The sequence below is a fragment of the Bradyrhizobium sp. UFLA05-108 genome (assembly GCF_059803455.1).
Genome location: NZ_JBANAZ010000003.1, coordinates 1 through 57,671 on the forward strand (window position 1 = coordinate 1; position 57,671 = coordinate 57,671).

General features: G+C 65.2%; 48 protein-coding genes (1 of these 48 running past the window's edge). 18 read left to right on the forward strand and 30 right to left on the reverse strand.

Going from position 1 to position 57,671, the window contains the following annotated elements; translation table 11 throughout:
• The 4 genes from SO140_RS02590 to SO140_RS02605 all read right to left on the reverse strand — a co-directional run.
• On the reverse strand, positions 1-244 hold a 244-nt coding region (locus SO140_RS02590; RefSeq protein WP_498542296.1), incomplete at its 3' end, for an REP-associated tyrosine transposase.
• Positions 245-306: 62 nt separating this feature from the next.
• Positions 307-2,559 carry a CHASE3 domain-containing protein gene (locus SO140_RS02595; protein WP_449382910.1) on the reverse strand — a complete coding sequence of 751 codons (2,253 nt, stop codon included), beginning with the start codon at positions 2,557-2,559 and terminating at the stop codon, positions 307-309.
• On the reverse strand, positions 2,556-2,966 hold the full coding sequence (locus SO140_RS02600; protein WP_449382911.1) for a response regulator: 411 nt from the start codon (positions 2,964-2,966) through the stop codon (positions 2,556-2,558). The genes SO140_RS02595 and SO140_RS02600 overlap by 4 nt, the downstream gene beginning before the upstream one ends.
• A 228-nt stretch (positions 2,967-3,194) precedes the next feature.
• The gene (locus SO140_RS02605) at positions 3,195-3,800 is read right to left on the reverse strand and encodes a BA14K family protein (RefSeq protein WP_449382912.1); all 606 of its coding nucleotides are present in this window, start codon (positions 3,798-3,800) and stop codon (positions 3,195-3,197) included.
• A gap of 233 nt (positions 3,801-4,033) precedes the next feature.
• Here SO140_RS02605 and SO140_RS02610 point away from each other — a divergent pair, with 233 nt between their 5' ends.
• Positions 4,034-4,441, forward strand: a complete 408-nt coding sequence (locus tag SO140_RS02610) for an NADH:ubiquinone oxidoreductase subunit NDUFA12 (protein ID WP_449382913.1) — start codon at positions 4,034-4,036, stop codon at positions 4,439-4,441.
• A gap of 344 nt (positions 4,442-4,785) precedes the next feature.
• Here SO140_RS02610 and SO140_RS02615 read toward each other — a convergent pair whose 3' ends face one another.
• A complete protein-coding gene (locus tag SO140_RS02615) occupies positions 4,786-5,472 on the reverse strand; it encodes a DJ-1/PfpI family protein (RefSeq protein WP_449382914.1) in 687 nt (228 codons plus the stop codon).
• 105 nt (positions 5,473-5,577) lie between these two features.
• Between SO140_RS02615 and SO140_RS02620 the strand changes: the two genes are divergently transcribed.
• Complete coding sequence (locus SO140_RS02620) at positions 5,578-6,516, forward strand: GlxA family transcriptional regulator (RefSeq protein WP_449382915.1); 939 nt, start codon at positions 5,578-5,580, stop codon at positions 6,514-6,516.
• Here SO140_RS02620 and SO140_RS02625 read toward each other — a convergent pair.
• Together SO140_RS02625 and lipP1 are read right to left on the reverse strand one after the other, a co-directional pair.
• Positions 6,513-7,523, reverse strand: a complete 1,011-nt coding sequence (locus SO140_RS02625) for a Na+-dependent transporter (RefSeq protein WP_449382916.1) — start codon at positions 7,521-7,523, stop codon at positions 6,513-6,515. The two genes, SO140_RS02620 and SO140_RS02625, sit on opposite strands and share 4 nt — an antisense overlap.
• 213 nt (positions 7,524-7,736) lie before the next feature.
• The gene (lipP1, locus tag SO140_RS02630; RefSeq protein ID WP_449382917.1) at positions 7,737-8,684 is read right to left on the reverse strand and encodes a LipP1 family hormone-sensitive lipase; all 948 of its coding nucleotides are present in this window, start codon (positions 8,682-8,684) and stop codon (positions 7,737-7,739) included.
• Between the two features lie 261 nt (positions 8,685-8,945).
• On the opposite strand from lipP1, the gene SO140_RS02635 reads away from it, so the two are divergent.
• Positions 8,946-10,022: a DUF2155 domain-containing protein gene (locus tag SO140_RS02635; RefSeq protein WP_449382918.1), complete on the forward strand. Its 1,077-nt coding sequence runs from the start codon at positions 8,946-8,948 to the stop codon at positions 10,020-10,022.
• Here SO140_RS02635 and aat read toward each other — a convergent pair.
• From aat to SO140_RS02685, 10 genes are all read right to left on the reverse strand, one after another.
• Positions 10,019-10,696 carry a leucyl/phenylalanyl-tRNA--protein transferase gene (aat, locus tag SO140_RS02640; protein ID WP_449382919.1) on the reverse strand — a complete coding sequence of 226 codons (678 nt, stop codon included), beginning with the start codon at positions 10,694-10,696 and terminating at the stop codon, positions 10,019-10,021. The genes SO140_RS02635 and aat overlap by 4 nt on opposite strands.
• A 62-nt stretch (positions 10,697-10,758) precedes the next feature.
• Entirely contained in the window at positions 10,759-11,862 is a 1,104-nt protein-coding gene (locus tag SO140_RS02645; RefSeq protein ID WP_449382920.1) for a sensor histidine kinase, read from the reverse strand.
• A complete protein-coding gene (locus SO140_RS02650) occupies positions 11,859-12,299 on the reverse strand; it encodes a response regulator (protein ID WP_449382921.1) in 441 nt (146 codons plus the stop codon). The genes SO140_RS02645 and SO140_RS02650 overlap by 4 nt, the downstream gene beginning before the upstream one ends.
• Positions 12,296-13,822 (reverse strand): sensor histidine kinase, encoded by a 1,527-nt coding sequence (locus SO140_RS02655; RefSeq protein ID WP_498542297.1) that lies wholly within the window; start codon positions 13,820-13,822, stop codon positions 12,296-12,298. Before SO140_RS02655 ends, SO140_RS02650 begins: the two co-directional genes overlap by 4 nt.
• A 107-nt stretch (positions 13,823-13,929) precedes the next feature.
• Positions 13,930-15,279 carry an acetyl-CoA carboxylase biotin carboxylase subunit gene (accC, locus tag SO140_RS02660; protein ID WP_498542298.1) on the reverse strand — a complete coding sequence of 450 codons (1,350 nt, stop codon included), beginning with the start codon at positions 15,277-15,279 and terminating at the stop codon, positions 13,930-13,932.
• 81 nt (positions 15,280-15,360) lie between these two features.
• Positions 15,361-15,846 (reverse strand): acetyl-CoA carboxylase biotin carboxyl carrier protein, encoded by a 486-nt coding sequence (gene accB, locus SO140_RS02665; RefSeq protein WP_449382924.1) that lies wholly within the window; start codon positions 15,844-15,846, stop codon positions 15,361-15,363.
• A 35-nt stretch (positions 15,847-15,881) separates the two neighbouring features.
• Entirely contained in the window at positions 15,882-16,349 is a 468-nt protein-coding gene (gene aroQ, locus SO140_RS02670; protein WP_449382925.1) for a type II 3-dehydroquinate dehydratase, read from the reverse strand.
• A 231-nt stretch (positions 16,350-16,580) separates the two neighbouring features.
• Positions 16,581-17,414 carry a DUF1236 domain-containing protein gene (locus tag SO140_RS02675; protein WP_449382926.1) on the reverse strand — a complete coding sequence of 278 codons (834 nt, stop codon included), beginning with the start codon at positions 17,412-17,414 and terminating at the stop codon, positions 16,581-16,583.
• A gap of 196 nt (positions 17,415-17,610) precedes the next feature.
• Positions 17,611-18,378: a DsbA family protein gene (locus SO140_RS02680; protein WP_449382927.1), complete on the reverse strand. Its 768-nt coding sequence runs from the start codon at positions 18,376-18,378 to the stop codon at positions 17,611-17,613.
• Between the two features lie 199 nt (positions 18,379-18,577).
• On the reverse strand, positions 18,578-19,981 hold the full coding sequence (locus tag SO140_RS02685) for a M48 family metalloprotease (protein ID WP_498540681.1): 1,404 nt from the start codon (positions 19,979-19,981) through the stop codon (positions 18,578-18,580).
• Positions 19,982-20,144: 163 nt separating this feature from the next.
• On the opposite strand from SO140_RS02685, the gene SO140_RS02690 reads away from it, so the two are divergent.
• The 4 genes from SO140_RS02690 to SO140_RS02705 all read left to right on the forward strand — a co-directional run bounded on the left by SO140_RS02690 (position 20,145) and on the right by SO140_RS02705 (position 25,676).
• The gene (locus SO140_RS02690) at positions 20,145-21,332 is read left to right on the forward strand and encodes a pyridoxal phosphate-dependent aminotransferase (protein ID WP_449382929.1); all 1,188 of its coding nucleotides are present in this window, start codon (positions 20,145-20,147) and stop codon (positions 21,330-21,332) included.
• A gap of 83 nt (positions 21,333-21,415) precedes the next feature.
• Positions 21,416-21,970, forward strand: a complete 555-nt coding sequence (locus tag SO140_RS02695) for a biotin transporter BioY (RefSeq protein ID WP_498542370.1) — start codon at positions 21,416-21,418, stop codon at positions 21,968-21,970.
• A gap of 84 nt (positions 21,971-22,054) precedes the next feature.
• The gene (locus SO140_RS02700) at positions 22,055-23,392 is read left to right on the forward strand and encodes a dicarboxylate/amino acid:cation symporter (RefSeq protein WP_449382930.1); all 1,338 of its coding nucleotides are present in this window, start codon (positions 22,055-22,057) and stop codon (positions 23,390-23,392) included.
• Between the two features lie 199 nt (positions 23,393-23,591).
• On the forward strand, positions 23,592-25,676 hold the full coding sequence (locus SO140_RS02705) for a tetratricopeptide repeat-containing glycosyltransferase family protein (protein ID WP_474797317.1): 2,085 nt from the start codon (positions 23,592-23,594) through the stop codon (positions 25,674-25,676).
• On the opposite strand, the gene SO140_RS02710 is transcribed toward SO140_RS02705, so the two are convergent.
• From SO140_RS02710 to SO140_RS02720, 3 genes are read right to left on the reverse strand one after another with little or no spacing between them, the layout of a single operon-like run.
• Complete coding sequence (locus SO140_RS02710) at positions 25,673-26,905, reverse strand: NAD(P)/FAD-dependent oxidoreductase (RefSeq protein WP_449382931.1); 1,233 nt, start codon at positions 26,903-26,905, stop codon at positions 25,673-25,675. The genes SO140_RS02705 and SO140_RS02710 overlap by 4 nt on opposite strands.
• A 14-nt stretch (positions 26,906-26,919) precedes the next feature.
• Positions 26,920-28,152: an MFS transporter gene (locus tag SO140_RS02715; protein ID WP_449382932.1), complete on the reverse strand. Its 1,233-nt coding sequence runs from the start codon at positions 28,150-28,152 to the stop codon at positions 26,920-26,922.
• 53 nt (positions 28,153-28,205) lie between these two features.
• The gene (locus SO140_RS02720; RefSeq protein WP_498542299.1) at positions 28,206-29,702 is read right to left on the reverse strand and encodes an amidase; all 1,497 of its coding nucleotides are present in this window, start codon (positions 29,700-29,702) and stop codon (positions 28,206-28,208) included.
• 208 nt (positions 29,703-29,910) lie between these two features.
• Between SO140_RS02720 and SO140_RS02725 the strand changes: the two genes are divergently transcribed.
• Positions 29,911-30,597, forward strand: coding sequence for a helix-turn-helix domain-containing protein (locus SO140_RS02725; RefSeq protein ID WP_449382934.1), 687 nt, complete (start codon positions 29,911-29,913; stop codon positions 30,595-30,597).
• 205 nt (positions 30,598-30,802) lie between these two features.
• Here the strand turns inward: SO140_RS02725 and SO140_RS02730 are convergent, their stop codons facing one another.
• Positions 30,803-33,883, reverse strand: coding sequence for an Rne/Rng family ribonuclease (locus SO140_RS02730; RefSeq protein WP_498542300.1), 3,081 nt, complete (start codon positions 33,881-33,883; stop codon positions 30,803-30,805).
• Between the two features lie 720 nt (positions 33,884-34,603).
• On the opposite strand from SO140_RS02730, the gene SO140_RS02735 reads away from it, so the two are divergent.
• The 5 genes from SO140_RS02735 (at position 34,604) to SO140_RS02755 (ending at position 41,841) form a co-directional block, all read left to right on the forward strand.
• The gene (locus tag SO140_RS02735; protein WP_449382937.1) at positions 34,604-35,908 is read left to right on the forward strand and encodes an N-acetylmuramoyl-L-alanine amidase; all 1,305 of its coding nucleotides are present in this window, start codon (positions 34,604-34,606) and stop codon (positions 35,906-35,908) included.
• Positions 35,909-36,143: 235 nt separating this feature from the next.
• Entirely contained in the window at positions 36,144-38,642 is a 2,499-nt protein-coding gene (locus tag SO140_RS02740) for a penicillin-binding protein 1A (protein WP_498540679.1), read from the forward strand.
• Positions 38,643-38,824: 182 nt separating this feature from the next.
• Positions 38,825-39,956 (forward strand): peptide chain release factor 2 gene (gene prfB, locus SO140_RS02745; protein ID WP_449380776.1). Its coding sequence is split into 2 segments (ribosomal slippage): positions 38,825-38,893 and positions 38,895-39,956, totalling 1,131 coding nucleotides; the frame shifts between segments, so codons are not numbered across the junction.
• 2 nt (positions 39,957-39,958) lie between these two features.
• Positions 39,959-40,831: an NAD(P)-dependent oxidoreductase gene (locus tag SO140_RS02750; RefSeq protein ID WP_449380777.1), complete on the forward strand. Its 873-nt coding sequence runs from the start codon at positions 39,959-39,961 to the stop codon at positions 40,829-40,831.
• Between the two features lie 83 nt (positions 40,832-40,914).
• Positions 40,915-41,841, forward strand: coding sequence for a DMT family transporter (locus tag SO140_RS02755; RefSeq protein ID WP_449380778.1), 927 nt, complete (start codon positions 40,915-40,917; stop codon positions 41,839-41,841).
• Here the strand turns inward: SO140_RS02755 and SO140_RS02760 are convergent.
• The 5 genes from SO140_RS02760 to SO140_RS02780 are packed head-to-tail and all read right to left on the reverse strand — an operon-like array spanning position 41,822 to position 47,314.
• On the reverse strand, positions 41,822-43,066 hold the full coding sequence (locus SO140_RS02760; protein ID WP_449380779.1) for an O-antigen ligase family protein: 1,245 nt from the start codon (positions 43,064-43,066) through the stop codon (positions 41,822-41,824). The genes SO140_RS02755 and SO140_RS02760 overlap by 20 nt on opposite strands.
• Before the next feature lie 9 nt (positions 43,067-43,075).
• A complete protein-coding gene (locus SO140_RS02765) occupies positions 43,076-44,461 on the reverse strand; it encodes a glycosyltransferase family 4 protein (protein ID WP_449380780.1) in 1,386 nt (461 codons plus the stop codon).
• Positions 44,458-45,198, reverse strand: coding sequence for an ABC transporter ATP-binding protein (locus tag SO140_RS02770; RefSeq protein WP_449380781.1), 741 nt, complete (start codon positions 45,196-45,198; stop codon positions 44,458-44,460). The genes SO140_RS02765 and SO140_RS02770 overlap by 4 nt, the downstream gene beginning before the upstream one ends.
• A 4-nt stretch (positions 45,199-45,202) precedes the next feature.
• Entirely contained in the window at positions 45,203-47,137 is a 1,935-nt protein-coding gene (locus SO140_RS02775; RefSeq protein WP_474797326.1) for a glycosyltransferase, read from the reverse strand.
• Between the two features lie 18 nt (positions 47,138-47,155).
• On the reverse strand, positions 47,156-47,314 hold the full coding sequence (locus SO140_RS02780; RefSeq protein ID WP_449380783.1) for a hypothetical protein: 159 nt from the start codon (positions 47,312-47,314) through the stop codon (positions 47,156-47,158).
• A 129-nt stretch (positions 47,315-47,443) separates the two neighbouring features.
• On the opposite strand from SO140_RS02780, the gene SO140_RS02785 reads away from it, so the two are divergent.
• Together SO140_RS02785 and SO140_RS02790 are read left to right on the forward strand one after the other, a co-directional pair.
• Positions 47,444-48,325 (forward strand): DUF6502 family protein, encoded by an 882-nt coding sequence (locus tag SO140_RS02785; protein ID WP_449380784.1) that lies wholly within the window; start codon positions 47,444-47,446, stop codon positions 48,323-48,325.
• On the forward strand, positions 48,322-49,515 hold the full coding sequence (locus SO140_RS02790) for a DUF5666 domain-containing protein (protein ID WP_449380785.1): 1,194 nt from the start codon (positions 48,322-48,324) through the stop codon (positions 49,513-49,515). Before SO140_RS02785 ends, SO140_RS02790 begins: the two co-directional genes overlap by 4 nt.
• A 55-nt stretch (positions 49,516-49,570) precedes the next feature.
• On the opposite strand, the gene SO140_RS02795 is transcribed toward SO140_RS02790, so the two are convergent.
• Complete coding sequence (locus tag SO140_RS02795) at positions 49,571-50,926, reverse strand: M23 family metallopeptidase (RefSeq protein WP_449380786.1); 1,356 nt, start codon at positions 50,924-50,926, stop codon at positions 49,571-49,573.
• 111 nt (positions 50,927-51,037) lie between these two features.
• Entirely contained in the window at positions 51,038-51,721 is a 684-nt protein-coding gene (locus SO140_RS02800; RefSeq protein ID WP_449380840.1) for a peroxiredoxin, read from the reverse strand.
• Here SO140_RS02800 and SO140_RS02805 point away from each other — a divergent pair.
• Genes SO140_RS02805 through SO140_RS02815 form a run of 3 tightly spaced genes read left to right on the forward strand, consistent with a single transcriptional unit; the run spans position 51,690 to position 55,915 of the window.
• The gene (locus tag SO140_RS02805; RefSeq protein ID WP_449380843.1) at positions 51,690-51,893 is read left to right on the forward strand and encodes a hypothetical protein; all 204 of its coding nucleotides are present in this window, start codon (positions 51,690-51,692) and stop codon (positions 51,891-51,893) included. The two genes, SO140_RS02800 and SO140_RS02805, sit on opposite strands and share 32 nt — an antisense overlap.
• 23 nt (positions 51,894-51,916) lie before the next feature.
• Complete coding sequence (locus SO140_RS02810) at positions 51,917-55,726, forward strand: hypothetical protein (RefSeq protein WP_449380841.1); 3,810 nt, start codon at positions 51,917-51,919, stop codon at positions 55,724-55,726.
• A gap of 51 nt (positions 55,727-55,777) precedes the next feature.
• Positions 55,778-55,915 (forward strand): hypothetical protein, encoded by a 138-nt coding sequence (locus SO140_RS02815; protein WP_449380787.1) that lies wholly within the window; start codon positions 55,778-55,780, stop codon positions 55,913-55,915.
• Between the two features lie 42 nt (positions 55,916-55,957).
• Here the strand turns inward: SO140_RS02815 and SO140_RS02820 are convergent, their stop codons facing one another.
• Complete coding sequence (locus SO140_RS02820) at positions 55,958-56,389, reverse strand: DoxX family protein (RefSeq protein ID WP_449380788.1); 432 nt, start codon at positions 56,387-56,389, stop codon at positions 55,958-55,960.
• Positions 56,390-56,613: 224 nt separating this feature from the next.
• Positions 56,614-57,671, reverse strand: the 3' portion of a protein-coding gene (locus SO140_RS02825) for an MFS transporter (protein WP_498541809.1). 202 nt of this gene lie beyond the right edge of the window; 1,058 of the gene's 1,260 nt are visible here — the last part of the coding sequence; the start codon falls outside the window, past its right edge; the stop codon is at positions 56,614-56,616.

Below are 57,671 nucleotides of genomic sequence, written 5' to 3' on the forward strand. Positions count from 1 at the left end.
ACTTGATCAATCGCCATCGTGTCGCGAAATCCGCATCACCTTCGGGCATGCTCCAGACAGTATGAAGATGGTCAGGCAGCACAACGATTGCATCGATCGTGAACGGGTACCTTTGACGCGTCTCTCGGAATGCCGCGCGCAGCAACTCGATATGGGTCGTCAACAACGAGAGCTTCCGTTCCACCAGATTGACGGTGAAGAAGAAGGTCCCGCCGGGGATGAAGTTGCGGCGATACGAGGTCATTCCCGAAGGATAGCACAACTGTTGGGCGATGGGTTTCGCTTCGCTCTACCCATCCTACAATGCTAGCCCACCGGCTCCTTGCCGAGCGCCAGGCGGATCATCTCGGCGAGCTGATTGCGGCGGTAAGGTTTGGTCAGCAGCAGCACGCCTTCGTCGAGCTTGCCCTGGTGGACGATCGCGTTGTCGGTATAGCCGGAGGTGTAGAGTACCTTGACACCCGGCCGGCGTTTGTCGACCTCCAGCGCAAGCACGCGTCCGCTCATGCCGCCGGGGATGACGACGTCGGTGAACAGGAGATCGAACGGCTCGCCGCGCTCGACGAGCGCGAGCGCAGTGCGGCTGTCGGGGGCGGCGATGGTCTTGTAGCCGAGGCTTTGTAGCTGTGCGGTGACGAAGTTGCGCACGAGATTGTCGTCCTCCACGACCAGGATGGTTTCGGCGCCGCCGGTCGCCGCCGGCGCCGCGGTGGTCGCCGTCTCGCTCGCGCCTTCGCCGGGCGGCAGATAGAGCTTGATCGTCGTGCCGTGGCCCGCCTCGCTGTAGATCTTGATGTGGCCGCCGGACTGCTTGACGAAGCCGTAGACCATCGACAGTCCGAGGCCTGAGCCCTTGCCGATCTCCTTGGTGGTGAAGAACGGCTCAAAGGCCTTTTCCTGCACATCCAGCGGCATGCCGCTGCCGGTGTCGCTGACCGCGAGCATCACATAGGCGCCGGGCGTGACGTCCGGGTTGGCCTGCGCGTAGGCCTCGTCCAGCGTCACCCGACGCGTCTCCAGCAACAGCTTGCCGCCGTCGGGCATGGCGTCGCGCGCGTTGATCGCCATGTTCAGGACCGCGTTGGTCAGCCGGGACGGATCGATGTGCGAGGTCATCGGCCCCTGTTCGAGCGCGGTCTCGATCTGGATCTGCTCGCCGAGGGCGGGACGCAGCAGCTTTGCGCTGTCTGATACCGCCGCGTTGACGTCGACGTTGCGTGGCTCCAGCGGCTGCTTGCGGGCAAAGGCGAGCAGGTGCTGGATCAGCTCGGCGCAACGCTGCGCGGCATCGTCGATCAGCCGCGCCACGCGCTGCAGCTCAGGTTGCTCCTTGAGGCTGCCGACCAGCGTCTCGGTATTGCCCGAGATCACCGTGAGCATGTTGTTGAAGTCGTGTGCGACGCCGCCGGTCAGCTTGCCGATGGCGTCTAGCTTCTGCGACTGATGCAGCTGCCGCTCGGTCTCGCGCGAGATGGTCGCATCGTGATAGACCAGCACCGCGCCGGAGATCACGCCTTGCGCAGTGCGCATCGGCCGCCCGCTGATGAGGAGATGGCGGACGGGATTGCCGCTGTGCGGGCGGACGATCATCTCCATCTCTTCGAACTCGTCGCCGCGCAGCACGCGCGCCGATGGCAGCTCCTCAGGGATGAGCGGCGTCACGCCGTCGCCTTGGAACACGTCCGACATCGTGCGCAGGCTGGTCAGGTTCATCCCGGCGCGATGCAGCAGCATGCGCTCTGCGGCGGGATTCGACAGAAGGACGTTGCTGTCCCTGTCGATGACGAGCACCGCTTCCGCCATGCTGTGGAAGGTGCTTTGCAGCACGTTCACGGAGATGCGGAGCTCGTCATGGGCGGTGACGAGGTGCTCGGTTCGCTCGGCGACCGCCGCCTCCAGCGCCTCGTTGGCAGCCCTGGTCTCATGCAGCGTGCTTTGCAGGGCGACACTGCTGCGCCGGGTCTCGCGCAACAGCAGCGCGACCAGCAGCAGGATCAGCACCGCGCCGGCGACGTCGATACCGAGCAGGACAATGCCGGTGCGGCGCGACTCCGCCGCGCGGGCGGCCAGCCGCCGCTCTTCCTCCGCGGTCAGCCGGTCGAGATTTGCGGTCACCGTCTCCATCAGGCCGCGGCCTTCCGCCTTGCCCTGGAGCGCGGTGATGCCGTCCCCGTCGTTCGCTGCGCGCAACCGCATCGCTTCGGCCGCGATGTCGAGCCGGCGCAGAACCAGCGCTTCGGTGCTCTCAAGCAGCGCGACCTGATCGGGATTGTCGCGCAGCGCGCGCTTGAGATCGGCGAGGGCAGGCGCGATCGCCCCGCGCGTCGCCTGGAATTCGTCGTTGAAGGCCTGGCTGCGATAGAGCTCATAGCCGCGCGCCGCGCTTTCGGCGCGACGGACGAGCAGGCGCAGCTCCGAGATCTTCTTGAGCGCCCCCACGGTGTGGTTGGCCCATGACGTGTCGAACCGCGACTTGACGTCGAGTCCGATCGAGGCCGCGGTGATGATCAGGAGGATCGCAAGTCCGGCACCGAGAATGACGCGCTGCGAAGCAATCAAGGGAATTTGTTGTCCTTCACCGGAGCGGCCTCGTCGAGGCATTCCTTGATTGCAGTCAGCAGCGTCTCCGGCGTGAACGGCTTGCGCAGGCAGCGCGTTGCGCCGAGCTCGAGCGCCATGCGGAGAAAATCGGGCGAGGGCGATGCGGACGAGGCAAACGCGTAGCCGGACATCGCGATCAGAGGGATCGTCGGGGCACGCTCATGGAAGATGCGAATCGACTCGAAGCCGCGCATATGCGGCATGAAAATGTCGACCAGCATCGCGTCGAAGGTCTGCTGCTCCAGCGCAGCCAGCCCGGTCTCACCGCCGTCAGTCAACGTGACGTCGAAGCCCTGGCGTTGGAGGAGGACCTCGATGGTCGCGCCGACCATCGGATCGTCATCAACCACGAGAATGCGCGGCATGACTCTGCCTAACCAATCGAAGTCCCCACAGTCTTTGCTGATATAGGCGAATCGTGGATCGGGTCAATTTTGGATTGGATCAGGACAGATATGCACGGTGAGGTGCATAAAACCCGCGATGTATGGCGTTCGTGTGAAAGCCTGCGCAGCGCGAGATGACACGTCAAAAAGGCGCCGCGCGATCACGGCGCCTTTTCGATCAGATTGGAGCGATGCAACTAACCGTCGCTAGGGGCAGGGATGTCGCAGACCGTCATAGCCGAGATAAGTCCCTGACGCGGGGTCATAGGACCTGTAGCGCTGGGCACAATAGGCTGCGGAATCGCCGCCGGTGTCGGGCACAACGGCAACGCTCGGGCCGGAGTCATAATAGTAATCGTCGCCGTAATAGTAGGGATCATTGTAGTACGGGCCGCCGGAGTAAGCGTACGACCCCAGGGTCCCGATCGCGGCGCCAGCAGCTACGCCGGGCCAGAAGCCGCCACCGCGATGGTGCCAGCCGCCACCACGCCAGTTGCCGCCGTTCCAGTTGCCGGACGGCGCGCCGGCTGCGACACGACCGCCTCCGCTGAAGGCCGGCGCGGAGACGCCAGGACGAACGGCCGTGGAGGCTGCGAAATTGCCGCCGCCACCGCGGAATGCGCCACCGCCGCTAAATCCGCCACCACCCATGCGGGCTCCGCCACCGCCGCCACCGCCTCCGATGGCGGCGTGCCCGCCACCGCCACCGCCGACAGCCTGAGCGCGGGATTGGGCAAGGCTGGCGGTCGGTGCGGCCAGCGGGAGAACCAGTGCCAGCGCCGCCGTGGCGGTCAAAACTCTGAGATTGTTCATATTCGGCTCCTTTTCCCCAAATCCAACCACTCAAGCAGGCAGTGGTTCCAGGGCGCCCGCGGAGGTTTGCGTGGGGAGCGCAGGATTCCAATCCGCGTCTGTACCCAGCATGAACGGATCGCGTCCTCGTTGCGGCGGATCAGCGCATTCCAGATGGTTCATCCGCGGAGCGGCAACTGGACAAGTTCGCTTCCGGATGGCATCAGGACCGCACGAAGCAGGGCCCTTGCCGCATGAAACAATTCTTCCTCAAGCTCTTCACCTGGTGGAACGGCCAGACCTTTGGCACACAGCTCTGGACCTGGCGGTTCGGCGAGCTGGTGGGCGAGGACGAGCAGGGCAATCGCTACTACCGGACCCGCGGCGGGGTGATCGATCCGACGCTCGGTTTCGAGCGGCGCTGGGTGATCTATAACGGCTATGCCGAAGCGAGCCGCGTGCCGCCGGCCTGGCATGGCTGGATGCATCACGTGGTCGATGTGCCGCCGACCGAGCTCGACTACAAGCCGCGCGAGTGGGAAAAGCCCCATCAGCCGAACCTGACCGGCACGCCCAAGGCCTATCGGCCCTCGGGTTCGACGCTTGCGAGCGGCAAGCGCCCCAAGGCGACGGGCGACTATCAGCCCTGGACGCCTGGCTAGACCGGCAAATTCCGCAAATCATCGGCGTTGGATGCATTCGCATCCGGCTATCGTCGCTGTGAACAACGGGAACAGCGGGGACGCAGCATGCGCGGCCGTTGCTCTACCGCGAGCGATGCGGCTCAATGAACCATCTTACGGAGATGGGAGACCATCGCGCACGGTTCGGGCAACAGTTCGCGACTGTCCCGAAATGCAGCGGCTGCCGAACAGGACTCGATCGGGAGATAGGCCCCCCGGTCTGGAAGCTCCGAAATCGCCCGTTTGAATGTGCAGCTGTCGTAAGACAGGAAAGGCCGCCCGGGAAACCAGGCGGCCTTTTTCTGTTTGTCGGTCGCGTGTCCTCACATCACCCTGGCCGCAGCCTGCTTGGCGGCTTCAATGCGGCGCGCCTGCGAGGGCGCGATGCGTTCCTTCATCAGTGCGAGCACTTCGGCGGGCGCGGTCTCCGGCGAACCCGCATTGAAGGGCGGTGCCGGATTGTATTCGAGGCGGAGCTGAATCGCTTCGGCCATGGTGCGGTCGACCAGGATCGAGACCAGTGTCAGCGCGAAATCGATTCCGGCGGTGACGCCGCCGCCGGTAATCCGGTTGCGGTCGATGCAGACGCGCGTCCGTGTCGGTGTCGCGCCGAACAGCGCCAGCACCTCCATCGCGCTCCAATGGGTGACGGCGCGATAGCCCTTCAAGAGGCCGGCTGCGCCGAGCACCAGCGATCCCGTGCACACCGAGGTGATGTATTTAGCGCCCTCGGCCTGGCTGCGCAGGAAATCGAGCACCTCCTCGTCATTGACGAGCGCATCGGTGCCGAAGCCGCCGGGTACGCAGATCACGTCGAGCTGCGGACAATCGGCGAAGGTCGTGGTCGGCGTCAGCGTCAGCACGGAATCGCTCGGAACAGGCTCGATCCGCTTCCAGATCAGGTGCACCTCGGCGCCGGGTACGGAGGAAAACACCTGCACGGGTCCGGTGAGGTCGAGCTGGGTGACGCGTGGAAAAACCAGACATCCGATTCTGAGCGGTGACGACATGAGAGCCTCCAGACAATCAGCTTGACGGGCCAACGATGCCATGATGCTCTCCTGTCAGAAATGGCATAATTCCCTCATTTTCGGACATAGCGCGGGGTTTGGCCCATGATCGGCGTCCTGATCTTTCCCGATTTCCAGTTGCTCGATGCAGCGGGCCCGATCTCGGTGTTCGAGATCGCTGCGCGCTATTCGAAGATGGTGCCTGTCATCCGGGTGCTAGCGCTGCACGCCGGGCCCGTGCGCAGCTCGTCCGGCGTCGAGATCATGGCGCGCGATTTCAAAACGGCGAATGCGGTCACGACATTGATCATCGCGGGCGGCGAGGGCGTGGCAGGCGCGGCGCGCTGTCCGGCAACGTTAGGCTTCGTGCAGCGGCTGGCCAAGCGCGGCGTGCGCGTCGCCAGCGTCTGCTCCGGTGCCTATGTGCTGGCGGAGGCGGGCCTGCTTGACGGCAAGCGCGCGACCACGCATTGGGGCCGCACCCGCGATTTCGTCGCGCGCTATCCCAAGGTGAAGCTCGAGCCCGACCAGATCTTCACCCGCGACGGCAATGTTTGGACCTCGGCCGGCATCTCAGCCGGCATCGATCTCGCGCTGGCGATGGTGACCGAGGATCACGGCGAGGCGGTCGCACAGGACACCGCGCGCCAGCTCGTGCTGTACCATCGCCGCAGCGGCGGACAGTCGCAATTCTCCTCGCTGCTCGAATTGAAGACGCCGAACGGCCGCTTCGGACCGCTGCTCGCCTGGGCGCGCGAGAACCTCGATACGCCCTTGACCGTCGAGGATCTCGCCGAGCACGCCAACATGAGCGCCCGGCACTTTGCGCGCGCCTTTGCCGCGGAGACCGGCGCGACGCCGTCAAAGGCGATCGAGCGCTTGCGCGTCGAGGTGGCGCGCGAGCGTGTCCAGTCGTCCAGCGAAGCGATCGAGCTCGTGGCGCAGTCGACCGGCTTCCGCGATCCTGAAAGGATGCGCCGCGCCTTCATCCGCGCCTTTGGCCAGCCGCCGCAATCGTTGCGGCGCGCGGCGCGGGCGAGTTAGCGTGTCGTTTCCGCGGTCGCGGTGCCCGCGGTTGCTTGTGACTGCGCCGTCAAACGTCGCGCGATCGGCGTCAGCATCTGTGGCGCGACGTAGTAGGGAAACTGGGTGAGCGCGAAATAGAGCCAGGTCGTGCCGGGCAGGGTTGCCGCCGTCGCCGCCAGCATCAGCCCGATATTGCGCTGCGATACCATCAGGCCAAGTGCGAGCGCCTGTTCGTAACCGATGCGGCGGAACAGCAGCGTCGTGACGATCAAGAGCGCAAAGAAGATGGCGAAGGCGAGCAGCGCAATGCCGATCGACAGCAGGGGATCGGCCAGGAAGTCGGCGATCACGTTGCCCATCACGGCCGCGACGAAGACCAGCAGGATGATGATGTTGACGCCGTCGATCGGCCGGCGCTGACGCTGGATCGCGTCCGCGCCGAACAGCCAGCGGATCACGGTCGCCGTCGTGAGCGATCCCGCAAGGATCGCGAGCAGTTTTGCACCGAGCGCGAGCGGCGAGATGCTGAGCGTTCCGCCAAGGAAGAGTGCGGCGAACAGTGACGCCGTGAACGGCACCAGCGCGGTGGAGGTCACGAGCGTGACCAGCAACAGCGTGGCATCGAGGCCCATCAGCGCCGCGATCGCGGGCGAGGCCATCATCGGCGAAGCGATGGCCTGGAGCATCAGGGCGAGGAACAGCTCGGGCGAGCGGGCATCGAATCCGGACAGATGCGCAGCGAGGCCAAAGATCAGGGGAACGCCGATCGTCGTCCAGGCAGTTGCCGCGACGATCAGACCCGGCCGGCGCAGATGGGCGCGCAGCGCAGCAAGGTCGACGCGCATGAAGGAGATGACGAGCAGGAGGAAGATCGCCTCGGTCACGTAAGGCCGCAGCACTGCCCCCAGTGGCGGGATTGCGATCCCGAACAGCACCAGCGCCGCCACGGCGCGGGTGCCCTGGTCGCCGAGCCATGCGAGCCATCGCACGGGAGCGGCCAAGGTGCGTTGCAGGCTGAGGGGCATTTTGACTTCCAGGGGAGTGTCACCTCGCGCGAAGAGGTTGAGGCGATCTGTGGAGCGCAACTCTTGAGGCACTGGCCTTGTTGTTCAAAGTAACAAGTGGTTGCGGTGTATTGCACGCGCTGTAGCCTGATGGAGCGTAGCGTCATCCGGGGACGGGACCAATGACGACAGCCCCGCATTTCGCTTCGCTCCATGCGGGCTACGACATCGTCTTCAGCCCAACTTCTTCAACCATGCGCCGATCTCCGCGGCTGCAACATCGGCCTGCGGCAACAGCTTGCCCATGGTGAAGAAGCCATGGAATTGGCCGGGGAAGTGGCGACAGGCGACGGGCACGCCGGCCTGCCTCAAGCGCTCTGCATAGTCGTGGCCTTCATCGCGCAAGGGATCTGCGCCGGCGGTCAGCACATAGGCCGGCGGCAGGCCATTGAGCGCGGTGGCGCGGGCCGGCGAGGCGCGCCAGTCGTGCGCGTCGGCGGCGCCGTTCAGATAATGGCCTTTGAACCAGCGGACGACGGAATGGCTGAGGAGCAGGCTGGTCTCGGGCTCGCTGTGCGAGGCGTGGGTCATCGCGAAATCGACGGCGGGATAGATCAGCACCTGGCCTGCGAGACTCAAGCCGTTGCCATCGCGGGCAGCGATGGCGACCACGGCGGCGAGATTGCCGCCGGCGCTGTCGCCGCCGACGCAGAGGCGCGATGCATCGATGCCAAGCGTGCTGGCGTTCGCGGCGATCCAATGGGTCGCTTCGATGGCGTCGTCGACCGCGGCGGGAAACTTGTGCTCGGGCGCCAGGCGATAGTCGACCGAGATCACGATCAGCTCGCCCTCGACGGCGAGCTTGCGGGCTGCGACGTCATGGGTGTCGAGGTCGCCGATCACCCAGCCCCCGCCATGGAAGAACACCAGAGCCGGCGATAGACCGCCACGTCGGCGCAGCCTCATTGGCACGTAGAGGCGGGCAGGGATCGTGCCGTGCGGCGCCGGGATCGCAAGGGCTTCGACGCGTGCCAGCTCGGGCGGCTCGGGATTGGTTGCAAAGCCCGCTCGGGAATAATCCGCGCGAGCTTCCGACGCGGTCAGCGTTTCATAAGGTGGACGGGCGGCCTGAAGAAACGCCTGGTAGACGGCGGCGGCGTCGGAATCGAGGACGATTGGCATGGGAGACCTTGCGAGGAATTTGCTGATGTCGCTGCCGGGCTCGCCTGTTGGGGCCCCCGGAATGAGAGGGAAGCCGCCGTCTGTCGGGGCCCGCCGGAGATGGGCCGCCGCTGCAACTATCCCACCTGACGGGTGGTCTGGCCAGCCAAGGGACCGGGAAGGGACCGGGAAGGGGCCGGCGGGCGTGGGGGAAACCGCCCTTTCCCCGCCGTATTCGGCGTGTTAACCGGATGGTCTGCGAGCGGCCGTAACCCCTGTACAATGCTCGATAAACCCGATTCGCTGTTGAAGCCGCGCGAGATGTCTCGAAACCTGATCCTGACCGGCCTTGCGGCGCTCTTTGCCGCCACAGCGATGACCGTCTCGCCTCCGGCGCAGGCGCAGATCGGCACCATCTTCTCTGATCCGCCGCCGCTGCGGCCGCCCGGCAGCATTCCGCGCGGCAACCAGCCGCAGCAGCAGATGCCTGACGATGACGAGGAGGTGCCGGAGCTGCCGCCGCAGGGCCGCGTGCTGCCGACGCCGAACCGACCCGCCCCCCGCCAAGGAAATATCGCGCCCAATGCTCTGCCCGGTCCGGTGGAGACGCAGCCTTTGGCCCCGCCGCCGGGAAGTACCGTGCTGCCGCAGAACCAGCAGCCCTCCATCGCGGTTGCGCCGCCCAATCCTCAAAGCCCACCGCCGCAGCCGGGCGCCAATCCGACGCTGCCGGGCTTGCCGCCCGGGCAGCGACAGCCCAAGGGAACACCGCAAAACGGCGTTCCGCAGACGCCGGCCAGCCTTCAGCCGGGCGATGAGGTCGTTACCGAGCCGCCGGCGCAGAAGATCGTGAACAAGAAGGCGACCTTCTCGGGCCTCGACAAGATCACCGGCCGCATCATCAATTTCGACGAGGAGATCGGGGAGACCGTGCAGTTCGGCGCGCTGCGGGTCAAAACCGACGCCTGCTACACGCGGCCGGCAACCGAAGCCGCCAATACCGATGCCTTCGTCGAGGTCGACGAGATCACGCTGCAAGGCGAGGTGAAGCGGATTTTTTCGGGCTGGATGTTTGCGGCGAGCCCGGGCCTGCACGGCGTCGAGCACCCGATCTACGACATCTGGCTGACCGACTGCAAAGAGCCGCAGCAGACGATCGCGACCGCAGCGCCGGATCCGGCGAGCAAGCCGGCCACGCCACCGCCGCCGCCGGCACAGAAGAAGGCCGCGCCCAAGCAGGCCGTGCAGCAGCAGCGTCCCCCGCAGCCTCCGCCGGTGCAGCAGCCGCAGCCGGCACCGCCGCCTCCGCCGCCACAGCAGCCGAGCCTCTTCCCGTTCCCGGGCTTCGGCCGGAATTAGCTTCTCGTTGCGATGATCTCGAGCGCGCTCGCCCCCGGGATCGCGTCTCCAGGCAATTTCAGGAAGTCGGCGGACTCGCCTGCGAGCGCCTTGTCGAGCAGGGCGGTGTAACGGCGCCTGGAAATCTCGACCGCACCGAAGCTGCGCAGATGCTCGGTGACATATTGCGTGTCGAGCAGCTCGAAGCCGCCGTAGATGAGGCGCGCCACCAGATGCACCAGTGCGACCTTCGAGGCATCGCGCGCGGTGTGAAACATGCTTTCGCCGAAGAAGGCGCGCCCCAGGCTCACGCCATAGAGGCCACCGACGAGGTCGTCGCCCTGCCAGGCCTCGACGCTGTGGCAGTGGCCGAGCTCGTGCAGGCCGCCATAGAGGTCGCGGATGCGCTTGTTGATCCAGGTGTCCTCGCGGCCGGCCTGCGGCGCCGCGCAGCCGGCGATCGTCGCCTTGAAGGCAGTGTTGACGGTGACGCGAAACACATCCGAGCGCACGGTGCGCGCAAGGCGCGAGGCGACGCGAAATCCCTCGAGCGGGATCACGCCGCGCATCTCCGGCTCGACCCAGAACAGCGTCGGATCGTCCGCGCTCTCGGCCATCGGAAAGATGCCGCAGGCATAGGCACGCAGCAGCACGGCGGGGGTGATTTCAGACGAGGCGGAGTCGCGCGAAGTCATGCGCGGCACATTAGCAGGATCGTGGCAGCCTTGCGATGGGGTCCGATGCGGGGCCTCGCACGTCAGCTCGCGGCGGCGTTGTTCGTCGTCGTCGATGGCGCGGGCAGGCGGCGGAACTTGAGCAGGATCTTCGTCCCAGTGTGATCCGGATCGCGTTCGACGGAGGCGTCGAGCTTGGAAGCCATCGCCGCAACGATGCGCTGGCCCATCCCGGTCGAGCGCGGATCGGCCTTGGCATTGTCACCAACGCCATCATCGGCGATCGACAGTACGAGATCCTCGCCCTGCGAGGTCAGCTCGACGTGAATGGGGCCGGCGCCGTCCGGATAGGCGTATTTCACCGCGTTCATGACCAGCTCGTTGACGATGATGCCGACCGCCACTGCGCGGTCCGGATCGATCTCGATCGGCTCCGCCTTCAGCGTCAGGCGCGACATCCGGTTGCCCTCGGCCGAGCGGCGGAGGTCCTCGAGCAGCGAGTCCAAATACTGGTTCAGGACGACGCTCTTCAGATCCTGCGAGGTGTAGAGGCGGCGGTGCACCTGCGCGACCGCGGCGACGCGGCCCATCGCATTGGTCAGGGCGGCCTTGACCTCCTCCTGCGCAGCCGAGCTTGCCTGCAGATGCAGCAGCGAAGCGATGATCTGGAGCGAGTTGCCGACGCGGTGATTGACCTCGCGCAGCAGCATTTCGCGTTCGGCGGCCAGCGCCGCGTAGCGGTCGCGCGAGGCGTGGATTTCGGCTTCCGCCTCCTCGCGCGCCTTCTGGAGCGCAGCTTGGCGCAGGGCGCCATCGGCAGCGACATGCAGCAGCGGGATGAAGTCGCCCGTGACGTCCTTGACGAGGTAGTCGGCTGCGCCCGCCTTCAGCGCTGTGACGGCGATGCTGGAATCCTGCGACGCCGTGACGAAGACGACCGGCGGGGCGTTCGGGATCGCCATGATCCGTTCGAGTGTCTCAAGACCGTCGAGGCCCGGCATGTACTGGTCGAGCGCCACGACGTCGATGCCGCCATCGACGTTTCCTTGCCGGATGCGCGCGAGGCCTTCCTCGCCGCTTGTGGCAAGGATCACCTTGTAGCCGCGGCGCGTCAGACCGCGCTCGACGAGGCGCGCCAGCGCGTCATCGTCGTCGATATAGAGCAACGTCGGCGTTGTCCGGTTCATGTTGCTGCTGGGGGCACCTGGATGACGGAGAAGAATAGCCCGAGCTGCCGGATCGCGTTGGCAAAATTCTCGTAATTGACCGGTTTTGTGATGTAGACGTTACAGCCGAGCTCGTAGCAGCGCTTGATCTCCTGGGAGTCGTCGGTGGTGGTCAGCACCACTACGGGAGAGGCCTTCAGGTACTTGTTCTCCTTGATCCGCTTCAGGATCTCGATCCCGGTCGTGTCGGGCAGGTTGAGATCGAGCAGGATCAGCAGCGCATTGCCCTTCTGGACGAGGCCGGAGCCGTCAGCGCCGAACAGAAAGCGGATGGCGTCCGTGCCGTTGGCAAAAGGCACGATCGGGTTGTTCACCCCGGAGCGGCGGATATTGCGTTCGATGAGGCGGGCGTGCCCCTCGTCGTCCTCGATCATTATGATGGTGACGGGCTGTGTCATTGTTCTGCGTTCCGCTTGCTCGCGTTCCACTTGATCGGCAGCGTGATCGTAAATGTGCTGCCGACGTTGAGTTCGGAGGAGACCGACATCGTACCGCCGAGCCGGCGCACCAGCGCGCGGACGTGGGCAAGGCCGATGCCCTGGCCCGGCTTGTCCTGGAGGCCGGCGCGGCGGAACAGATCGAAGATGCGGTGGTGATCCTTCGGATCGATGCCGCGGCCATTGTCGGAGATATCGAAGATCGCATAGCCGAGCTTGGTGCGGCCGCGCAGCGCGATCTCGCCGGGCACGCCGCTCTTGAGATACTTGATGGCGTTGTCGATCAGGTTGGAGAAGATCTGCTCCAGCGCTAGCCGGTCGCTCACGATGTCGGGCAGCTCGCCGACGCGGATTTCGGCCTGCGCTTCGGCTGACTGATGTGCCACCGTCGCGACGATCGCCTCGATCAGCTCGCGCGTGTCGATCCTGACCGGCTCGAATTCGCGCCGGCCCTCGCGGGTGAGGTTGAGGATCGCCGAGATCAGGCGATCCATCTTGGCGATCGAGGATTTGATGAAGCCGAGCGCCTCGGAAAAATCCTGCGAGAGCTGTTTGTCCGACCCTTCCAGCGGGATTTCCGCGGCATCCTTCATCGCCAGCGGCGGCCCGTCCGCCGGGACGTGGGTGAGGCTGCCGATGCGCCGGAAGAGGTCGCTTCCCAACTCCTCGAGCTCGCTGGTGAAGCCCATGATGTTGACCAGCGGCGAGCGCAGGTCGTGGCTCACGATATAGGCGAAGCGCTGGATCTCGTTGTTGGCTTCGCGCAAGTCTGCCGTCCGTTCATCGACGGTGGCCTCAAGATTGACGTTGGAATCGCGCAGGCGCGTCTCGGCCTCGTCGCGGAGGGCTGCTGAGCGCCGCACCAGCCAGATCGAGATCAAGGCGAGCACGACGACGAGACCGGAGCCGATGCCGGTCAACGACGCTGCCAGCGTCTGGCTGTTGTTGGCATTGGCCGAGCGCAGTGCAAATAATCGCTGCTCCTCGCGGAGCATGGCGTCCGCAGCGTCGCGGATCGTGCTCGTCGTGTTGCCGGCAGCCGCTTCACGGACGAGCGCCGAGGCACGTGCGAAGTCGCTCTGCTGCATATAATTCATCTCGCGCGTGAACTGGTCGAGCCTGGTTTCGACCGCTGGCCGCAGCTTGCGGACGTTGTCGGCCTGCGCGGGATTGTCCTTGGTCAGCTCCGCGAGCCTCGTGAGATGCGGCAGGACCGCCGCCACCGCGGCCTGGTGGTCGGTCCAGAATTCCGGCCCGCGCGTGAGGAGAAATCCGCTCGCACTGCTCTCGGCGCGACGAACTTCCAGGAGCAGCGTGTGGATCTGGTTCTCGACCTCGATGGTGTGAATGACCGAGGCGTTGTCGTCGCGTGCCTTGTTGACGAGGTAGACCGAGCCGGCGCTGATCACCGTCAGCACCAAGAGTCCCGCTGCGAACAGCAGGATCTGCCAAAGTGCGCGCCGCCGTCTCAGGTCAGGCGCCACGCCAATTCCAGTTCCGACCTTAAGAATTTCCACTCCCCCGTGCAGAAAACCCGCCGATAACGCTGCAAGCGGCGTCCGGTTCCATGGCGAGGGAAGGATGGTCGCCGCTAGTTGCCGGACTGGCCGGCCAGGTACTGTTCCAACCAGTGGATATGATAGTCGCCGTCGATGATCGCGTCTTCGCGCACCAGCGCGCGGAACAGGGGCAGCGTCGTCTCGATGCCGTCAACCACCATCTCGTCCAGCGCCCGGCGCAGCCGCATCAGGCATTCGGTGCGGGTCTTGCCGTGCACGATCAGTTTGCCGACGAGGGAATCGTAATAGGGCGGGATCGTGTAGCCCTGATAGACCGCGGAATCGATCCGCACGCCCAGACCGCCAGGCGGATGGTACTGCAGGATCCGGCCGGGCGAGGGCCGAAAGGTCTGCGGGTTCTCCGCATTGATGCGGCACTCGATCGCGTGCCCGATGATCTGGATCTCTTCCTGCTTCGCCGGCAGGTCGCCGCCGGCGGCAATGCGGATCTGCTCCAGCACGAGGTCGATGTCGGTGATGCTTTCGGTGACGGGATGTTCGACCTGGATGCGGGTGTTCATCTCGATGAAGTAGAACTCGCCGTCCTCATAGAGGAACTCGATGGTGCCGACGCCGAGATATTTCATCTCGCGCATGGCCTTGGCACAGGTTTCACCGATCTTGGCGCGGGCGGCTGCGGAGAGAACGGGCGAGGGGCCTTCCTCCCAGACCTTCTGATGACGGCGTTGCAGCGAGCAGTCGCGTTCGCCAAGGTGGATCGCGCCACCGCGGCCGTCGCCAAGGATCTGGATTTCGATGTGGCGCGGCTTCTGCAGGTATTTTTCCAGATAGACTGACGCGTCGCCGAAGGCGGATTTCGCCTCGTTGGCGGCCGTCGATAGCGCCAGCGCAAGCTCTGCCTCGCTATGCGCGACCTTCATGCCGCGGCCGCCGCCGCCGGCGGCAGCCTTCACCAGCACGGGGAAGCCGATCTCGTTCGCGATCGCCGTCGCGTTGTCGTTGGGACCGACGGCACCGTCGGAGCCGGGCACCACGGGGATGCCGAGCCGCTTGGCGGTCTTCTTGGCCTCGATCTTGTCGCCCATCAGGCGGATGTGCTCCGCCTTCGGGCCGATGAAGTGCAGATTGTGCTCGGAGAGGATTTCCGCAAAGCGCGCATTCTCCGACAGGAAGCCGTAGCCCGGATGCACCGCATCGGCGCCGGTGATCTCGCAGGCCGCGAGCAGCGCGGGAACGTTGAGATAGCTGTCCTTCGACTGCGGCGGCCCGATGCATACGCTCTCGTCGGAGAGGCGGACGTGCATCGCGTCCGCATCGGCGGTGGAGTGCACGGCGACGGTCGCGATCCCGAGCTCCTTGCAAGCCCGCAGGATACGAAGGGCGATCTCGCCGCGATTGGCTATGAGGATCTTGTCGAACATGGTGTCCTGCCGCGAATAGCGAGTGGCGAATGGCGAATAGGGAAGGCCAATGCCATTCGCTATTCGCTACTCCCCGTTCGCCTACTCAATAATCACAAGCGGTTCGCCGAACTCGACCGGCTGGCTGTCCTCGACCAGAATCTGCGTCACGGTTCCGGCGCGCGGCGAGGGGATTTGGTTCATGGTCTTCATCGCTTCGATGATGAGGAGCGTCTGACCGACCGAAACCTTGGAGCCGACCTCGATGAAAGGCTTTGCGCCCGGCTCCGGCGCCCAATAGGCGGTGCCGACCATCGGCGAGGTGACGGCGCCGGGATGTTTCGAGAGATCTGCTGGCGCTGTGGCCGCAGTCGCCGCTCCAAGTGCCGCGACGGGAGCCGCGATGACCGATGTCGGCAGGGCCGCGGCGACGCTGACGTTGCGCGCGACGCGCAGACGAAGTCCTGCACGCTCGATCTCGATCTCGGTGAGGCTCGTCTCGTCGAGCAGGGTCGCGAGCTCGCGGATGAGCGCGGAGTCCTCGCTGGAAAACTTTGCAGCTGCTTTATCGTCTGGCTGGCGCGCCATGATCTTGATTCCGAACCTCTGTTTGAAAAGGGGCGTCAGGCTTTGGGCTGGATGCCGAGCTTGGCGGCAAGGCCCTGGATCGCGAGACGGTAGCCCTCGATGCCGAAGCCGCACAGCGAAGCGAAGGCGGCGCGGGCGGTGTAGGAATGGTGACGGAAACTCTCGCGGGCGTGGATGTTGGTGACGTGCACCTCGACCGTCGGGATCTGCACCGCGAGCAGCGCATCGTGCAGCGCGATCGAGGTGTGCGAATAGCCGCCGGCGTTGATGATGATACCCTTCATCTTGCGGGCGTGCGCCTCGTGGATGAAGTCGATCAATTCGCCTTCGCGGTTGGACTGCCGGCAGTCGGCCTTGAGACCGAACTTCGCTGCGGTCTCCCGGCAGAGCGTCTCGACGTCGGCCAGCGTCGCGTGCCCGTATTTCTCCGGTTCGCGCGTCCCCAGCATGTTGAGGTTCGGCCCGTTGAGGACGAGGATCGTGTCGGTCGCAGGTTCAGCCATTAAATCCCGTCAGGTGCTTTGGCGGAGGTGGCGGGGGTTATAGGTAACAAAGGGGCCTGAGGGAAGCCTTCAACGACCTCCCGCACGGCTTCAGATAGCTCATCCAGCCTGCAAAAAGCTGTGTGGAAGCTACGGAAATTGCTTGTTAACCAGCCCAAATCATGGCTGCCGGCCGACCGCAAAAAGGGCGGGCATCGCTGCCCGCCCTCGGGGGTGCCGGTTTGTCGGCCGTCAGGCGTTGAGAACCGCGATGATCTCATAGGTGGCGGGATCGATGATCACGATCTCTTCGCGGACCACGATGTACCTGTAGCTCCGCCACTCCGGATAGATCGTCGCCACCCGTGACGGCAGCACGTGCAGCTCGATGCCCTCACGCGGGATCCGCGTGCCGACCGAAACCGAGAAGTTGACGTTGCTGACGGGAGCCACGTGCTCCTCGTGGATCACGGATGTGATCTGCGTGCGTTGCTCGGTCGAGAGCTTGGCGCCCGCGCCGGCCTGGCCGGTGGTCTGTGTCTGGGTCGACGTGCCCTGGCGGTTCTCGCCTGTGGCCGTGCCGGACTTGGTTTGGGTCTCCGAGCTCATGCCCTTCGACCTGTCCTGCTGACCCTGAGCGCGTTCATCTGTGCGCTGGCCCTTCGTTGCACCCGACTTCTCCTCAGCCGTCGGATTCTTGTGCATCGTGCCAGAGGACTTCTCGTCTCTCATCGTACCCGAGGACTTCTCCTCGGCGCCGGACTTCATGGATCCGCCGGCCTGTCCAACGGTGCCTTTTTCCTTGCCCGTGGAATCCCTGTGCATGGCACCGGACTTCTCGTCCTTCATCGCGCCCGAGGACCTTTCTTCAGCGCCGGACTTCATAGATCCGCCGGCCTGTCCCACGGTGCCCTTTTCCCTGCTCATGGCACCGCCATGTTCAGCCGCGCCGGTGGAAGGTTGCGCGTTCTGTTGCATCTGCTGGGAGCCGCCGGACTCCTTGGTCCCGGTTCCCTGCGCATTCGCGAGACCAGTACCCGCGACGAGTGCCAGCGCGGCAACCGAGATCATAAAGCGATTAGTCATTGAACCTCTCCTCACGTGTTTTGTGCGTCATTGCCCGCGCCGACAACGAAAGGAGAAATGAGATGTTCCGAAACTTCAGTGGTTCCGCGGCTTTTGTTTGTTGAATGCGAGATGAATGGTCGCGCCAAGATCCTGACAACAAAAAAGGCCGGCAAAAGCCGGCCCTTTGTGGTGTTCGGATAATCGAAACCGGGAACTAGCAGGTCGCCTTGCCGCAGCGAGCGACGCCGATCTTTTCCTTCAGGCCATCGAGGCCGATGGCGCCGACCACGATCTGCTTGCCGATCACGTAGCTCGGCGTGCCGTTCATGCCCATCGCTTCGGCGAGTTTGAAGTTCTCCTCGATCGTAGCGCGCACTTCCGGATTGGCCATGTCCTTCTCGATCTTCGCGACGTCGAGACCGGCTTCCTTGGCGGCGGCAAGCGCGTGCGCCTTGTCGGCCTGGCCGCGGCCGCCGAGCAGCTTCTGGTGGAAGTCGAGATACTTCTTGCCGGTGGGATCCTGCATGCGGACGGCAACCGCAACCTGCGCCGCCTCGACCGAGCCCTGGCTCAGCACCGGAAACTCCTTGAGCACGACCTTCAGCTTGGGATCGGCCTTCATGAGGTCGAGCATGTCGGTCATCGCGCGCTTGCAGTAGCCGCAATTGTAGTCGAAGAACTCGACGAAAGTGACGTCGCCGTCCTTGTTGCCGAGCACGACCTGGCGCGGCGAGTTGAAGATCGCATCCGCATTCTGCGCGATGCTGGCTTCGTGCTTCTGCGCTTCGGCGGCTGCCTGGCGCTTGCTCAGCTCGGCCATCGCATCCTCGAGCACCTCGGGATGGCTGACGAGATAGTTCTTGATGATCGCCTCGATGTCGGAGCGCTGGGCGTCGGTGAAGCTGTCGGCCGCGGCGGGCGCGGCTCCGCCGAGCACGGCGAGGGCAAACAGCGCGGGGACGATCAGGCGCAGCGAAGGCATTGGCATATCCTCTGGTCGAAAGCAGGTTTCGGAAGACATCCCGGCCGATCTAACCTGGCCGCGCCGTGACGTCGTGGTGTCGGTGTCGTTCTAATCGTTTAAAGCGCGATGAGATTGGGATGAATCGTCATCGCGCTTCAGGTTATTGTTTGAGCATGATCTTTTCGGAAAAACGCTCCACACTTTTCCGGATCATGCTCTAATTGTTGCGTGGCGGTTTTGACGCCACGATGTCATCGGCCTTGACCCAACCGGGCGTGCCGATGGCGAAACGGGTTTTTGCGCGCGTCGCAAGCTCGCGTGCGGTCTTGTTGTCGCCGCGCAGGTAAGCTGCCTGCGCCGATGCCAGATCGGCCTCCGCATAGTCCCCCTTGCGACCATAGGCCATGGCGAGCTGCGTGTAGCCGATCGGCGCCTCCGGCTCCCGCGCCACCGCGGCACGGAGAATCCGGATCGCTTCGTCCGTGTAGGACTTATTATCAGTTCCGACCAGAGCCTGCCCAAGTAACATCTCGATGAGCGGGGCGTTGCCGGAGAGCTGCACCGCCTTGTGCAGGGCAGGGATCGCTTCCGCCGGCTTGCCACTCTCGAGCAGTGCCTGGCCGCGCACCTCGTAGAAATACGGGTTGGTCGGCTGCGCCTGGATCAGCGCGTCGATCTGGGCCAGCGCGCTGCGCAGGTCGCCGTGCAGATAGGTGCTGATGGCGCGGGCATAGCGTGCGGGCAGGCTGTCGTTGGACAGCGGATAGCGGCGATAGACGGTCTCGGGCCGCTCCATGAAGGCGGAGACCTTGGCGCGCACCATGTCATGGCGCGCCTGGAGCGCCGGGTCGTCCTTCTTGTCCCAATAGGGGCTGGCGCGGGCGAACTGGGCGAGCGCCTCGACGCGCTCGGCCGGCATCGGATGCGACTGCAAATAGGGATCGGCGCCGCGCGCGGCGAACAGGCTCTCGCTGGTGAAGCGCTTGAAGGTCTCGTACATGCCCTTTGGCGACTGCTGGGTCGCGGTCAGGAACTTCACGCCGGCGCGGTCGGCGTTCTCCTCCTGCTGGCGCTGATAGGACAACAGCGAGCGGCGGATCATCTCCTGCGGTCCGGCGACTGCGGCCGCACCGGCGTTGGCGAGACCATTGTTCGCGTTGCCGCTGCGGGCGCCCGCGACCATGGCGCCAGCGCCGAGCAGCATGGCGATGATCATCTGAGTCTGGGCGTTGGCGAGCTGCTCGCGCAGCTTGGCGAGATGTCCGCCGGCCAGATGCCCGGTCTCGTGCGCGAGCACGCCGATCAGCTGGTTCGGCGTTTCCGACTGCATGATCGCGCCATAATTGACGAAGATGCGGCGGCCATCAGCGACGAACGCGTTGAACGATGCGTCGTTGAGGATCACCATCTGGATGTTCTGCTTCTCCAGACCCGCGGCGCGCAGGATGGGTCTGGTATATTCGCGCAGCAATTGCTCGGTCTCGGTGTCGCGCAGCACCGGCGGGCCTCTGGGACTCTCCTGCGCCTTGATCGCCGGGAGCGGCGCCAGCGCCATGGCCGCGGCGGTCACGATGGCGGTGAGAGCGGAGGCTTTCTTGCGCAAAGCGAGCTGGGGCAACATCGATCGGTCTTGAAATGCAGTCTTGTGATTGGTCTTGGTGATTGGCGTCGGACCGGATACGGGATATGCCCTAATGAGCCGCACAATGCGGCCAGTCTGGGGCGCCGGCGCCCCGTTCCCGGCCCCCGGGGGTTCCGGACCGGAAGCGAAATAGCAGATATTGATGGCCGATGCGATATTGAGGAACCGGCTGGAGCCCTGGCTGAGACCATCCCGCCGCAGTGACGTTCCCCCCTTCATGGTGATGGACGTGATGGCCGCGGCCGCGCGTATAGAGGCGGCGGGCGGCCACGTCATCCACATGGAGGTCGGCCAGCCTGCCGCGCCGGCCCCGAAGACCGCGATCGCGGCCGCCCACAGGGCGCTGGATACTGCGCGAATCGATTATACCTCCGCGCTCGGCATCCCCTCGTTGCGCGAGCGCATCGCGCGCCATTATCGCGACGCCTATGGCTGTGCGGTGAGCCCCGAGCGGATCGTCGTCACCACTGGGTCCTCCGGCGGCTTCATCCTGGCCTTCCTTGCCCTGTTCGAGCCAGGTGACCGCGTCGCGGTGACGGTGCCCGGCTATCCGCCATACCGTCATATCCTGACCGCGCTCGGCTGCGAGCCGGTGCCGATCGAGACCACCAGCCAGACCCGTCACGCCCTGACAGGCGAGGCGCTGCTGGCCGCCCATCGCAAGGCGCCGCTCAAGGGCGTGCTGGTCGCAAGTCCTGCCAATCCCACCGGGACCATGATGTCCAGGGAGGCGCTGTCCAGCCTGATCACGGCCGCCGAGGGCGCCGGCATCCGCTTCATCTCGGACGAGATCTATCACGGCCTCGACTACGCATTCCCCGCCGTTACCGCGGCAGCGCTGTCGGACCATGCACTCATCATCAATTCGTTCTCGAAATATTTTTGTATGACCGGCTGGCGGGTCGGCTGGATGGTCGTGCCGGACGTCCTGGTGCGGCCGGTCGAGCGGCTCCAGCAGAACCTGTCGATCTCGGTGCCGTCGCTGTCGCAGATCGCGGCCGAAGCAGCCTTCGACGGCGCTGCCGAGATGGAGGAGATCAAGCACGGTTATCAGGAAAACCGCCGCATCCTGATCGAGGGTCTGCCCAAGGCCGGCCTGACCAAGTTCCTGCCCGCCGATGGCGCATTCTACCTCTACGCCGACGTGTCGGATTTCACCTCCGACAGCTTTGAGTTCGCCCAGCAGATGCTGGAGCAGGCCCATGTCGCGGCCACGCCCGGTATCGATTTCGATCCCGTGCACGGCCGCTCCTTCATCCGCTTTTCCTACGCGAGATCGGCGGAGGAGATGCGCCAAGCAGTTGACCGGATCGCTCACTGGCTTAAATAGCCCGCCAGTTTTTTACGAGCCTTCCGGAGTTCAACGTGTCTGACAGATCGCCTGCCGCCGCACCGCATTTTCCCCTCGCCGCCATCGTCTGGCCGGTCCAAAGCGGCGGGGGCGCGCTGCGCGCGATCGTGCTGGTTGCGCTTGGAACGGCTTTGATGGCGCTGTCAGCCAAGGTCAACCTGCCGCTGCCATATGTGCCCATGACGCTGCAGACGCTGGTCGTGCTGATGATTGGCGTCGGCTATGGCTGGCGCCTCGGTAGCGCAACCATGATCGCGTACCTCGCGGAAGGCGCGATGGGCGTGCCGGTGTTCGCAGGCCCGGTCGGCGGCCTTGCTCCGCTCGTCGGCCCCACGGCCGGATATCTGTTCGGCTTCGTCGCTGTGGCCTTCGTCACGGGCTTTCTCGCCGAGCGGGGCTGGGATCGAAGCATGGCCTGGCTGTTCGCGGCCATGGCGATCGGCCACATCGTCATTTTGGCGATGGGCTTCGCCTGGCTTGCTTTCGGCCTCGGGCTTGGCACCGCCAAGGCCTGGCAGGTCGGCATCGTGCCGTTCATCGCGGCGTCGCTGATCAAGAATGCACTCGGGGCGACCTTAATGCCGGCTGCACGCCGGATCGTCGATCGCCGCCAATAGGCAGCCAGCGGCCGAGCAGTTCCATTTGACTCGGCCCTTCAAATTGATCTTGGCTAGAACCAAGAGAGTTAAGGGGAGGGAGCAATGACGACGACAACGATGACTGCGGGCGCGCCGGCGGCGAAGGCCGCCGCCAAGCCGTGGTACAAGGTTCTCTATATCCAGGTGCTGATCGCCATCTTCCTGGGCGCCATCGTCGGCTGGCTGTGGCCTTCGGTCGCGACCAACGACTGGATCAAGGCGATGGGCGACGGCTTCATCAAGCTGATCAAGATGGTGATCGCCCCGATCATCTTCTGTACGGTCGTCTCAGGCATCGCCCACATCCAGGACGCCAAGAAGGTCGGCCGCATCGGCGTCAAGGCGCTGGTCTATTTCGAGATCGTCTCGACTTTCGCGCTCCTGATCGGGCTCGTCGTCGGCAATCTGGTTCGTCCGGGTGCGGGATTCGGCAGCGCGGCGGCGAACGCACAGGCGGTTGCCAACTACGCCAAGCAGGCCGAGGGACAGAAGAGCGTCGACTTCATCCTCCACATCATCCCTGACACCGTGGTCGGCGCTTTCGCGCAAGGCGAGATCCTCCAGGTGCTGCTGTTCTCGGTGCTGTTCGGCTTCGCCATCATGGGGCTCGGCGAGCGCGGCCACGTAATCCGCTCCTTCATCGACGATGCCGCCCATGCCGTGTTCGGTGTCATCTCGATCGTGATGCGCGCAGCACCAATCGGCGCATTCGGCGCGATGGCCTATACCATCGGCAAGTTCGGCACCGGTGCGATCCTCAACCTGGTCGGGCTGATCGCGACCTTCTACGTCACCGCTGCACTGTTCGTGTTCATCGTGCTCGGCACGATCGCGCGCTTTGCGGGGTTCTCGATCTTCAAGTTCCTCGCCTACATCAAGGACGAGCTGCTGATCGTGCTCGGCACCTCGTCCTCGGAAAGCGCGCTGCCGTCCTTGATGGAGAAGCTGGAACGGCTCGGCTGCTCGAAATCCGTGGTCGGCCTCGTGGTGCCCACGGGTTACTCGTTCAACCTCGACGGCACCAATATCTACATGACGCTGGCGACGCTGTTCATCGCGCAGGCGCTCGGTGTCGATCTCACCTTGGGCCAGCAGATCACCATCCTCGTGGTGGCGATGCTGACCTCGAAGGGCGCCTCCGGCATCACCGGCGCCGGCTTCATCACGCTCGCCGCGACGCTCGCCGTGGTCGATCCGCGACTCGTGCCGGGCATGGCGATCGTGCTCGGCATCGACAAGTTCATGAGCGAATGTCGCGCCCTGACCAATCTCTGCGGCAACGGCGTCGCCTGCGTGATCGTCGCCTGGTGGGAGGGCGAGCTCGATCGTGACAAGCTCAACGCCAGGCTGAGCCAGCAGATCGATCCGACCGACATGGAGACGGCGCTCACGACGGACTGATTTGCAAACTCAACGCAAGGCGCATCGCGCCGCTACGTTTTGAAATAGCAGGGCTGGTCGAGATCCTCGATCAGCCCTTGCTGTTTGGGCGCCTTATCGACGATGGGCAGGCTCCCGCCAAACGCACGGAGTGACGGAATTTGCGCGCTCGCCCGTTGAACCCTCATCGCGATTTCGGGGTGAAGGGCGGGGTGGCATCGTGGGCGAGGCGGCGGTCGATCGGATTCTGTTGCAGGCGGTGGAGCATTACGAGGCGGGGCGGCCGGATCAGGCAGGCTTGTTGTGCGGCGAAGTCCTGAAGGCGCATCCCGACCATGTGCCGGCGCTGCATCTGTCCGCCGTGGTCGCTTTCGTGACCGATCGCGCGAGCGACGGGGCGAGCCTGCTGAGCCGTGTGTTCGGCCTCGATCCCGACCACGCGCCGGCCCTCGTCACGCTGGGCGATGCGCTTGCCGTAAAGGGTGAGCGGGACGGGGCGGTGGCGGCGTTTCAGCGCGCGCTTCTGCGGCGACCGGGCGATGCAGGCCTGTGCAACAAGCTCGGCGTGGCGCTGGCGGAGCTGTCGCGCTTTGAGGAGGCGGACGCCGCCTATCGGCGCGCCATCGCGATCGATCCGCATTTGACCCGTGCGCATTTCAATCGGGCCGTGGCGCTGGCGGGGCAGGGACGGCTCGCCGAGGCCGAGGAGGCCTATCGCGAGGTCATCGCAAGGGATCCAGCGCATCGTGGCGTCTGGCTCAATCTCGGCAATGTGCTTGCTGATCAGAAGAGGCTCGACGAGGCCGTGATGGCCTATCGTCGTGCCCTCGAAGCGGGCCCTGAGGATCCGGGCCTGCTTTGCAATCTCGGCGCTGCGCTCTACCGCAAGGGCGAGCTCGAGGAGGCGATCGTGCATTGTCGCCGCTCGACTCTGCTTGATCCGGACAATCTTGAGGCGATGCGGTTGCTCGGTCTCGTCCTGCACGAGGCCGGTCATCTGCATCAGGCGTCCGCGACCTACCAGCGGATCATCGCGCGCGATCCGGCCGATCACGTGATCATCAGCAATTCCGGCGCCTGCCTGTGCGAGCTCGGACTTTTCGACGAGGCCATCGCAGCTTGCGAGCGGGCGCTGGCAGTGAAGGCTGATCATGCGCCCGCTCACACCAATCTCGGGATCATCTTCGAGAAGCAGGGTCGGGTGGAAGCAGCCGTCGCCGCGCATCGCCGCGCCGTCGCCGCCGATCCCGCCTACGCAAAAGGCCATGCGAATCTCGCGGTGGCGCTGCGCAATGCCGGCGAGATAGACGGGGCGCTTGCCGCCTCCCGCCAGGCCATCGCGCTCGATCCGGAGCAGCCGCTCGCGCAATATAATCACGCGCATTTTCTGCTGATGAACGGTGACTTCGCCAGCGGCTTTGAAGCCTATCAATGGCGGCGCAGGTGCAAGACCCTGTCCGACGGCGATCCGACCTTCAGCGAGCCGGAATGGCAGGGCGAGCCGCTTGGCGGCCGCCGGCTTCTGCTGTTCGCTGAATACGGGCTCGGCGACGCCCTGCAGTTCGTGCGCTATCTGCCGATGGTGGCCGCACAGGGCGGCTCCGTCATCCTCCAGGTCCAGCCGGCGCTCGCTTCACTGCTGCGGACGATGGCTGACGTCACTGTGATCGCGCGCGGCGAGCCGCTGCCGCGATTCGACGTGCAACTGCCGCTGATGAGCTTGCCTCGCGTGTTCGGCACGATGCTCGACACGATTCCGGCGGACGTGCCCTATCTGCATCCGGATCCCGCACGACTGTCGCGATGGCGCGCTGCGCTGCAAGGCGTGAGCGCGTTGAAGGTCGGCGTGGTCTGGGCCGGCAATCCCAGGCACAAAGGCGACGCGCAGCGCTCTCTGTCGGCACAAGAGGTTCTGCCGCGCCTGATTACGCCAGGCGTGCAGCTCTACAGTCTTCAGAAGGAGCCGCGCGAGGCCGATGTCCCGGTGCTGGCGGCGCTTGGCACTGACATCATCGATCTTGCGCCAGCGCTTGGCGATTTTTCCGATACCGCAGCGGCTGTCGCAGCGCTCGATCTCGTGATCGCCGTGGACACCTCGGTTGCACATCTTGCCGGCGCGCTCGGCCGCCCGGTCTGGATGCTGCTGCCCTACGCGCTCGACTGGCGCTGGCTGCGCGACCGCGAGGACAGCCCATGGTATCCGACCATGCGGCTGTTCCGGCAGCGCAGGCCGCGTGAATGGAACGATCCGCTGATGCGGATGTCGGCCGCGCTGGCGGTCCTCGCCGCAAAACGCGCTGGCTAGAAACGCTCCGGCCGGTATGGCGCGGGATCGATCGACGGCGTCTCGCCGCTCATCATCTCCGCGAGCAGGCGTCCGGTCGCGGGACCGAGCGTAAAGCCCTGGTGGCCGTGGCCGAAATTCATCCAGAGACCGCGATGGCGCGGTGCGGGCCCAAGCACCGGCAACATGTCGGGCGTGCAGGGCCGCGTGCCGTACCACGGCTCGGGTTCGACGCGGCCGCCGAGATCGAGCAGCTCTCGGGCGGAGGCCTCCGCACTGGCGAGCTGCACCGGCGTTGCCGGCGCATCCGGCCCGGTCAGCTCGGCGCCAGTGGTAATGCGGATGCCCCTGGCCATCGGTCCCATGGCATAGCCTCTCGCCGTATCGACCAGTGGCAGATCGAGCGAAGCGCCGCCGCTATAGTGCATATGGTAGCCGCGCTTGCGCACCAGCGGTATGCGGTATCCGAATTTTTGCAGCAGATCGGGTGACCACGGTCCGAGCGTGACGACGACATTGGCCGCATCGATCGGTCCGTTGTCGGTTTGCACCGACCAGCCGGAGGATGTCTGGTGCAAGGTCTGCGCATCGCCGAGAAGGATATGGCCCCCGAGGCGCTGAAACAGCTCGGCATAGGAGGCGACCAAAGCGCCGGGATCGGAAACGGACCACGGCTCCAGCCAATGGATGGCACCCGGAAGATCATCGCGCAGGATCGGTTCAGCCTTCGCGAGCTCGCTGCCGCTCAGGACACGAAACTTCACGCCGAAGTCGCGCTGGTTTTCCTCCGCGGTCTTGATCGCGAGCTCGAACGCGGCGGGATCGCGATGCAGCAGCCGGTAGCCGGCGCGGCGGATGAGGTTGTCGGCGTGAGCCTCGCGGATGAGGATATCGTGCTCGGACGTTGCATAGGCGATCAGGCGTGCCCACGCCTCGATCGCCTCGCGATGCCGCTTCGGCGCCGAGTGCCACCAATAGCGGAGCAAAGGCTCGACGTGGCGGTGCAGGGACGCGAGGCTATAGCGGACGTCGTTGGTGCGGCCGGTCGCGATCTTCAACAGCGTCGCAAAGTCGCGCGGCATCGGATAAGGGCGCACAGCCTCGGCCTGGATCATTCCGGCATTGCCGTAGCTGGTCTCGCGGCCCGGCTCCCTGCGATCGACGAGCATGACCGACCAGCCGCGCCGCTGCAGATGCAGCGCCGCGCTGACGCCTATCATGCCGCCGCCAAGGACGATTGCACTTTGCACCGGCACGTTTCCCTTTAAGCCAGGCGCGGCGCGAGCCTTGGCTGCGCCGTGTTGATGGTCGCGGCGACGATGACCGACATCGCGGTCATCGCCACCAGGAAGCCGAAGGCCGCATCGAAGGATCCGGTTCCGGTCACGATGAAGCCAATCGCCGCGGGCGCTACGAAGCCTGCGCTCTGGCCGCCGAGATTGACCATGCCGACGCCCGATCCGATCTGGTCGTCGCGAAGCAGCTTTGTCGGAAGTGCAACCACCGAGGCCAGCACGAAGGATTTGAAGAAATAGACCAGCGACTGGTAGGTGATCAGCATTGCGATCGTTTCCGCCTTGTACATGGCGTAGAGGAAGATGCCGGTCAACGCGGAGCTGCCGATCAGGAGCCATTTTTCGCGCTCGGCGAAGAACCTCGTCATCACCCAGCCGCCGATCGCGGTCGCGATCGTCGCCATCACGAACGGGATCGGCGCCACGATGCCGACGGTCTTGAGATCGAGCCCGCGCTGCTGGAGCAAATAGAGCGGCATCCAGGAATCAAGGCCCTTGTTGACGCAGCTGAGGCCGAACCACACCACCATCAACTGCCAGATCAGCGGGTTCTTCATCAGCTCGCGCATCGGCGCGCGGTCCGCGGGCTTCGCCGTCGTCGCCGTGCTCGCCTGGGCCGCGCCCAGGCGTCCCAAATGCGGGACGTAGAGGAAATAGACCAGCGCGAACACGAGGCCGGCGATGCCGATCGTGTTGAAGGCGTGGCGCCAGCCGAGCCAGAGGATCAGCGGCGCCATGATCAGCGGCGCGATCATGCTGCCCGCATAGTTCGACGACAGCAGCAGCGCCGACATTTTTGGCCGGCTGTCCTTCTTGAACAGTTCGGCGATGGCGCGGATGCTTGCCGGCGGAAAGCCGCCCTCGGCGATGCCGAAGATGAAGCGGATCGCGATCAGCGACGTCAGCGACCAGGCAAGGCTCGTGAAGGCGGTGAACAGCGACCACATCACGATCGTGACGATCACCACATATTTCGAGCCGAAGCGGTCGGAGAGCCATCCGCCCGGCACCTGCATGAGGGCATAGCCGAGAAAGAACGCGCTGATGACGATGCCGAGATCGGCCGCCTGGAGATTGAAATCCTTGCCGATCTGCGCCAGCGCCAGCGAGATCGCCGCGCGGTCGATGTAGGAGATGCAGTAGGCGATATAGAGCAGGACGAACGCGACGACCCCGGTTTTCCGCTGCGACAATTCCGTCATGCTCATCTCCGTTTCGCCGGCGATCCGGTGGCGCTGCTAACTCTGCTGTGGGGTCATTCCCAGGTGAGGAAGCCGGGCGCGGCCGAGAGCGGCGGCGCCGCGGCGAGCCGTGCCAGATCGGGGATCGGCCGGCAGAGCTGCGGGACGCTCGCAAACGCGGCCTCGATGCTCGCGGCGACCGAGAGCACGATGGCATCGCCGCCGCGTGGGCCCACGATCTGAAGGCCGAAGGGCAGGCCTGCTTCATCGACGCCAAGCGGTAGGCTGAGCGCGGGATGGCCTGGAAGCGTCACGGCATAGGCGAGCGCGAGCCAGTGGAAATAGGATTTGGTCGGCTCGCCGTCGATCTCTGCCGGATAGAGCTCCGACCAGGGCCGCGGGCTCAGCGTGATGGTCGGGCTGATCAGCACGTCGCAAGTTTCGAAGAAGCTCTGATAGGCGCGATAGATCCGCGTCTGCGTGGTCGCCGCGCGCGCGTAGTCTTCAAGCGTGTAGCTCAGGCCTTCCTGGACATTGGCGCGCACGTTCGGCCCGAGCATCTCGGGACGCTCCTTGTAGTTCTTGCCGTGCATCGCGAGGAAAAGGCCTGCGCGCAGCACGGCGAAGGCGTCGTCAGCGCCCGAGCAATCCGGCGTCGCCTCGCGGCAATCGGCGAACAGCGGCGCAAGCTTGCTTACCCGATGGCGGAACACGCGGCGGATCGCCTGCTCGGTCGGCGCGAAGCCAAAGTCTTCGGTGAAGGCGACGCGCAGCTTGCCGAGTTCGGCAGGGCGCGGGCCGGTCCAACGCTCGGCGCGTCCGCGCAAGGGTTCGCCGGGCAGGGTGTAGGCAAGCGGATCACGGGGGTCGTCGCTCGCCATCACCGACAGCATCAGAGCGGTGTCGGCGACGTTGCACGCCATCGGCCCGTCGGTCGGCAGGTTCGACCAGCCGAAGGCGCGCTTTTCGCTCGCCACGAGACCGTAGGAGGGACGCATGCCGACGATGCCGGCAAAGCCCGCCGGATTGCGCAAGGAGCCGCCGGTGTCGGAGCCCGAGGCGAGCGGGGCCATGCCGCAGGCGAGCGCCACCGCCGAGCCGCCGGAGGAGCCGGCTGCCGATCGCAGGGGATCGAAGGGATTGCCGGTCGCGCCGAACACGGGATTGCGGGTGTTGCCGCCCGCCGCCCATTCCGGCGTGTTGGTCTTGCCGAAGATGATCGCCCCGGCCGCGCGCAGCCGCGCAACGGAAGCCTGGTCTGCGGCTGGAACGTGATCGCGCAACAAAGGGCTGCCATAGGTCGTGCGTAGCCCGGCGGTGTCCTGGGTATCCTTGATGAGGACCGGCAGGCCGTGCAGGGCGCCACGATCCTCGCCGCGCAGGATGGCGGCCTCGGCTTCCTTGGCGGCGGCGCGTGCGCCGGGCTCATCCAGCGTCACGACGGCGTTCACGGCGGGATTGGTGGTGGTGATGCGCGTCAGGCAGGCGTCGAGCAGCTCGACGGGCGAGATCGCCCGTGCGGCCAGCAGGCGGCGCAGCTCGACGGCACTGGAATCGCAAAGTCCGGACAATGCCAATCCCTTTCAAATTGTGAAAACGATTTAGCATATCGGAAAGCGGAGCCGGCGCACCAATTTTCGCCAGAACCGGTCGTTTCGTGAGCAAATGCCGGCAAAGCTGCCCTTTGAGCGTCCAAATGGATCTCTTCGACGTAAACTGAGCCAAAAACTTTAGGCGGATCGGCCAACAATTTTTCTTCTGCCGTGCTAGGATTGCTGCATGAGCGAGATCACGACGCCCGACGGTGCCAATTCCCAGCTCGGCCAATGCCTCAAGGCCGCCCGCCAGGCGCGCGGCCTGACGCTCAAGCAGGTAGCGGAGCGGACCGGTATGGCGCTCTCGACCCTGTCCAAGGTCGAGAACGGCCTGATGTCGCTGACCTACGACAAGCTGGTGCAGCTCACCTCAGGCCTGAAGATGGAAATCGCCGAGCTGTTCAACCCGGCGTCCCCCGTGCGTCCCGGGCAGGACCGGCCGGTCACCGCCCGGCGCAGCCTCAGCAGGGCCGGGCAGGGGCAGGTGATCACGACGAAATTCTACACCTACACCTATCAATGCACCGACCTGATCGGCAAACGCATGGTGCCGATCCTGGCCGAGGTTCGCGCGCGCTCGCTGGAGGAGTTCGGACCGCTGCTGCGCCATGCCGGCGAGGAGTACTTTCTGGTGACAAGCGGCCGCGTGGCCGTCCACACCGAGTTCTATGCGCCGGAGATCTTGGGCGAGGGCGACGGTATTTATCTCGACAGCACGATGGGCCACGCCTACCTCAACGCCGGCGATGCACTGGCTGCCAAGGGCGTCTGTCTCTGCACCAGCGAAGCTCCTGACCTTTACGACCAGCTCCGCCAGATCGCATCCCGCGACGTGCAGTCGCTCGACGACGACGAGCTGCCGCCACTTTAACTTCTACTGGGTGATAAACACTCTCCCCTTATCCTGAGGAGCCTGCGAAGCAGGCGTCTCGAAGGATGGCCGCGGACGAGAGCCGGGCCTTCATGGTTCGAGACGCGCGAAGACGCGCTCCTCACCATGAGGGTCTGCGATGCCATCGTTTCAAACGAAAAACGCCCGGCCAAGCCGGGCGTTTTTGTTTGCCTAAGCGTTCGGCCTATTCGCCGCCGCCGAAGCGACGAGACCACCAGCCGGCGCGACGCGGCTGCGGCGCCGGTGTTTCGACTGCCACCTCTGGCGCAGGTTCGGCTGCTGGAGCGGGGGGCGTAACCTCGGCGGGCGCTTGCGCGAGCTCGGCTGCGGGCTCGGGCTGGCTGCTGAAGAAGCTCACCTTCTCACGCACGGTCGAACGACGCCGCGCGGCCTTGTCGCTGTCGGACGCAGTTTCATCCGCGGCCGCCGGCTCGACGGGAGCCTGCACCTCGGCGGGTTCCTCAGGCTGCGGTGGCGATGGTTGAACGGTTGCCTCAGTCTGCGTGATCGACGGCGGCGCGTCGGGCGTGAAACTGTCGAAATCGGCAACCGCCTCCGTCGCCTCAGGCGGCGGATTGGCACTCAGCTCGTCGCTGATAGACCCCGCGAGACCGTCCTCACCACCGCCACGCCGGCGGCGACCGCCGCGACGTCCACGCCGGCGACGTCGGTCGCTGCCACCCTGCTCACCGCGGGCCTGGTCGAGCTGCTCCTCGATCTCTTCGCCTTCCTGCTCGCCGTCGGCTTCCTCGTCGGCCTCACCTGCAGCCATGGCCGGTTCGGGAACGGTGGGCGCGGTGTCCTCGCGAAGCTCGCCCTCGCGCTGGCCGCCACGGCCGCGACGACGCCGACGGCGCCGACGGCGCTGGCCGTCCTGCTCGGGCGCCGCGTCGCCTGCGGCTTGTTCCTCAGTGAGACCCTCGGTCTCGTCGGTCTCGACCTCGGATTCTGTCTCGAGATCGAAACCGTCCTCGTCGTCGTAGACTTCCTCAACCGCTTGCGGCGGGCTTGCCGCGGCCTGTGCCGCGAGCAGCGCCTTGGCGGCTTCCAGCGTATGCACCTGCTCGCCGCGGTCGATGACATAGGCCTGCGGCCCGCTGACGGACGAGTCGGCGATGATCGACAGCGTGACCTTGAAGCTGTTCTCCAGGTCGCGCAGATGACCGCGCTTGTGGTTCAGCACATAGAGCGCCACGTCGGTACGGGTGCGGACCACCAGATTGTGGGTCGCGCCCTTCATCAAAATCTCTTCCAGCCCGCGCAGGAGCTGGAGCGCGACGGAGGAGACCGAGCGTACGTGACCGGTGCCGCCGCAATGCGGGCAGGGATCGGTCGAGCTCTCGAGCACGCTGGCGCGGATGCGCTGGCGCGACATCTCCAACAGGCCGAAATGCGAGATGCGGCCGACCTGGATGCGCGCGCGGTCCTGCCGGAGGCAATCGGACAGCTTGCGCTCGACCGCACGGTTGTTGCGCTTCTCGTCCATGTCGATGAAGTCGATGACGATCAGGCCGGCGAGGTCACGCAGGCGGAGCTGGCGCGCAACCTCTTCGGCCGCTTCCAGATTGGTCTTGAGCGCGGTGTCCTCGATGTGGTGTTCGCGCGTTGAGCGGCCCGAGTTGACGTCGATCGAAACCAGCGCCTCGGTCTGGTTGATCACGACATAACCGCCGGAGCGCAACTGCACGGTTGGCGAGAACATCGCGTCGAGCTGACTTTCGACACCCATGCGCGAGAACAGCGGCTGGCCGTCGCGATACTGTCTCACCGCGCTGACATTGGCCGGCATCAGCATCTTCATGAAGTCGCGCGCTTCGCGGTAGCCGCCTTCGCCTGCAACCTGGATCTCGTCGATCTCCTTGTTGTAGAGGTCGCGCAGCGAGCGTTTGATCAGCGAGCCTTCCTCGTAGACGAGGGTCGGCGCCTGCGACTTCAGCGTCAGGTCGCGCACCGTCTCCCACATCCGGATCAGGTATTCGAAGTCGCGCTTGATCTCCGGCTTGGTGCGGGAGGCGCCAGCCGTGCGCAGGATGATGCCCATGCCCTCGGGCACGTCGAGGTCCTGCACGACCTCCTTGAGACGAGAACGATCCTGCGCGCTCGTGATCTTGCGGCTGATGCCACCGCCACGCGCGGTGTTCGGCATCAACACGGCATAGCGGCCGGCGAGCGACAGATAGGTCGTGAGCGCGGCGCCCTTGTTGCCGCGCTCTTCCTTGACGACCTGCACCAGCATCACCTGGCGGCGCTTGATGACTTCCTGGATCTTGTACTGGCGGCGCGGGCGGAAGGTGCGCTCCGGCACTTCCTCCAGCACGTCGTCGCCGCCGACGGACTCGACGACTTCCTCTTCGGCCTCTTCACCGTCCTCGCCATCCTCGGCGTCGTCTTCGGTGGCAGCCCCGGAATGCGGCAGTTCTGCGCTTTCATCGGCGGCGTACACGGCGTCGACGGGTTCGATCGCGGCGGTGATGGCATCGGCCAGCGCCTCGGCATGGAGCTCGGGCGCCGGTGCTTCGGACGCGGCGGCCTCCTGCGGCTCGGCTACCTCGGGCGCGACAACGGGTTCGGCTCCGACTGCCGCAGCGGGCGCGGGCGCCTTGTCTTCGTGGTCGTGATGGTCGTGCCCATGATCGTGCTCGCCATCACCATGATGATGGTGATCATGTTCATGTTCATGTTCATGTTCGTGATCCTCGTGCCCATGTTCATCATGATCGTGATCATGGTCATCGTGAGTTTCGAACGCGTCGTGATGCTCCGCTTCGGCTTGCAGATGCTCGCCCTCGTGCGCTGCGCCCTCGGCGTTCTCCGGCAGCACCTCGAGCGGCTGGGCGGCGGGATCAGCGCCGGCCTCGAGGCCCTCGACGATGTCGCTCTGGACGCGCTCGCCATGGCCGCGACGACGGGCATTGCGGTGGCGCGAGCGGCGGCGGTTGTGGGAACGGTTCTCGTTCTCCTCCTCGGCCTCGCGATGAGCCTGCTCCTCGGCCTCGATCAGCGCCTGCCGATCGGCAACCGGGATCTGGTAGTAGTCGGGATGGATTTCGCTGAAGGCAAGGAAGCCGTGGCGGTTGCCGCCATATTCGACGAAGGCGGCCTGGAGGGACGGTTCGACCCGTGTGACCTTGGCGAGATAGATATTGCCGCGCAGTTGCTTGCGTTGCGCGGTCTCGAAATCAAACTCTTCGACGCGATTGCCGCGGACCACGACGACCCGGGTCTCTTCCGGGTGGGTGGCATCGATCAACATCTTGTTGGGCATGTCTTAACTCTTGGCGGCGGCGGGCGCGATTCACCGTGGGCGCGATGAGCGCTGCCGGGTGATGCGACGGTCCACCTGATTCGGGGGTGAGGGGAAGGCCAAAACACCCGCGCTCGCGCCGCGTCGAACCGGAAGCCGAGAGGACAACACGGCGCGCGGAAGTTTCACTCCGCAATGTCGCGAATTGTCTCTCAGTTTTGGTCGGCACAGTCTGGCGCATCAAGCGTCGGCCCGTATGAAACATTGGACGGCGAGCGCGCCGCCCCTTAATCAGTTGCTGCTGGCCAGGGTGTGGCGCGAAAGCGCTCGCCCCCTTAGGAACACCGCCGGTCCTTGGGATTAAGGAGCCGGGTTACGGGCTACGCCGCCTGTCAAAGCCGTCCCTGGAAATGGTGGTAACCTGGGACCGGCGCCACCGGAGCCTTGACCCGTCCAACCTCGCTGCCGCGCGCCGCGCTGGCCGTGAAGGAGGGGGGAAAACGCTGGAATTCTCAAACCTTGAGAGTTCCGGCGCTGCACCGGGAGGCTGAGAGCGACGCAACCGGAAATATTGGCCGTCAGCAGTCCGTACATACGAGGAATGCGCCTTTGGTGCAAGGGAGCGTCAGGCGAGCGTCGCGCGTTGGTCACACCCGGCGAGATTTGGTCATTTCGTCATTAGAGATGGATTAACCCTGCGGTTCTATTGCGTTAGAAGAGCCGCTCGGAGGCACGGAATCGGTGGCGAGCCGCGCAAATCATCTGATTTTGCTGGGATGTGCGCTGTTGTGCGCTGCAGCATTGCCGTGCTCTGATTCCAGGCCCGTCGTGGCGGCGGAAAGCCAGCCGCAAGCTACCGTTTCGGCGTCGAATTTCCCGGTTGTCTCAGCGGCGCGTCTGGCCGGGGACACCAGGCAGACCCGCCTTGTTCTCGATCTCGACCAGGCCATCACGTTCCGGGCCTTCACCCTGGCGGATCCGTACCGGGTGGTGGTCGATGTTCCCCAGATCAATTTCCAGCTTCCTGCCGGCACCGGTGCGGCCGGGCGCGGGCTCGTCAAGGCGTTCCGTTATGGCCTCGTGATGCCGGGCGGCTCGCGAATCGTGCTCGACCTCGCAGGCCCTGCCAAGATCGCCAATTCCTACGTGCTCGAGGCCGCAAATGGCCAGCCGGCCCGACTGGTGCTGGAGCTGGAGGAGGTCGATCGCGCTGCTTTCGTGCAGTCGGTAGCGCCCGAAAGCCGGGCCGCTCTGCATCCGGCGACGTCTGATGCTCCCCCGGCGCCAGCGGCGATGGCGCCGCCAGAGCCGGCCCAACAAAAACCCGCGGCGCCGACGGATTCGCGTCCCGTGGTGGTGATCGATCCCGGGCATGGCGGCATCGACAACGGCACCCAGTCGAGCGGCGAAGCCGAGAAGAACCTGGTGCTGGCCTTTGGGCTCGCACTGCGCGACCGACTGGAGAAGAGCGGCAAGTACCGGGTGGTCATGACCCGGGATGACGACACCTTCATCCCGCTCAACGACCGCGTCAAAGTCGCCCGCTCCATCAATGCTGCGCTGTTCGTCTCGATCCACGCCGACGCACTGCCGCGTGCGGAAGGCGACGCCCAGGGCGCCACCATCTACACGCTGTCGGACAAGGCCTCCGACGCCCAGGCCGAGCGGCTGGCGGAAGCCGAAAACAAGGCCGACGCCATCGGTGGCGTCAACCTGTCCGACGAGCCCGCTGAGGTCGCGGACATCCTGATCGACCTTGCCCAGCGGGAAACCCGCACCTTTTCAAACCGCTTCGCCCGCCTCTTGATGGGCGAGATGAAGACGACGGTGCGGATGCACAAGCATCCCCTGAAATCGGCTGGCTTCCGGGTGCTGAAGGCGCCCGACGTGCCCTCGGTGCTGGTCGAACTTGGCTACGTCTCGAATAAAGGGGACCTCGAGCATCTGGTCTCGGAGAGCTGGCGCTCCCGGACTGTGACCTCGATGGCCCAGGCGATAGATGCCTTTTTGGCCAAGCGGCTCGCGACCGCCGGGCCCGCCAATTGATATAAAGGGAGTTTTGGCTGACCCGCAAAGCCCTAGTTTGGCCACAGCGGGCGCTTTATAAAATCTGCGGATGGGGGGCAGGAATCGACAACCCCCTCGGCAAGCGTGATAGGGCTACAGGCCCAGCGAAGTCTCTTAAGTGGTGTAATCTGGTACGCCGGTGAATTCGCAGCTTAAGGAAGGCGCCCTTTGCCGGCGCCGTTGGTTGTTCAAGGTTTGAACGGATAAACAGATAATGCGCTTGCTGATACGGTTCATGGGCTTCCTGTTCGCCGCGGGAACCGTGGTCTTCCTGGTGGGCGTCGGGGCCATGGCAGGCCTGATCTGGCATTTCTCCAAGGATTTGCCGGACTACTCTCAGCTTCAGGATTATGAGCCGCCGGTAATGACCCGCGTGCACGCGGTCGACGGTTCGCTGCTCGGCGAATACGCCAAGGAGCGCCGGCTGTATTTGCCGATCCAGGCGGTGCCGAAACTCGTGATCAACGCGTTCCTCGCCGCCGAGGACAAGAATTTCTACGAGCATGGCGGCATCGACTACACGGGCATGGCACGCGCCGGACTGCTCTACTTGCAGAACTACGGCTCCAACCGTCGTCCGCAAGGCGCCTCCACGATCACCCAGCAGGTCGCCAAGAACTTCCTCCTGACCAATGAGGTGTCCTTCGCCCGCAAGATCAAGGAAGCCTTGCTGGCGATGCGGATCGAGAAGACCTACTCCAAGGACAAGATCCTGGAGCTCTATCTGAACGAAATCTATCTCGGCCTCGGTGCGTACGGCATTGCCGCGGCCTCGCTCGTCTATTTCGACAAGTCGGTGAACGAGCTGACAATCTCTGAAGCGGCTTATCTCGCGGCGTTGCCGAAGATGCCGGCGACGCTGCATCCGGTGCGCAACCGCGACCGCGCGATCGAACGCCGCAACTACGTGATCGACCGCCTCCAGGAGAACGGCTGGATCAAGCAGGCTGACGCCGAGAAGGCGCGCAAGGAGCCGCTGGTCGTCACCAACCGCTCCAACGGCGCCCACACCTTCGCCGGCGAATATTTCGCTGAGGAGGTTCGCCGCGACATCTTCGAGCGCTATGGCGAGAAGAAGCTCTACGAGGGCGGCCTCTCGGTGCGCACGACGCTCGATCCGAAGATCCAGGTCATGGCCCGTAAGACCATGGTCACGGGCCTCGTGAACTATGACGAGCAGCAGGGCTATCGCGGCGCGATCAGCAAGCTCGACATTTCCGGCGACTGGGGCGTCAAGCTTGCTGACATCAAGTCGCTGTCCGACATCTCGCCCTGGCGCATGGCGGTGGTGCTGGAGACCAGCGACCAGTCGGCGCGTCTTGGCTTCCAGCCCGCGCGCGAGCTCGGCGGTGCCGTCAGCAAGCAGCGCGAGACCGGCATCGTCACGCTCGACGGCGTGAGATGGGCGCGAGCGGCCTCGGGCGCCGCAAGGGGCAAGACGCCGACCGCGGTATCCCAGGTGCTCCAGCCGGGCGACGTGATCTATGCCGATCCGCTCTACACCAAGGAGGGGCAACCCGTCGAAGGCCAGTACCGGCTCCGCCAGATCCCCGAAGTGTCGGGCGCGATGGTGGTGATGGACCCCTGGACCGGCCGCGTGCTCGCGATGGTCGGCGGCTTCTCGTTCGACCAGAGCCAGTTCAACCGCGCCACGCAGGCCTATCGGCAGCCGGGCTCGTCCTTCAAACCGATCGTCTATTCGGCAGCGCTGGACAACGGCTATACGCCGTCGACCGTCGTGGTCGACGCGCCGATCGAAATCGATCAGGGGCAGGGCGGCGGCGTCTGGCGGCCGGAAAACTTCTCCAACGGCAAGTACCAGGGACCGGTGACACTGCGTAACGCGTTGCGGCAGTCGCTCAACACGGTGACGGTGCGGCTTGCGCAGGACATCGGCATGCCGCTGATCGGCGAATATGCGCGCCGCTTCGGCGTCTATGACGAACTGCCGAACTATCTCTCCTTTGCGCTCGGTGCCGGCGAGACGACGGCGATGCGCATGGTCACGGCCTATTCGATGATCGCCAATGGCGGCCGCCGCGTGAAACCGACCCTGATTGACCGCATCCAGGACCGCTACGGCCACACCATTTTCAAGCACGACCAGCGTGAATGCCGCGGCTGCGACGCGCCGGGCGGCTGGAAGAACCAGACCGAGCCGCAGCTCGTCGACCGCCGCGAGCAGGTGCTCGACGCCATGACGGCCTACCAGATCACCGAGTTGATGGAAGGCGTCGTCCAGGCCGGTACCGCGACAGTCGTCAAGGAAGTCGGCAAGCCGATCGCCGGCAAGACCGGCACGACCAACGAGGCCAAGGACGCCTGGTTCGTCGGCTACTCGCCGGACATCGCAGTCGGCATCTATATGGGCTACGACAAGCCGCGCCCGCTCGGTAAGGGCAACGCTGCGACAGGCGGCCATTTGGCGGCGCCGATCGCGCGTGATTTTCTCAAGCTCGCGCTGGCCGACAAGCCGGCAGTTCCGTTCAAGGTTCCGGCCGGTATCAAGCTGATCCGCGTCGTCGCCAAGACCGGCATGCGCGCAGGGCCGGGCGAGACCGGCGGCACGATCTTGGAAGCCTTCAAGCCTGGCACGGCGCCGCCGGATAACTACTCCGTTATCGGCGTTGCCGACGCCGACGGCCGCGGCCCGCAGCAGGCGCCGCCCGATTCCGGCTTCTTCATGCGGCCGGGCACCGGCGGGTTGTACTAGGGTCCAGAGGGCTCAGGATAAAGCTGGCGATCCAAAGCTCCGGCGGTTGCGCTTTGCGGCCGCCGCCGCTACATCCCCTCCGCGATGAGATTGTCATCGCGCTTCAGGTTTTTGTTTGCGCATGATCTTTTCGGGAAACCGCTGCACACTTTCCCGGATCATACGCTAGACCAGAGAACGACATGCGCGCCGAAATCGAACGGTTGGTAGAAGAGATCAAGCAGTCAGTCGGGCTGCTGAGGAGGCATCTTTGACGTCGAGAAATCGACGGCGCGCCTCGCTGAGCTGAACAAGCTCGCTGAAGATCCCAATCTCTGGAACGATCCGCAGAAGGCCCAGAAGCTGATGCAGGAGCGCACCTCGCTGGAAGATGCGCTGTCCGGTATTGGCAAGGTCGAGCAGCAGCTCGAAGACGACATTGGCATGATCGAGCTCGGCGAGGCCGAGGGCGATGAGGGCGTGGTCGCGGAAGCCGAAGCGGCGCTGAAAGCCCTCAAGAAGGAAGTCGCACGGCGCGAACTCGAGGCGCTGCTCTCGGGCGAGGCCGATCGCTTCGATTCCTATCTCGAAGTCCATGCCGGTGCCGGCGGCACCGAGAGCCAGGACTGGGCGCAGATGTTGCTGCGCATGTACACGCGCTGGGCCGAGACCCACGGTTTCAAGGTCGAGTACCTCGAAGAGTCCGAGGGCGAAGAGGCCGGCATCAAGTCCGCGACCATCCAGATCTCCGGCCACAACGCCTATGGCTGGCTCAAGACCGAAGCCGGCGTGCATCGTCTGGTGCGGATCTCGCCGTTCGATTCCAATGCGCGGCGGCACACCTCGTTCTCGAGCGTGCAGGTATTTCCGGTCATCGACGACAGCATCAAGATCGACATCAAGGAATCCGACGTCCGCACAGACACCATGCGTTCGGGCGGCGCTGGCGGTCAGCACGTCAACAAGACCGAATCCGCGGTGCGGCTGACGCATATCCCGACAGGCGTCGCAGTGGTCTGCCAGGCCGGCCGCTCTCAGCACAAGAACCGCGCCCAGGCCTGGGACATGCTGCGCGCGCGCCTTTATGAGATCGAGCTGAAGAAGCGCGAGGAGAAGGCCGCGGCAGACCAGGCCGCCAAGACCGATATCGGCTGGGGCCACCAGATTCGCTCCTACGTGCTCCAGCCCTACCAGATGGTGAAGGATCTGCGCACGGGCGTGCAGACCTCGGACACGTCGGGCGTGCTCGGCGGCGATCTCGACGAGTTCATGGCCGCAACGCTCGCCCAGCGCGCCTTCGGCACCACGAGCGGCGAGATCGAGGACGTCGACTGATCATGCCCCGCGTCGCCTTCATCGGGATTGGGCGGATGGGCCACGGCATGGCCGGCCGCTACCTCGATGCCGGCTTCACCGTGTCGCTCTGGAATCGCAGCAAGGCCAAGGCGGAAGACCTGATTGCGCGCGGCGCGCGCTGGGCGACCTCGCCCGAAGACGCTGCGATCGATGCGGACGCCGTGGTGACCATGGTCGCCGACGATGAGGCTTCGCGCAGCGTGTGGCTTGGTCCCAACGGTGCCGCGAAGACGGCAAAGGCCGGCACGATCGCGATCGAGTGCTCCACGGTCTCCTATGATCACGCACGCGAGATGGCGCGCGAATTGAACGGGCGCGGGCTCATCTATATCGATTGCCCCGTGACCGGCCTGCCCGACGCGGCAGCGGCTGGAAAGCTGACGCTGCTGGTCGGCGCCGACAGCGCCGATCTCGAACGCGCCCGGCCGTTCCTCGAGCCGATCGGCTCGACCATCCGCCATTTTGGCGCGGTGGGATCGGGCACGGTCTACAAGCTCATCAACAACCTCATGGGTGCGATCCAGATTGCGGGCCTTGCCGAAGGTCTTGCGATCGCCGAACAGGCCGGGCTCGACATGAAGCTCGTGCTGGAGTCGATCCAGGCCGGTGTCGCTGCAAGCCCGCAGGTGCTGCGGCACTCCAAGCGCATGGTCGCGCGCGATTTCAGCGGCGCGACGTTCACATCGGCGCTGCGGCACAAGGATGCGGACTACGCGGTCAAGCTCGCCGAAAGCCTGCTCGCCGACAAGCCGCTGGTTGGCCGCGCGGCTGTGGACGCCTATGCGCGCGCAAAGGCCGTGATGCCCGACGATGACGAGGGCAGGATGATCGAGATCGTGTCGCGGCCGAAATAGGGCGCACGTCCCAATCGGAAATCGGGTGGCAATGGCTGTGGTTTCGCAGTAGGCGGTCCGTTCGATCGCCAAAGCGGGACACCATGATTGCCAAGGACAACCGGATCGACGCGCGAGACTGGTCGCTGCTCTCTGTGCTCTCGATCCTCTGGGGCGGCTCGTTCTTCTTCAATGGCGCGGCGTTGCGGGAACTGCCGCCTTTGACGCTCGTGTTCCTGCGGGTCGCGCTCGGCGCGGCCATTCTGATGCCGTTGCTGCGCGTCCAGAAGATCGGTTTTCCCAAGGGTGTTGCAGGCTGGCGGACGTTCTTCGCGATCGGACTGCTCAACAACGTCGTGCCGTTCTCGCTGATTGTGATCGGCCAGACCTTCATTCCAAGCGGACTGGCGTCGATCCTGAATGCCACCACGCCGCTGTTCACGGTGATCGTGATGGCGGTTGCGGGCGAAGAGATGTTGCAGACGCGGCGCGTGGCCGGCGTTGCCTTGGGGCTCGTCGGCGTCGTCATCCTGAGAGGCTGGAACGTCGAGTCGCAGACGGCGCATGGGGTTGGCATTCTGCTCTGCCTTGGTGGCGCCTTCAGCTATGGCCTTGCGGCGCTTGCGGCGAGACGATTGCTGAAGGATTCGCCGCCGCTCGGGACGGCGACCTTTCAACTGATGGCTTCGACCGTGATGATGGCGATCGTCGCCGGCGTGATCGAACAGCCGTGGCGACTTCCGATGCCGGATGTAGCGACCTGGCTCGCGGTGCTCGGCCTCGCGGCTCTGTCGACGGCTCTTGCCTATATCGTCTTCTTCCAGATCCTGCGACGTTCGGGCGCGACCAATGTCATGCTGGTGACGTTGCTCATTCCCGTGACTGCCATTCTTCTTGGCTGGCTCGCATTGGATGAGCCGGTCTCGATGCGCGAGATCGCGGGTGCGCTTGTCATCGGCAGTGCGCTGCTCGTGATCGACGGACGCGTGTCGGCGGTATGGCGGCGCCGATTCAGCGGCGTTCGTCCCTGAGCGTCATGCCGCCGGTCATCCCAACGCCGAGCACGTAGATCCAGCCTGCGTGAAAATCGAACAAATGCGAGTTCAGGAACGAGCTCGTCATGTTCTGCACGACGACGACGAGCCCGATCCAGGCTGCGAGGCCGCTGCCTGTGAATAGCGAGAGATGCACCAGCCACATCGCATAGAGCAGGACGACCCCGAGCAATCCCCATTGCATGGCGACGTTGAGGATCTGGTTGTGCGGATTGTTGACCACCTCGGCCTCGAGGCCGGTCTGCCCCACGGCGGCGCGCTCGAATTGCCGTTTGATCGAGCCGGTGCCGTGACCGAGGAGGGGCGCCTCTGCAAAGGCGGCGATCGCCTTGCGCCAATAGGTCAGCCGCTGTGCGGTGGAGGCGTGGCTGATGTCCTCGTGTCCGTGCTGGTATTCAACGGCAACATCGGCGATCCGCTGACGCAGATACGGCGACGTCGTCCAGGCGAGGAGGCTCGCCGCGACGGTGGCTGCCAGCAGCAGCATCGCTGCGCGCCGGCCCAGATGCCGCCAGGCGAACAAGGCGAGCAGCACGGGCATACAGAGCAGCGCAGTGCGGGCGGAAGCGACGAACAGCATGTTGGTGACGAACAGCAGGATCAGCGCCAGGCAGCCAGACGCGGCGGCCAGCCGCCGCTCGCGCCAGAACGTCAGCGCCGGCAACGCGAGCGCAAAGGCGCACAGCGTGAACTCCTGACTCTGGTCGATGTAATTCTTGACCGGTACTCCGGCTGATGCCGTCGCGGCGAGCTTCCACGCGGGGTGAAACAGCACGATCCAGGAGAAGACCGCGAGCACGGCGCACGAGGCAAGGAAGGCCATGAAGACCCACGCGCCACGCTCCGAGCGCTGGACGTGATAGAGCAGCGGCGGGATGATGATGAGCTTCGCGACCGGCTTGATCGCGTGCAGCCGGTCTGCCCAGGCAGCGTCCGACCAGAGCAGGCCGAGGAGCGCGAGGCCCAGAAATGCGAAGGGCAAGGCGAAGGCCGGTTGCCTCAGGCACCGCGCATAGTCCCGCCAATCGATGGTCGGCGTGAGGAAGAGCAGCCACAGCCCGACGAAGATCGCCGGCAGCGAGGTCGACCATGGTAGCGAGGCCGCGATCATCGCGGCGAGCAAGTCGGCACTGCACATCAGCCTTGCCGTGCTGCGCGAAGGCGCAAGCACGTCGCGCGCGTCGGTGGCTTCAACGGTCATGACGGTGGCCTACTGCGCGGCCATCAAGCTTTCGGCGGGCCGATACTGGCCGAGGAAATCGCGGGCCTGGGTCTCGTACCCGAAGCGCTCGGCAAGCGCACCGCGGTGGTCCCTGATGTCGCGGCGGCATTCCTCCTGTCGTGCGATGACGCGCGTGACGGAGGCGCGGATCGACTCGGCTGAGAACGGATCGAAATAATCGGCGAGTTCGCCTGCAACCTCACGGAACACCGCGATGTCGGAGCAAAGCACGGGCGTGTTCGCCGCGAGCGCCTCGATGATCGGCACGCCGAACCCTTCGGCGAAGCTCGGCATGATCAGGCCGTGGGCCTCGGCGATCAGGGTCGCCTTCTCATGCTCGTCGACATAGCCGGCGAAGCGGATGTTGGGCGGCAGGTTGCGCATCTGCGAGGCATGGCCGGCATAGCCGATCACGACGAGGTCGGCCTGCGGCATGTCGCGGAAGGCGCGGATCACGGTGGCGACGTTCTTGCGCGGCTCGTTGGAAACGATGACCACGAAGCTCGGCCGCCCCGGACGCCCCGTCGGGGCTGGCAGTTGCAGGACATCCGGGGCGTCGAACTGCGTGCGGGGGTAGACGACCCTCGCAGGCAGATGGGCGAATTGCGGCAACAGCTCCCTGAACCGCATCATGCTGTAGTTGGAGACGAAGGCGAGCTCGTCGGCCTGGCGCAAGCTCGTCAGCAGGCGCGACAGGAACAGGCGCGTTGCCACGTCGCTGAGCTTGAGATCGGTGAGCGGCAAGAGGTCGTGAACGACGCAGATCACCTTGGCGCCGGGCTTTCGCTTGATCGCCACGCGGGTCGGCGTGTCCACGAGGATGACGTCGTAGTCGCGGGCGTCGATCCGCGGCGGTGGCAGCAGGAAGAGCGCCGAGGAGTCCTGATAGCTGTAGAAGCCGGCTTCGAGCTGGAAGTCGCGGAACAGCTCGAGATGACGCAGATCCGGCGGAATATATTCGAGCGCCGCGGTCTTGTTCTCGATCAGCCGCGTGCTCATCCCGCGCAGGCCGATCGCCCGCAGAAAACAGAGGGCGTATTCCCACGACGTCGCCATGTCGATCCGGTGCCGGATCCAACCGAGCAGACGACGGAGGCCACCGTGGCTGCGCATCATCGGCTCGCTCATGTTGACGGAGTCGAGGTAGCGGTACAGCGCCAGAAGCTCGATGTTGCGCGATTGCCGCGGAAACAGCCCGGTGCGCCGCTCGCGCCCGCGCAGCTTGCGATAGCGGCGCGTGGTCTCGACGAGGAGGGTCAGCTCGTGGCCATCGGCTTCGAGCGAGCGGATCAATTCGCGGCTGAAGTGGAAGATGCCGCGTTTGTGGTTGGGCTCGCCGAGCGCCTCGGAGACGACCAGAATGCTCTTCTTCATGCGCGTATCTCGCGGAGCTCGAATGGATGTGCGGCGGTCGGCTCGACGGCGATCGTCGAGGCAACGCGTCCGTGATCGAGGTTGATGATGGTGGAGCAGGTGCGACGCAGCAGCGGCTGGTCATGGGAGGCGATGATCACGATCGCGGCCTGGGATACCAGCTTGAGCAGCCGGGCCTGCGCCTTGGCCGAGAAATTCTCGTCGACGACGCTGAGCCATTCGTCGAGCAGCAGGATGTCGGCCGGGAATGCGGTCGCGGTCGCAAACAGCACGCGCATCAGCATGCCCGAGGAGAACATCCGCAGCGGCAGCCGCTGCATCCGCTCCTCGAGCTCGGTGAAGGCCCAGATCTCGTCGATGATGGCGCGGGTCGGCTTGCGGCCGGAGATCCGGAGCAGAAGCGCGATATTGTCCTCCGCCACGAAATCAAGATTGACGCCGGCATTGAGGCCGAGCAGCGGCACGATGTTGCCCTTGATCGCGACGGTGCCGCTGCTGGGTGGATAGACCCCGGCAATGAGGCGGAGCAGCGTCGATTTCCCCGAGCCGTTCGGTCCGGCAAGACCGATGCGCGCGCCAGCCTCGGCCTCGATCGTGATGTTGTCGACGGCGCGGATGATCCGCATCCCGCCTTCCTCGCGGATGAGATGGCCGAGCAGGCGGCGCTTGAGCGAGTGGTCGTAGGCGCCGTACAGGGGATAATCGAGACTGACGCTACGCAAGCTGATCGAGGCCATGACGCTAGATCCAGAAGGCCGCTTTGCGCAGGTGGACGAGGGTCAGCCAGCTCGCGACGGTGAGCCCGGCAAGGCACGCCAGCACATAGACGATGCTCAGAGTGTCGACATGCCCACCCACCAGAGGCTCGCGCCACACCGCGAACAGGTGGGTCAGCGGATTGAGCCGCATGATGGTCGAGCGATGATTGATCATCTCCGACGACCAGATCACGGGTGAGGACAGGAAGCCGAGCATCAGCGAGGATTCGATGATCGGCTTGAGGTCGCGATACCGTGTCGCCATGGCGCCGAGCACCAGGCTCAGTGCGAAGGTGCAGGCGATGAAGAGCAGAAGCCCCGGCAGGGCGGCGAGCGCGTGGGAGAGATCGCGCGGGGTCAGCACCAGCCACAGGATCAGCGGCACGCAGGCATTGTGGAGCGCGAACAGCGCCTGGCGGAAGGTGCATTGCAGGAGGAAGATCACCGGCGGCAATGCGCGGTCGCGGATCAGGCTCGCCGAGCCCTGTAGCGCCGTGGTGGCATCGAGCACGACGCTGTTGAGGAAGGTCCAGGCCGTCATCGACAGCGCGAGCATGGGCAGCCGCGCCAGCACCCCGGCGTTGGACATCTGGCCGATCACCGAGCCCAGCACCGCGACCACGATCGCCATCTGGAGCGACATCCAGAACGGTCCGAGCAGCGAGCGCACGTAGCGATGGCGCATGTCGGACCACGCCAGCGCGCCTGCGATCCGGATCACCTCGAGCCAGGCCGGAGTGGCGGACGAGGCGGCAGCGGAGCGGCTTATGCTCGCGGCCGACGCCTGAGCCAATGCCGTGCTGTACACCGTCTCCATGCCACTCTTGAAGGCCATCGCGGAGTAGCGCGTCGCCGCGCGCGTCCGAGCGGCAAGGCCCATGCGGCGGCGGCGTTCGGGATCGCGAATCAGGGTGTCGATGGCTTCGCCAAGCGCTGCGGCGTCGCCGGGCGTCACGGTGATCGCCTCGATGCCGTCACGCGCCACATGCGGCACGGCCGTATCCAGCGCCGTGTTGACGACGGGCCGGCCTGCCGCCATCGCCTCGAGCTGGACGAGACCGAAGGTCTCGGCGTTGGTCACCGATGGCATCACGAACACGTCGGCGATGCACATCAGCTTGACGCGCTCGCAATCGGGCACGGAGCCGAGCAGGCGGACGCGTTCGCGAACGCCGAGCTCGTCGATCAGTTGCTCGAGCCGCGCGCGCTCGGCGCCTTCGCCGATGATCCAGACCTCGAAGTTGTGGTTTGCCGCAGCGCGGATCAGGACGTCGAAGCCCTTGTAGGGAACGAGCCGCCCGCAGCCGAGCACCAGCCGTCCGCGATCGTTGACGTGCTCCGGCTCGAGCCTTGGCCAGTCATATTTCGCGGTGTCGATGCCAAACGGCACGACGTGACACTTGGCAGCGAATTCCCGCAGCAGCGGCGTGGTGTCGACCAGCACGCGGTCGGAGACGATGATGGCGGCGGCCTGACGCAGGGTCCGGCGCATCAACGGTTCGATGAACCAGCGCAGACCGGCATGGGTGACGATGTCGGCATGCCAATGCACGACCAGCGGCCGCTTGCGAGCGAAGCCGAGCGCGAAGACGAGGTCGGCAAGCGGGAAGGGGGCGTGCAGTGCCAGCAGGTCGTGCTGCGCGATCTTGCGCCAGAGGCGCCACGGATAAGTCGGCGCGGCTGGCAGCGAGAGCACGTCGCCGAATGACTGCACGCGCTCCACGGCGACGTCGTTGACGACGATATTGCGGCGTTCTTCGGCGGACTTCGAGCAGACCAGCACGGCGGAGGTGAAGGCATCCTTCAGGCTCGCGCAGATGTCACGGATCACCGTGAGCGTGCCACCGAACAGGTCGGGATAGTAGACCTTGAAGATGTGAAGAACCGACGGGCGGGTGGGTTCGCTGACATGGGTCATGTTGCCGTCGTGCTCCGCTCAGCCGGCCAGGAGGGCGGCGACGAAGGGCACCGCGAGTGTCGAGATGAAGATCACGCCGCGCACGAGCGCAGGCAGCATCGGCTCGACCGCGCCAGGGCGGTGTCGGCCGAAAGGTGCGGAAATCTTGCTGGAATTGCAGACCGGGCGGTCAGGCATTGGGTCAACTTTCCCTTTCGCGTCGTGCCCTCAGTTGCGTCCGGTATATGTGGGAAAATTTACCACGTCAACAAGGCGCGCGAAAAAAGTGGGATTGTGTCCCACGCGGGGCGCCGTTACAATTCAGCCATGAATGCCAAGCCCGGGTCCAAGGCGGCGGATAGACCGGCTGCACCACAGCCGAACGCCGCGGCAAAGCTGCACGCGCCCCTGGCGCGGCTGCTGCGCCCATTGGTGCGCCTGTGCATCCGCAGCGGCATGACCTTTCCGGCGCTGGCGCAATTGCTCCGCGAGCTGTTCGTCAACGTGGCCGAGCACGATTTCGCGCTCGAAGGCAAAGAGCAGACCGACAGTCGCGTCAGCCTGCTCACCGGAATCCATCGCAAGGAGGTCGCGCGGCTGCGCGGCGCCGGCGCGCCCGTGCATGAGGCGCCGGCGGCGGTGTCGCTGACCAGCGCCGTGATCGCGCGCTGGCTGGCGGCGCCCGAATTCACCGATGCGAAGGGCGAGCCGCTGCCGCTGCCGCGCACGGCCGAAGGCGAGGCTCCCTCGTTTGAGCAGCTCGTCGCTTCCGTGACGAAAGACGTGCGGCCGCGCGCGGTGCTCGACGAATGGCTCGATCGCGGGCTCGTTACCATCAACGGCGATGACGCGATCGAGTTGGTCGAGGCTGCCTTCGTTCCCCGCGGTGAGGACGACAGCAAATGGCACTATCTCGGCCGCAACCTGCACGACCATATCGCCGCGGCGGCTGAAAACGTCTCAGGGCCTGCGCCGCGCTTCCTTGAACGCGCGGTGCATTACAACGGCCTATCGCCAAGACTTGCAAAACGGCTCGAGGCGCGCTCGCGCGAACTCGCGATGGAGGCGCTCAAGACCGCCAACCGCGAGGCAAATCGCTCGCTCGCCAAGGACAAGGGCGGCGATGCCCGCTGGAATTTCGGCATCTACATCTATTGCGAGGATGTCGAGGCGGAGAGCGACGGCACCGGCGAGGGCGGTCGCTCATGACCACGCCGCCGCGCATATCCCGCCGCCTGTTGCTGACGGGATTCTGGCTCGCCGGAACGGCTGCCGCCTGGGCACAAACCAAGCGCGGCAGCGACCAGGGAATTGGCGGCACTGGCATCAGGCGCGGTGATGATCAGGGCATCGGCGGCACCGGCATCGTCGGTGTGATCCAGCGCTTCGGCAGCATCTACGTCAATGGCGAGCGCGTCACTTACGCGGCCGACGTGCCGGTGCGGATCGACGGCGAGCCCGCGACGACCAAGAGCTTGCGCATCGGACAGCTCGCGCGCGTGGTTGCCGTCCGGCAGGCCGGTGGCACGCTGGCAACGCGCAGCATCATCATCGCCAGCGAGGTTGCGGGCCCGATTGAAGCAGTGAAGGGCAACGAGATCACCGTGCTCGGCCAGAAAGTGGTGGCGAGCGGCCAGGAGAGCTGGCGCCGCGTCGGCACCCATGTGGCGGTGTTCGGGCTGCGTCGCACCGACGGCACGATCGTCGCGAGCCTCGTCGAGCAGCGTCGCAACGCCACTGCAAGGGTTTCCGGCCTGCTCGAGCGAGGTCCCGACGGGCTGCATATCGGCGGCCTGCGGCTGAACGGTGCTGATGTCGCCCTGGTCGGCCAGCGCGTTCAGGTCGAGGGCAGCGCGAGCCAGGGCATGCTCCAGGTCGCGCACGCCAGGATCGACGATTTCTCGGATCTTGCCGGTGCGAGCCGGCTATCGATCGAGGCCTATGTGCAGCGGGCCGGCGCCAATCTGCAGCTTGGCTCTGGTCTCGTCGCCCACGACGGCTCGCGTTTTGCGCCGAGCGCAGGCGAGGCACGGGTGGTGCTGAACGGCGTGTTCGATCGCGGCCGCGGCTTGCAGGTCGAATCGGTGCAGGCCGTCACGCAGTTCCCGGGATCGTCGCTGCAGGGACCGGGCAGCCCGCCCGGCTCAGGCACCCATTCGCCGGGCGGCTCGATCCTGCATCCGGGAAGCGGCACGCCCGGTTCTCCGAGTGGCCAGCCTGGCGCGCCTGGCGGTGGACCCGCGCCTGGTTCGGGCCCGGGGCCGGCTCCCGGCTCCGGCCCATCGGGCCCGAACGGTCCGTCCGGTCCTGGCGGCCTTGGCTCACCTGGCGGTCCCGTGGGGCCCGGCGGTGGCGGCTTCGGTGGTCCGGGTGGCGGGATGGGTGGCGGCCGGCGCTAAACAAAAAAAGCGACGAGCATGTGCTCGTCGCTGAGAGACCGGTGTGTCTTCGCACCTAGCCCGCGCTGAGGCGCACGCCGGCGCGCAGGAATTTCTGCGGGTCGACCGCTTCGCCGTCGATGCGGGTTTCGTAGTGCAAATGCGGGCCGGTGGAGCGGCCGGTCGATCCGACCAATCCGACGACCTGGCCGATCTTCACGATCTCGCCGACTTTGACGTTGATCTCGGAGAGATGGCCGTAGCGGGTCGAGAGCCCGTTGCCGTGGTCGACCTCGATCATTCGGCCATAGCCACCCGACCATCCCGCCGACACCACCTTGCCGTTGGCGGTAACGCGGACGGGATCGCCGGTCGCGGCGCGGAAGTCGAGGCCGGTGTGCATCGCCGGCCGGCCAAGGAATGGATCGCTGCGCACGCCGAAGCCGGAGGTGAACTCGACCTCGCCGATGACGGGCTTGCGGTAGGGCACCAGCGCCAGCGTGCGGTTGAGCCGATCCACCTCGGCGCGCGTGACGTTGATACGATTAAGTTGCTTCTCGAACGGACCGGCATTCGCGGTCAATTTGACCGGTACAAAAGGGCCACCCATCGCGGTCCGCGGCACGGCGGCTTCGAGATCGGCGAGGTTCAGGCCGAGATCACTGACCACGCCGCGCATCCGGCGTGCGCGCGATTCCATGCCGTCCTCGACGGCGCTGAGCGCGGCGATCTGGCGTCTCTCGACCTGATCAAGCGATGTCTGCAAGCGCACCAGGACATTGTCAAAACCCTGAACCTTGGCGAACTGGCTCGGCTGTGGGTTGGCGATCACGGGTGTTCGCGATTCAAGCCGCGCCTCGCGATCCGGTGGCGCCACGAAAATCACGGTGTCGCTGATCGGCGAGGGCTTTGGCGTGCCCTGTGACGGGCTGGCCTCGCCGCGTTGCGGTGTCGCGCGCGGGATCGATCCGGTCACGTCGGGCATGGCGCCGAGCGCCGTTGCGCGGGACTCGAGCGCGGTCTGCCGCTTCATGATCTGGTCGAGCTTCTGGTCGAACTGCTCCTGGTCGAGCAGCTGCCGGCTCGTGGTGCGATCTACCTTGGCCCTGAGCTCGGCGATGCGGTCCTCATAGGCATATTGCATCTCGGCCTGGCGGGCGATCAGCCGCGTCAGCACGTCGTCGCGGAAGGCGAAATAGGTGGCGGTCGCCGCCGACCACAGCCCGAGCAGCACGATGGTCCCGACCACGATCCAGAACACCACGGGCCCGAGGCGGACCTGCTTGCCGTGATGCACGATGGTGTAGGCGTCGTCGGCGGCGGGAAGGGGGATCGCGGCCGCGGTGCTCACAGGACGGCGGTTGAAGGGCCGCCCGCGGTCGTGAGGGTGATGCTGGGAGTAGTGCGAGTATTGGGCAGAACTGTTCGACATCGGCACTCCCGCGCCGGTCGGAGAGGTTCCGGACGGCTCAATTGCCGCAGCAATCTGGGCCGTTCATGGTTAATTTTCCGGAAACGGGAATGCTCGAATTCGCGCAACTGGTTAAAGGGATGTTGCGGCCGCCAGCACATCCTCGGCGTGGCCGTCGACCCGGACGTTGCGCCAGATTCGCGCCACCTTGCCGTCGGCGCCGACCAGCACCGTGGTGCGAAGAATCCCCAGGAAGGTCCTGCCGTACATCGATTTTTCGCCCCAGGCGCCGTAGGCCTCCAGCATCTCATGCTGCTCATCCGAGATCAGGGGGACGGCTAGCTTGTGCTTGTCGCGGAACTTCTCCTGGGCCTTCGGTGGGTCGGCCGAGATGCCGAGCACGCTCGTGCCGGTCGCAGCGAAGGCATCCTTGAGCCGGGTGAAATCGATCGCCTCCCGGGTGCAACCCGGCGTGTCGGCGCGAGGATAGAAGAACAGGACCAGCTTGTTGCCGGCATAGTCGGCCAGCCTCACCGTGCCGCCGCCGTCGCGCGGCAGGCTGAAGGCAGGTGCCTTCTGGCCTTCGGACAGGGCACCCTTGGTGGGGGCGGCTGCCGATTCGGAAGATTTTAACCGTTTCGACGTGGCCTTGTGCGATGCTGCCACGATAGAGGTTTTGGTTGATTTGCGTGTTGCGGCCCGCTGCGTCGTCGCGGGCTTTGTTGTCGCCGTAGTCCGCGTTTGAGTCCGTTTTTTCCTTGGGGTTGGGCTGTCGGAGGCCGTCTTGGACGATTTCTTTCGCGTTTTCTTGGACATACGCCTTCCTTTCGACGCTTTCGGCGGGTCAACCAAAGCGGTATTGCAGATCTCGTCCGGCGCGCCGGAATCGCGCCCTCGGCTGGGCAAGTCTGTCGACGCCGGAGGATGGTTACAAGGAATTCCAAACACCACCCCACTGCTCGTTGAACGCGCGTTCGGGGCGACATGACGAACAGCAGGAACATCAAGGGAATGGCGGCAATGCCGGCGCAGGGACGTTTGGTCCCCGTCGACGGCTGCGGCCCCGGCGGCGGTCAACCTAGGGATGGCCGCCTGTATCGAGAGGCAATGGCAAGAAATTCGTCGCCCCAGGACCACAGCGGGGAGCTCTATCAGCGCGCCGGAGAGCAAGACCCTCTTGCATGGGACGAGGTCGATTGGGATCCGGACCAGGAAGCGGCGGCAGGCCACCGGGCGCGCCGGCTGTTGTCCCGTTCCAACTCCCGCTTTCATCGCGTAGGTGACGGCTTCGGCACGTTCGGGCGCTGGCTTGCGGCTGACCGCTGGGTCAAACGGCTTGCCCTCGTCACGGGCACTCTCGTCATCATTTTCGTCTGTTGCTTCGCCACGCTGTGGTGGCGGCTCGGCGCGGGGCCCATCAATCTCGACATGGCGACGCCATGGCTTGCGGCTGCGATCGAGGACAATATCGGTCACGGCAACACCGTCGAGGTCGGCGGCACCCAGATCGAACGCGCAGGGCGGATCCGCATCGCGGTGCGCATTCGCGACATCATCGTCCGGGACCGCGATCACGCCATCGTCGCAAGCGCGCCGAAGGCCGAAGTGCGGCTGTCGGGCATGGCGCTGCTGATGGGCCGGCTGCGCGCCGAGAGCCTCAATCTCGTCGATGCCGAGCTCGCGATCCGGATCGCACCCGACGGGACCGTCACGGTGTCGGCCGGCGACACCGCAAAGCCGCTCGCCACCGGCGTCGCGTCGAAAAAGGAGGCGGGCCTGCCGCCGACCTTCCCGCGTCCGGGATCTGCACCGCCTGCCGCGACGACCTCTCCCGTCGCGCCCTCCGGTCCGGATGCGGCCGCAGCGTCATCGGCCGGCGGCAGCACGCAGAGCGGATTGCTTGCCGGGCTCGACTGGCTCGACAGCCTGAGCATGACCGGACTTGACGGCCAGAACCTCAACGAGATCGGCCTGAAGAACGGCAATCTGATCGTCGACGACCAGCAGCGCGGCAGCAAGTGGAGTTTCGAGAACATCAGTCTCAGCCTGCGTCGACCGCACGGTGGCGGCGTTGCGCTCAGCTTCGGCGAAGAGGGCGCGCGGCCATGGTCGCTCCGCGCCACGATCGGCCCTGCCGAGAACGGCGTGCGCTCGGTCGATGTCCGGGCCGACAAGGTCTCGACCTCGAACATCCTGCTGGCGCTGCGGCTAAAGGACCTGACCTACAACGCTGACCTGCCGCTGACCGGCGAGCTCAAGGGCGAGCTCGGCCGCGACGGCCTGCCGACCTATTTCCGCGGCAAGGTTGTCGTCGGCGCGGGCAACATCATCGACACCGATACGCCGGATTATCCGATGGCGATCGATTCGGCCGAGCTCAACCTAGAATGGGACGCCGGACGCCGGGTGCTGGTGGCGCCGTTCAAGATCATCTCCGGCGCCAACCGGATTACGCTGCTCGCGCATCTCGAGCCGCCGAATGGCACCACCAATGACTGGCAGCTCGGGTTCAGCGGCGGATCGATCCTGCTGGGCGGCATCGACAACGAACCGCCGTTGGTCTTCAACCGCATTGCCATCGGCTTCCGTTTCGACACCGACCACAAGCGCGTCGTGCTGGCGCAGGCCGACATCAGCAATGGCGAGATCGGCGTCGCCGGAACCGGCGCGATCGACTATTCCGGCGAGCCGCGGCTGATGCTCGGCTTTGCGGGCACGCCGATGTCGGCGACCGCCCTCAAGCGGATGTGGCCGACGCTCATTGTTCCGGAGCTACGTGAGTGGGTGATCGAGCGGATCGAGCGCGGCACGCTCCAGCGCATCGAGGTCGGTGTCAATTCGCCGACGCGCAATCTCCCGCGCAAGGGCCCGCCGATCCCCGAGGACGGCCTGTCGGTCAACATCGTTGCCAACGGCGTCGCGGTTCACCCCGTGGACGGCATGCCTTCAGTACACGACGCCGACCTCAAGGCGCACATCACCGGACGCACCGCGACGGTGACGATCGGGCAGGGCGTTGCCGATACACCCGCGGGACGCAAGATCACCTTTTCGGACTTCACCTTCGAGGTGCCGGACATGGCGATAAAGCCGTCGCCTTCGCGCAGCAGATTCCGCGTCGACGGACCGGTGCCCGCGGCTGCCGAAATTCTCGCCAATGATCGTCTGAGCGATCTGTCAGCAACCTTCGTCGATCCCAACACCAGCAAGGGTAATTTCTCGGCCAACATCACGCTCGCCTTGCCGGTGAAGGGCGAGCTGACCAAGGCGGATACGAGCTTCACCGTCGCCGCCGACCTCAACGGCTTCGCCGCCGACAAGCTGGTGATGAATCAGAAGCTCGAGGCGAACAGCCTCAAGATCGTCGCGAGCAATCAGGGCTACCAGGTCAAGGGCGACGTCAAGATCAACGGCCAGGCGGCCTCGCTCGATTACCGCAAGCCGGCCGAGGGCGATGCCGACGTCAAATTGCAGACCACGCTCGACGATGCGAGCCGCGCCCGTCTCGGGTTCGACTTGAGCCCCGCCGTCAGTGGTTCGCTGCCGATCAAGGTCTCCGGCAAGATTGCCAGCGGTCCCGAGCAGACTACGCGCCTTGGCATCGAGGCCGATCTGACCTCGCTCAAGCTCGACAACATCCTGCCGGGCTGGGTGAAGCTGCCAGGCAAGTCGGGCAAGGCCAGCTTCAAGGTGGTGCCGACCGCGCAATCGACGCGGCTCGAGGATATCGTCGTCGAAGGTGCGGGAGTGTCGATCAAGGGCTCGCTCGAGGTCGACCAGAACGGCGACCTCATGAATGCGAACTTCCCGACCTATTCGCCGTCCGACGGCGACAAGGCCTCGCTCAAGGTGGAGCGCGGTCCCGACGGCGTGGTGAGAGGCACCATGCGCGGCGACGTCTTCGACGGTCGCGGCTTCCTGAAGTCGGCGATCTCAGGCAATTCCGGCAAGGACGACAAGAACAAGCTGAAGAACGTCGACTTCGACATCGACGTCAAGCTCGGCGCGGTCGCTGGCTTCAACGGCGAGGCGATGCGCAGCGTCGATGCCAAGATGTCGCGGCGGAGCGGTGCCGTCAAAGCCTTCACACTGAACGGCAAGGTCGGCAAGGACACGCCGGTGACGGCAGACTTGCGCGGCGGGCGCGCGCAGGGCGGTCGCGAGGTGATCTACCTCCAGACCAACGACGCCGGCGCTTTCCTGCGCTTCTCCGACACCACCAACAAGGTGTTCGGCGGCCAGATGGTGGTTGCGATGGAGCCGCCGACATCGGAGCCGACGGCACGGGAAGGCCTCATCAACGTGCGTGACTTCACGGTCAAGGGGATGGAGCAGCTCGATCGCATTGCGGCGGGCGGTTCCAACGGCGCGCAGAGCGGCGTATCGTTCACGGCGTTGCGCGCGGAATTCACTCGGCAGAACGGTGCGCTCACGATCCGCGACGGTGTCGTCAAGGGACCGATGATCGGCGCCACCATCGAGGGCGCGATCGATTATGCCGGCAATCAGGTCTGCATGAGCGGCACCTTCGTGCCGGTGTATGGGGTGAACAACATCTTTGGCCAGTTGCCCGTTATCGGCCTTCTCCTGGGCAACGGCAACAATGAGGGACTGATCGGCGTGACCTATGAGGTCGTCGGGGCGCCCGATAAGCCGGTCATGCGAGTCAATCCGATCTCGGCGATGATGCCCGGCGTGTTCCGCAAGATCTTCGAGTTCAACACCGGCAAGCAGAACATGTTCGACGAGCTGCCGACGCAATCGGGCGAGAGCTCGGCGGGATCATCGCGGCCGCTGGGCTGCACTCTGGCGCGACGATAGCATGAGGCGGCGAGGCGCTAGGCACCTTGCTTGCGTCCGTTCAGATTAGGGATGATTGGCCCTAAGGCTATCGGCGTCGGAGTCCGCCTGGGCAAGCCCGCAATGAACCGCTTCGTTCACCGCATCATCATGGCCGTGCTGCTGGCCGCGGCACTGGCCGTCATCTGGAACGTGCTCGGCGGGCGATGAACCGGCACCGGCGAGTTCGCCGGTGCTATTCGCGTTGAGATCTCAGCGCCGCGCGAAGGCGCCGCTCGGCTCATCGCCTTCCTTGCGCAGCAGCGCGTCGACGCTGATCGGGCCGCCGCCGGCCGCGGAGATGTACAGACAGGCGAAGCAGAACAGGATCGCTGCGGTGCCGCCGTTGAGCAGCGGCAGGAACACCGGCGAGCCGCTCTTGAACATGTGGCCGAGGAAATAGGCGAAGGCCATTTCACCCGACAAGACGAACGCCGAGATCCGCGTGAACAGGCCGATCATCAGGGCCGCACCGAGCACGAGCTCAAGCGCACCGGCTGCGTAGATCAGCGGCGGGATGTCGGCGAAGTAGGGGACCGCGGGAAACTTGAAGATCTTGGCGATGCCGTACTGAAACAGCAGCAGGCCGGTGATGAAGCGAAACAGGCTCAGCAGAGCCGGTTGAAAGCGAGACAGTGAATTCATGATTTGCGCCCTTCCATCCAAATTCCATGCGACTTGAATCGCATCCGGTTCCACCCTGCAAGACAGGGACCATCAATTTGCGCTGACATTTTCGTCATGACAGACAAAACACCGCAAGCGTGGCTTTGAGCCTGAGGATTTGCACATTTTGTTGCCGGAACACATGCATTCGCCGTCCGTAGTTCTCCGGTGACAACGGGGAGTGCAGGTTACCTCCGGTACACCTAGCGCCGCAAGGCGGGTACAACCAGAAAGGGAATCATCCCGAGCATCACGCTCGCAAGTGCGAAGGCGAGCAGCGGATTGTAACTCTGGGTCGCGTCGTGGATCAGACCGCCGCTCCAGGAGCCGAATGCCGAGCCAAGCCCGCTGCCGATCGAAATGCTGCCGTAGATCGTGCCGACGCGCTTGCCTCGGAAGATCTTCATCGCGGTGGCGGAGATCAGCGGTCCCCGCGAGCCCATCATGCTGCCGAAGCAGACGACGAAGCCGGTGAGCAGGAGGGTGCTCGGATTGTACTGCAACAGCCACAAGAGGATGATGCCGAGGATCGAGATCGCGTAGCTCAGCAGCACCGAAGGCCTGCGACCGATCAGGCCATCGAGCGCGGACACGCCGAGCATGCCGAACACCAGCACGACGCCGGAAAATCCCCAGGCGGTTGCGGCCTGCAAAGGCGGGAAGCCCGCATCGATCAGATAGGCGACGATCTGGGCCGCGATGGAGTACATGCCAACCGCGGTGAAGAAGAAGGTCGAGAACAGCGCCCAGAACGCGTGATGACGCATCGCGCGCAGAAGCGTCCAGCCTTCGTCGACGAAATCGGGATCGGTCCTCTTCACGACGTGCGGCGAGCCCGTGGCAAACATCCGCCACGGCAACAGCAGCAGTGGAAGCAAGAGGCCGAGCGCTGCGAAGCCGAACATCTCGTAGGTGCCGCGCCAGCCGACATGGTCGATCAGGATCTGCGAGATCGGCAGCAGCACGAGCACGCCCCCGCCCATCGCCGAGTAGACCACCGACATCGCAGTCGGCAGGCGTGGGCCGAACCAGCGGCCGAGCAGGATCGAGTTCGGCACGATGCCGATGAACGCGATGCCGACGCCGACGCAGAGACCGATCGAGAGCTGGAACTGCCAGAGATAGTTTGCGTGCGCCGCGATCAGGAAGGCGGCGCCAAGCAACAGCAGCCCAAGCGCATAGACGCTGCGCGGCCCGGAATGGTCGAACAGGCGTCCGACGAACGGCGCGGTGAGGCCGCTTGCGAGCCAGGTCAGCGAAT

Bases quoted from the DNA above. Each gene is read 5' to 3' on its own strand.
- SO140_RS02600 (WP_449382911.1), bottom strand. From the start codon at position 2,966: ATGCCGCGCATTCTCGTGGTTGATGACGATCCGATGGTCGGCGCGACC.
- SO140_RS02605 (WP_449382912.1), bottom strand. From the start codon at position 3,800: ATGAACAATCTCAGAGTTTTGACCGCCACGGCGGCGCTGGCACTGGTT.
- SO140_RS02610 (WP_449382913.1), top strand. From the start codon at position 4,034: ATGAAACAATTCTTCCTCAAGCTCTTCACCTGGTGGAACGGCCAGACC.
- SO140_RS02615 (WP_449382914.1), bottom strand. From the start codon at position 5,472: ATGTCGTCACCGCTCAGAATCGGATGTCTGGTTTTTCCACGCGTCACC.
- SO140_RS02620 (WP_449382915.1), top strand. From the start codon at position 5,578: ATGATCGGCGTCCTGATCTTTCCCGATTTCCAGTTGCTCGATGCAGCG.
- SO140_RS02625 (WP_449382916.1), bottom strand. From the start codon at position 7,523: ATGCCCCTCAGCCTGCAACGCACCTTGGCCGCTCCCGTGCGATGGCTC.
- lipP1 (WP_449382917.1), bottom strand. From the start codon at position 8,684: ATGCCAATCGTCCTCGATTCCGACGCCGCCGCCGTCTACCAGGCGTTT.
- SO140_RS02635 (WP_449382918.1), top strand. From the start codon at position 8,946: ATGCTCGATAAACCCGATTCGCTGTTGAAGCCGCGCGAGATGTCTCGA.
- aat (WP_449382919.1), bottom strand. From the start codon at position 10,696: ATGACTTCGCGCGACTCCGCCTCGTCTGAAATCACCCCCGCCGTGCTG.
- SO140_RS02645 (WP_449382920.1), bottom strand. From the start codon at position 11,862: ATGAACCGGACAACGCCGACGTTGCTCTATATCGACGACGATGACGCG.
- SO140_RS02650 (WP_449382921.1), bottom strand. From the start codon at position 12,299: ATGACACAGCCCGTCACCATCATAATGATCGAGGACGACGAGGGGCAC.
- accC (WP_498542298.1), bottom strand. From the start codon at position 15,279: ATGTTCGACAAGATCCTCATAGCCAATCGCGGCGAGATCGCCCTTCGT.
- accB (WP_449382924.1), bottom strand. From the start codon at position 15,846: ATGGCGCGCCAGCCAGACGATAAAGCAGCTGCAAAGTTTTCCAGCGAG.
- aroQ (WP_449382925.1), bottom strand. From the start codon at position 16,349: ATGGCTGAACCTGCGACCGACACGATCCTCGTCCTCAACGGGCCGAAC.
- SO140_RS02675 (WP_449382926.1), bottom strand. From the start codon at position 17,414: ATGACTAATCGCTTTATGATCTCGGTTGCCGCGCTGGCACTCGTCGCG.
- SO140_RS02680 (WP_449382927.1), bottom strand. From the start codon at position 18,378: ATGCCTTCGCTGCGCCTGATCGTCCCCGCGCTGTTTGCCCTCGCCGTG.
- SO140_RS02685 (WP_498540681.1), bottom strand. From the start codon at position 19,981: ATGTTGCCCCAGCTCGCTTTGCGCAAGAAAGCCTCCGCTCTCACCGCC.
- SO140_RS02690 (WP_449382929.1), top strand. From the start codon at position 20,145: ATGGCCGATGCGATATTGAGGAACCGGCTGGAGCCCTGGCTGAGACCA.
- SO140_RS02700 (WP_449382930.1), top strand. From the start codon at position 22,055: ATGACGACGACAACGATGACTGCGGGCGCGCCGGCGGCGAAGGCCGCC.
- SO140_RS02715 (WP_449382932.1), bottom strand. From the start codon at position 28,152: ATGACGGAATTGTCGCAGCGGAAAACCGGGGTCGTCGCGTTCGTCCTG.
- SO140_RS02725 (WP_449382934.1), top strand. From the start codon at position 29,911: ATGAGCGAGATCACGACGCCCGACGGTGCCAATTCCCAGCTCGGCCAA.
- SO140_RS02730 (WP_498542300.1), bottom strand. From the start codon at position 33,883: ATGCCCAACAAGATGTTGATCGATGCCACCCACCCGGAAGAGACCCGG.
- SO140_RS02740 (WP_498540679.1), top strand. From the start codon at position 36,144: ATGCGCTTGCTGATACGGTTCATGGGCTTCCTGTTCGCCGCGGGAACC.
- SO140_RS02750 (WP_449380777.1), top strand. From the start codon at position 39,959: ATGCCCCGCGTCGCCTTCATCGGGATTGGGCGGATGGGCCACGGCATG.
- SO140_RS02755 (WP_449380778.1), top strand. From the start codon at position 40,915: ATGATTGCCAAGGACAACCGGATCGACGCGCGAGACTGGTCGCTGCTC.
- SO140_RS02760 (WP_449380779.1), bottom strand. From the start codon at position 43,066: ATGACCGTTGAAGCCACCGACGCGCGCGACGTGCTTGCGCCTTCGCGC.
- SO140_RS02765 (WP_449380780.1), bottom strand. From the start codon at position 44,461: ATGAAGAAGAGCATTCTGGTCGTCTCCGAGGCGCTCGGCGAGCCCAAC.
- SO140_RS02770 (WP_449380781.1), bottom strand. From the start codon at position 45,198: ATGGCCTCGATCAGCTTGCGTAGCGTCAGTCTCGATTATCCCCTGTAC.
- SO140_RS02775 (WP_474797326.1), bottom strand. From the start codon at position 47,137: ATGACCCATGTCAGCGAACCCACCCGCCCGTCGGTTCTTCACATCTTC.
- SO140_RS02780 (WP_449380783.1), bottom strand. From the start codon at position 47,314: ATGCCTGACCGCCCGGTCTGCAATTCCAGCAAGATTTCCGCACCTTTC.
- SO140_RS02785 (WP_449380784.1), top strand. From the start codon at position 47,444: ATGAATGCCAAGCCCGGGTCCAAGGCGGCGGATAGACCGGCTGCACCA.
- SO140_RS02790 (WP_449380785.1), top strand. From the start codon at position 48,322: ATGACCACGCCGCCGCGCATATCCCGCCGCCTGTTGCTGACGGGATTC.
- SO140_RS02795 (WP_449380786.1), bottom strand. From the start codon at position 50,926: ATGTCGAACAGTTCTGCCCAATACTCGCACTACTCCCAGCATCACCCT.
- SO140_RS02800 (WP_449380840.1), bottom strand. From the start codon at position 51,721: ATGTCCAAGAAAACGCGAAAGAAATCGTCCAAGACGGCCTCCGACAGC.
- SO140_RS02810 (WP_449380841.1), top strand. From the start codon at position 51,917: ATGGCGGCAATGCCGGCGCAGGGACGTTTGGTCCCCGTCGACGGCTGC.
- SO140_RS02815 (WP_449380787.1), top strand. From the start codon at position 55,778: ATGATTGGCCCTAAGGCTATCGGCGTCGGAGTCCGCCTGGGCAAGCCC.
- SO140_RS02820 (WP_449380788.1), bottom strand. From the start codon at position 56,389: ATGAATTCACTGTCTCGCTTTCAACCGGCTCTGCTGAGCCTGTTTCGC.